This is a genomic window from Actinomadura latina NBRC 106108 (assembly GCF_001552195.1).
Taxonomy (GTDB): Bacteria; Actinomycetota; Actinomycetes; order Streptosporangiales; family Streptosporangiaceae; genus Spirillospora; species Spirillospora latina.
This window is the reverse complement of record NZ_BCQS01000020.1, coordinates 172673-228668: the sequence shown is the minus strand read 5'-3', so window position 1 is coordinate 228668 and position 55996 is coordinate 172673. Positions and strand designations below refer to the sequence as shown.

Genomic DNA, 55996 nt, shown 5'->3' with positions numbered 1-55996 from the left:
GCGGCGCCGGCTGCGGGTCGGCGTCGTCGACGTACTCCATGTACATCGGATTGCTGTTCATCGGCTCCGTGGTCCGGGTTCTCAGCGGTTCTTGGTGGTGTGGGGGTCATCCCCCACAACGGGATCGCCCGCTTTCAGGGGTCGGGTGACGGGTCCTGGGCAAGGGAAGCGTAGGTCAGGGGAGCCGGTAGGGGGACCCGGATGAGTCATTCGGTCCGGGCGGGCCGGCGACCACCGTCACATGCTCCACGGTCAGACGTCGATCTAGGGCGGCTTTGTCAAAGTTTCGTTGGATTATGACGGAAGCACCCGACGCTAGTGGTGCGAGCAGCGCGATCAGTAGCCCGTCCAGTGTGGCGAAGGGCATGTCAACCAGGAGCCGGTCGCGTGCGTCCAGCTCCCATTTCGCGGCGGCCTCGCGTGCGGCCGCCACCAGCTCGCCGCCGCTGAGTGTGGCGTTTGTCACACTCAGCGCGGGTGTCTCCGGTGTCACTTCCGCCCCCGGGTCGAACCGGTCGCCGTACGTGCGGACCTCGTCGGCGTAGTCCGTCACGCCGGGCGGGCAGTCGGCGAGCGGGCCGCCGAGCGCGTGCAGCGAGAGCCCGACGATCTCCTCGGCCTCCGCGTCGTCGACCACGTCGTCCAGCACCTCCTGAGCCGCCGCCAGGATGTACGGCCCGGACGCACCCGCCGGTTCGGCGCCGCGCCCCCGCACGGCCTCCGGGGCGACCGGCTCGGCGACGAGCCCCGCCGACCAGCAGGCCATCAGCCACACCGCCGTCTGCCAGTGCGGCGGCAGGACGAGCACGACCCGGGTGCCCGGTTCGGCGCCGAGGCCGTCCACCAGGAAGTTCGCGGTCTTGGCGACCCAGTTGTCGAACGTCCGCGCGGACAGCTCGACGCGCTCCCCGGCCGCGTCGTCGTAGAAGGTGACCAGCGGGGTGGACGGGTCGTCCGCCACCCGCCGCCGCAGCAGCTCAGCGGGCGTGGCCGCGCTCGGGTCGTGTGCGCTCATGGCCCGAGCGTATGCCCGCATGATCGTCCGGGAGCCACCACCTGCCCGGTGCCGCTACGCTCCGCACGGGTGGATGACCACCCCATGAACCATCGGCAAGCGGACGAGCGCTGCACTCACGAGCACGGAGCGGGTAGATGAACGCTGGTCGGCTGCTCGTGCGCCTCACCGTGGCCCCGGCGCTGCTCCTGGTGGCGTGGCTGGCGGTCGCGCTGCCGCTGCTGATGGCGGGCGTGTTCCACCCGGCCCCGGCGTTCGCGCTGTTCGTGCCGGTCGCGGCCCTGGTGCTGCGGTACGGGCTGCGGTACCGGCCCCGCGGCCTGCCCGAGGCGGCGCGGGGGAGCCTGAGCGGACGCGGCGCCGACGAGGTGCCCTGGTGGACGACCGGGAGCGTCCTCGCGATCACCGTCGCGTTCCTGGTGCTCCAGGTGGTCATGTGCTCGGAGCAGATCGTCGTCCGCCGCGACCCGGCGTCCTACGTCCAGTTCGCGACCTGGCTGGCCGAGCACGGGTCCCTGCCCATCCCTCAGATGACGGACGCGTTCGGCGGGCCGGATGCCCTCCTCCGGTTCGAGAGCCCCGCCTTCTACTCCGACGGCGGCGCGATCGTCCCGCAGTTCATGGCCGGGATGCCGCTGGTCCTCGCGCTCGGCGGCTGGCTCGGCGGCACGCACGGGATCCTGCTCATGGCGCCGCTGCTCGGCGCGTGCTGCGTGCTCGCGTTCGCCGGGCTCGTCGCGCGGCTCGTCGGCCCGCGCTGGGCGCCCGCCGGGGCGCTGCTGCTGGCGCTGACGCTGCCGATGCTCTACGTCTCGCGCAGCACGTTCAGCGAACTGCCCGCGATCGTCCTGCTGCTGGGCGGGCTGTCGCTGATGGACGACGTCCGCCGCGAGGAGGGCCGGGCCGCCGCTGCGAAGGCGTTCCTGGCGGGCCTCGCGCTGGGCCTCATCGTGCTCGTCCGCATCGACGGGCTGCGGGACGTCCTGCCGGTGCTCGCGTTCGCCGGCCTGCTGATCGGGCTCCGGCGGCGCACCGGGTACTGGGTGGCGGGCGGGCTGCTGCTCGGCGCGGCCGCCGGGCTGGCCGAGGGCTTCACGCTGTCCCGGCCCTACCTGCGGTACCTCGATTCGTCGCTCAGGCCGCTGCTGGCGATCAGCGCGGCGGTGCTCGTCTCCACGGTCGCCATGGCCGTCCTGCTGCGCCTGGACCGGACGGGGGCGCGGCTGCGGGGGCTGGGCACGGCGGTCGCGCGCGGCCGGCTGCCGGACGTCGCCGCCGTGCTGACCGTGCTGGCGGTGGCGGGCTTCGCGGTCCGGCCCCTGGTGCAGACCGTCCGCCGGGTGCCGGGGACGAGGGACGACGAGCTGAACGTCCGGTTCATCGAGATGGTGCAGCGGATCCAGCACCTCCCCGTGGACGGCACCCGGCAGTACTCGGAACTGTCCCTCTACTGGGTCGTCTGGTACATCGGCGTCCCCGCGCTGCTGTTCGCGACGCTGGGCGCGGCGCTGCTGGTGCGGCGGCTGCTGGGCGGGCGCTCGCCGGAGTGGCTGCCGTCCTGCGCGCTGATCGTCTGGACGGCGACGCAGGTGCTGATCCGGCCGGGCATCACGCCGGACCATCCGTGGGCGTCCCGGCGGCTGATCGGCCTCGTCATCCCCGGCCTGCTGCTGTTCACCGTGTTCGCGTCGGCGTGGACGGTGCGGCGCGTCCGCCGGCTCGGGTACGGGCCGACGCTGGTGAACGGCGGCGCGGTCGCCGGTGTCGCGCTGATGCTGGTGCCGATCGTGCTGACGTCCGGCGGGTTCCTGGTGACCCGGACGGAGCAGCACGAGGTGGGCGCCGTGAAGGGCATGTGCGACGCGTTGCGGCCGCGCAGTTCGGTCGTGGTGGTCGAACAGTCGACGGCCGACCGGTTCCTGCAGGTCGTGCGCGGGATGTGCGGGGTGCCCGCCGCGCGGACGACCGGTGGCGCCACGCCCGCCGACGTGCGGCGCGTCATCGCCGGTGTGCACCGGGCCGGGCGGCGGCCGGTGGTCATGGCGGCGAAGCCGGCGCAGGTCGCGCCGTACGGGACGCCGCGGCGGGTCCTGCACGTGCTCACGCGGCAGGACGGGCGCACCCTGAGCAAGCCGCCGGGCGGGACGTGGGGGCTGGCCATGGACGTGTGGATCGCCGAGCCGTCCGCGCGGTAGCCCGCCCGTTCACGTGCCGCAGGGGCCCCGTTCACGCGCCCGCACGGGCGACGAGGCTGCTGAGGTAGGCGAGGGCGAGTATCCTCGCGCTGCGTGAGCACCCAGTCTGCCGAGCCGACGTCCGACACCGCGCCCGCCGAGGCGCCGCCCGCCGAGGTTGTGCCCGCGGTGGTGCCCGAGCCCGCGGAGCCGGAGTCCGGGCCCGTCCACGTCACGATCGTCCTGCCCTGCTACAACGAGCAGGACCACGTGATCGACGAGGTCGAGCGCATCTGCAAGGCGATGGACGACAGCGGCAAGAGCTACGAGCTGCTGGCCGTCGACGACTGCTCGACCGACGACACCCTCGCCCGGCTGCGCGAGGCGGAGCCGCGCTTCCCGCACATGCGGATCATGGCGTTCCAGCACAACAGCGGCTCGGGCACCGTGCGGCGGATCGGCTCCCAGCAGGCCCGCGGCGACATCGTCGTGTGGACGGACGCCGACATGTCGTACCCGAACGAGCGGATCCCCGAACTCGTGGACGCCCTGGACGGCGACCCGTCCATCGACCAGGTCGTCGGGGCGCGCACCACCGAGGAGGGGACGCACAAGATGCTGCGGGTCCCCGCCAAGTGGTTCATCCGCAAGATCGCCGAGCGGCTCACCAACTCCAGGATCCCGGACCTGAACTCGGGGCTGCGCGCGTTCCGCCGCGAGGTGTCGCTGCCGTACCTGCGGCTGCTGCCGCCCGGGTTCTCCTGCGTCACCACGATCACGATCGCGTTCCTGTCGAACCAGCACCCGGTCCGGTACGTGCCGATCGACTACGCGAAGCGGGCCGGCAAGTCGAAGTTCCACTTCACCAAGGACGCCTACCGCTACATCCTGCAGGTGCTGCGGATGGTCATGTACTTCAACCCGCTCAAGGTGCTGATGCCGCCGGCGCTGTGGCTGATTGTGATCGGGCTGGCCAAGGGCGTGTTCGACATGGTGGTGCACTTCGGCTACTTCGCCAACAACACCATCATGATCTTCGTGACCGGGTTGATCATCGCGTCGCTGGCGCTGCTCGCCGACCTGATCGTCCGGTCGCGCGGCGACGTCTAGCGGCATGCGCGTAGCCATCGTCGGACCGGCGTTCCCGTACAAGGGCGGCGGCGCCCGGCACACGACGGAGCTGGCGCACCGGCTGGCCGCCGCCGGGCACGACGTCGTCATCGAGTCGTGGCGCGCGCAGTACCCGTCGTTCCTGTATCCCGGGCAGCAGACGATCGCCGAGCCGGAGGGCGAGCCGTTCCCCGGCACCCGGCACCGGCTCGACTGGCGGCGTCCGGACGGCTGGTGGCGCACCGGCCGCGCGCTGCGCTCGTGCGACCTGGTGGTCCTGGTGGTGCTGAGCACCGTCCAGGTGCCGTCCTACCTGGGGATTCTCGCGGGGATCCGGGGCCGGGCGCGGGTGGTGGCGCTGTGCCACAACGTGCTGCCGCATGAGCGCAAGCCGTACGACGAGCCGCTGATGAAGCGGCTGCTGCGGAAGGTGGACGGGGTCCTGGTCCACACCGAGGCGCAGGCCGAGGTGGCGCGCGGCCTGACGGGCCGTCCCGTGCGGGTCGCCGAGATGGCCGCGCACCTGCCCGCGGCGGGGGTTCTGCCGCCGGGCGATGACGGCGGTGACGGCGGTGACGGCGGTGACGGCGATGACAAGGTGCGCCGGCGGCTGCTGTTCTTCGGGATCGTCCGCCCGTACAAGGGCCTGGACGTCCTGCTCCGCGCCCTGGCGGAGGGCCCGGACGACGTGGCGCTGACCGTCGCGGGCGAGTTCTGGGGCGGGCTGGACGAGACGCGCGAGCTGGTCGGGTCGCTGGATCTGGCGGCGCGGGTGGAGCTGCGCCCCGGATACGTCCCGGCCGCCGACGTTCCGGGGCTGTTCGCCGCCGCCGACGCGCTCGTCCTGCCCTACCGGACGGCGACGGCGTCGCAGAACGTCTGGATGGCCTACGAGCACGGCCTGCCGGTGATCGCCACCGACGTGGGCGGCTTCGCGGCCCAGATCCGCGACGGCGTCGACGGGCTGGTCTGCCGCCCGGACGACCCCGCGTCCCTGGCGGACGCGCTGCGGCGCTTCTACGCGCCGGGGGAGCCGGAGCGCCTCCGCTCCGGCGTCCGCCCGGTCGACCACGCCCCGCTGTGGGCCGCCTACCTCGACGCGCTCACAGGTGCGGTTCGATGACCTTCATGAGGGCGCGCTTGGGCTTGGCTCCGACGATCTGCTCCACGACCTCGCCGTTCTTGAGGAGCAGCAGGGTCGGCAGGCCCATCACGCCGTACTTGTTCGGCGTCTCCGGGTTCGCGTCGTAGTCCATCTTCGCGATCCGGATCTTGCCGTCCTGCTCCTCGGCGATCTGCTCCAGGACGGGAGCGATCATGCGGCACGGCCCGCACCAGTCGGCCCAGAAGTCGACGAGTACCGGGGTGTCGCTCTTGAGTACCTCGTCCGCGAACGTCGCGTCGGTCACGGTGATCGGGGCCGTCACGGTCCCTCCTTCGTAGGCTGTGTTCCCGTCACAAGCTCTTTGGAGGGCGGTTCATTCCCGGGGCCCGGCGCGGTACGCCCGAGCAGGAACGCCACCCCCGCGTTGATGAGGTCGGCGAGCGTCAGCAGCACCCGCGACGCGATCGCGACCACGACCGGCGCGCCCGCCGGCAGCACCGGCGTCAGCACCACGGTCAGCGCGGCCTCCCGCGCCCCGATGCCGCCCGGCGCGATGAAGACGAGGAAGCCGGCGACGAACGCCAGCGCGTAGGCGCCGGTCGCGACGAACGGCAGGCCCGGCCCGTCGCCGCCGACGGCCATGCAGAGCAGCCAGGTGTGCACGCCGAACAGGACCCACCCGAGGACCGTCCAGCCGACGGCCCGCAGCGTGACGCCGAGGCTCACCGGGTGCTCCAGCGGCGGCCGCCGGATGAGCCTGAGCATCGTCCCGAGCGCCCAGGTCACGATCTTCGGGTGCAGCAGCGCCAGCAGGACGGGCGCGAGCAGGAACAGCCACCAGTACTCGTCGCGGGCCGTCGCGGACGTCAGCGGCAGCGTCACCGCCGCGACCGCCAGCCCGCACGCCGTGGACGTCGCGACCGCCAGCATCGTCGACCCGAAGCTGCGCTCCGGCGGCACCTCGTGCTCGCGGGTCATCTCGATCTGCGTGACCAGCGCCCACACCTTGCCCGGCACGTACTTGCCGAGCTGGGAGATCCCGGAGATCCGGAAGATGGCCCGCACCGGCAGCGGCGATCCGAGCCCGGCGAGGAACTCCCGCCACCCCAGCATCCAGATGAAGAGCCCCGCCAGCCCCGCGGCCAGCGCCCCGGCGAGCGCCGGCCAGGACATCTCCTGGAACGCCCGCACCGTCGCGTCCCACTGGGAGGCCACGCTGTAGCCGCAGAACGCCAGCGCGAGCAGTACCAGCAGCACCCGCAGCGCCCGCACGGCGACGACCTTCATCCTCACCCGCCCAGCCTAGGCGAACGCGGCCTCCCGCCCGCCCGCGCGGCCTTAGAGTTGGGGAACGATGAAGATTTCCGATGTGGTCGCCTTCATGGGGCACCAGGTGCACGTGTGCCGGTACCGCGAGGCGGGGACGCTTCTCGGCTGGATGGGACGCGACCTGCGCGGCAAGCGGGTCCTCGACGTCGCCGGCGGCGACGGCTACTGGGCCGGCCGGGCGCGCCGGCGCGGCGCCGACGCCGTCTCGATCGACCTCGCCCGCGGCAAGATGGCCTACGGGCGGACGCTCACGCACGCGCCCGCGCTGATCGAGTGCGACGCGCTCAAGCTGCCGTTCGCGGACGGGTCGTTCGACGCGATCCTGTCCGTCTGCGCGATCGAGCACTTCGACGACGGCGGCAGGTCGCTGGACGAGATGGCGCGAGTGCTGAAGCCCGGCGGTGAGATCTTCATGTCCGCCGACGTGCTCAGCCGCGCCGACACCTGGCCGAAGCTGCGCGACGCGCACAAGGCCAGGTACCACGTCCAGCACACCTACACGCACGACAGCCTCAGCAAGCTGATGGACGAGCGCGGCCTCGACCTGGTCGAGCACAGCTACCAGTTCCGCACGGCCGCCACGGAACGCCTCTACCTGTCGCTGTCCACCTACGGCGGGAAGGTCGGCTTCAACGCCGCCGCCCCGCTCACCCCGCTCGTCGCCCTCGCCGACCGCGGCGCACCCAACGAACGCGGCAGCATCGTCCTCGTTCGGGCGCGTAAGAGGTAGCGATCGGGTAGGGCCCATCGTGAATGACGTGGAACGAGGTCACCCGAGCGTGTGCCCGGCGGGCGTAGGCTCGGAACGTAAAGAGTGATCTACGGCACCGCGCTGGATGGGGGAGTGGACCGTGGCGACTCGAATTCTCCTTGACGCCACCGCCGTGCCCGCCGACCGCGGCGGGCTCGGCCGGTACGTGGACGGGCTGCTGCGCGCCCTGCACGCGCAGGGCGCCGATCTCGCCGTCGCCTGCCAGCGGGTGGACGAGAAACGCTACGAAGGGCTCGTCCCGGGGGCCCGGGTCGTCGCCGGCCCGGCGACGCTGGCGCACCGCGCCACCCGGCTGGCCTGGGAGCAGTCCGGCCTGCCGCACGTCGCCGAACGCGTCGGCGCGGACGTCATCCACCTGCCCACCTACACGATGCCGGTGAGCGCCGTCCTGCCCACCGTCGTGACGATCCACGACGTGACGCTCTTCACCGAGCCGGAGCTGCACGACCCGGTCCGGACGTCGTACATCAAGTCGGCGACCCGCACCGCCTCCCGGCGCGCGACCCGGCTGATCGCCCCGTCCCGCGCGACCCGCGACGAACTGGTCAAGGTGCTCGGCGCAGACCCCTCCCACATCGACGTCGCCTACCACGGCGTCGACCACGAGGTGTTCCACCGCCCGTCCGAAGCCGAGGTCAAGCAGGTCTCCGACCGCCTCGGCCTGCACGGCCGCCACTACGTCGCGTACCTGGGCGCGCTGGAACCGCGCAAGAACGTCCCGAACCTGATCCGCGGCTGGGTCGAGGCCTGCGCCGACCGCCCGGACCCGCCCGCGCTCGTCCTGGCGGGCGGCGGCGGCTGGGACGACGAGGTCGACGCGGCCCTCGCCACCGTCCCGCTGAACCTGCGCGTCCTGCGCCCCGGCTACCTGCCGTGGCCGTCCCTGCCCGGCTTCTTCGGCGGCGCCCTGGTCGTCGCGCTCCCGAGCCGCGGCGAGGGCTTCGGCCTGCCCGTCCTGGAAGCCATGTCGTGCGGCGCGCCCGTCCTGACGACCCGCCGGGGCTCCCTCCCCGAGGTCGGCGGCGACGCGGTCGCCTACACCGAACTGGAGCCGTCCGGCATAGCGGCCGCATTGACCGCCCTCATCGACGACCCGTCCCGCCGCGCCGAGCTGGCCGAGGCCGCCCACGCCCGCTCCCGGGAGTTCTCCTGGTCGGCGTCCGCCGAGGCGCACATGGCCTCCTACCAGCGCGCAGTCGACCAGTACGCCGCATCCCGCACCCACTAGGCTCTCTCCAACCGCGCGTGGAGAAAGGAACCGAGTGGAAGCGATCCTCCTGGTGGGAGGCCAGGGCACCCGCCTGCGCCCCCTGACGATCTCCACCCCGAAGCCTCTGCTCCCCACCGCCGGCGTGGCGTTCCTCGCCCACCAGCTGGCCCGCGCCCACGCCGCCGGCGTCGAGCGCATCGTGTTCGCCACGTCCTACCGCGCCGAAATGTTCGAAGCGGCCTTCGGTGACCACGCGTACGGGGTCGACCTCGCCTACGTCAGCGAGGAGGAGCCGCTCGGCACCGGCGGCGCCATCCGCAACGCGGCCCGCGCCCTGACCTGCGCCCCGGACGACCCGGTCCTGATCCTCAACGGCGACATCCTCTCCGGCCACGACGTCCAGGCCCAGGTCAAACTGCATGAAGAGGCAGCCGCCGCGGTGACCCTGCACTTGACCGAGGTGGACGACCCGTCCCGCTTCGGGTGCGTCCCGACCTCCGCCGACGGACGGGTGACCGCCTTCCTGGAAAAGACGCAGCACCCGGTCACGAACCAGATCAACGCCGGCTGCTACGTGTTCCGCCGCTCCGTCATCGACACGATCCCCGAAGACGAAGTGGTGTCGGTCGAACGCGAGACCTTCCCGTCCCTCATCGCGTCCGGCGCCGTGGTCATGGGCCACGTGGAGTCGGCCTACTGGCTGGACGTGGGCACCCCGGAAGCCTTCGTCCAGGGCTCGCGGGATCTGGTCCTGGGCGCCCTGGCCTCCCCCGCCATGCCAGGCGAACCGGGCGAACGCCTGACTCTCCCCGGCGCCCGCGTAGCCCCCGGCGCCGTAGTGCGCGGCGGGACGACCGTGGGCCGCAACGCCGTGATCGAATCAGGCGCCACCGTGACCGGCAGCGTCCTCCTGGAAGACGCGTTCGTAGCCGAAGGCGCGACCGTCCGCGACTCCGTTCTGAGCCGGGGCGCCCGAGTGGGCCCCGGCGCGGTCCTGGACGGCGTAGTCCTGGGCGACGCCGCGGTAGTGGGCCCGGGCAACGAACTGCGCCCCGGCCTACGAATCTGGCCGGGCATAGAACTACCTCCCACGGCGATCCGCTTCTCCACCGACACCTGACCCGCATTCGCACGTGTGATCAGGCGAGATCGACAAAAGGCTGCGGCCCCGCGATGGGATTTCCCCCGGCTTCCGGGACTATCCGAGCAGCATCAGGAGGCGGGCCGCCTGCTTCCGGAGGACCTCGCCGTGGGCCGGTGACCTGCGGCTATTGAGCGTGATCCTGAGCAACCAGAACACGGCAAGAAGGCGTCGGCAATGCGTAAGCCTGCCGACCTCCGCCGAATCCAGATCGAAGCAGTCCAGTACGCGGTCCATTCCGGGACCGTTTCCCGCTCGCATCGAAATGTGCTCGGTCAATTCCGCCAACTCGTAGGGACGATCACTGCGGCCCGAGTACTCGAAGTCCACCAGGCGCACCTCGGTGCCGTCCCACAGGAAGTTGGCGAGGTTCCCGTCGCCGGTGCCGAACACGGGCCGCGTCCGCCGTCCCCGCCCGAGCCGGCAGGCCGGCCAGCGTGCGCAAGGGGATCGCTTCCTGGGCCCGAGCAACCGCACCGGCGACCGCCGCAGCCAAATCCGCGGTGACTTCACCGTCCAGCGGCACACCGTCCAGCCGGGACATCACCACGGTCGGCGGCTCGGCGTCCAGATCGGCACTGATCGGCGCGGGTGCGGTGCCCGGCGTGTGCTCATGCAGCAGGGTCAGCGCCCGCCACTCGCGCAGAGGTTCACCGTTGTCGCGCGAGCGATACCGCTTGACCACCACATCAGCCCGCATCTCCACCTCATGCGTGCTCGACCGCCCGTCCACGAACACCTCCTCCGGCTTGCGACCGGGACCTCGCCCTGGCCCCTGCCAAGATCTAGCGGCGGCGTCGGGCGTGACGTCGCATGCCGTCCACCTTCTGCCGGAAGAGATCCGGGGTGACGATCGGCGTGCCGCGCCATGGTGACATGGAGATCAGGTCCACGTCGTTGCTGACGATCAGCAGCGCGCCGACTTCGGCCGCGAGGTCGAGGATCAAATTGTCCTCGTAGTCGGGGCAGTCATGGACGGTCCGCGGCGGGTCGACGATATCCCCTTCGCTGTGCTCGGTGATGGCGACCAGCGCCGTCAGGTACGCGCCGGCCTTCGCGTCCTCCCATTTGAACAGTTCCACGAGGATCCGTTCGACGTTTCGCAGGATGTGCGGAGACACCCACAGGGAGAACTCTGCGGCGTCGTTCGCGACGCCCAGACAGTCGGCCGAGGCGTTGCCGGAGGTCGGTGGCGGGGACGGCCACGAGCGGAAGGGGCTGTTGCCGGTGGCCGCCGCCGTCACCAGCACGTTGATGTCGAAGACCACGGGGGCCGGCATGGTCAGGCGCCGCCCTTGCCCTTGAGGAACTCCCGGACGCGGTCGGGCACGTCGGCGGGTTCGATCCCGAGTTCGGCGGTGCGCTGCTGCCCGTAGGCCTGAAGGTCGCGAAGCTGCTCGGCCAGCATGATCGACTTCATGACGCGGTAGGTCGCGCGGAGGTAGGCGGACCGGTTTCCGTCCCCGAAGTAGTCGACGAGCTCATCGAGGACGGGCCGGTCTTCGGCCTGGACGGAGAACCCCAGTGTCTGCGCCTTGTCGTGATGGCGCGGGGCCTTGCGCCTCGACTTCCCGATGTCAGTACCCATGAGGTCCAGTGTAGTTCGCTGCTTGCCAGAAGCAATTCATTGCATGTGAGGGCCGCCTCACTCGGTGCTGTTTGATGTGGCGCCCTGGATGGGCGATGGCTCGGCTCATTGCAGGGCGGGGGAGCAGGACGGGGCGGGGGCGGCGTCGAGGTGGTGGACGAGGAGTTCGGTGGTTTCCTGGAGGTCGATGAGGGGGCGGCGGAGGTAGCGGTGCGGGGTGGACCACCAGCAGAAGGTTCGTCGGTGGACCCAGACGTTGAGGGTGGGGAGGACGAGGACGGAGAGGCCGTCGTCGGTGGTGTTGCGTTGACCTTTGAAGCCGCGGTGGGTGAGGTTGAGGAGCAGGTGGTGTGCGGCGGTCCCCGGGTGGACGCGGTAGTGCAGGCCGGGCCAGTCGTGGCGGAGTGGGAGGGCGAACCAGACCGTCTTGCCGGGGACGGACGTGGTGTCGACCCGGGATCGGGTGGGGGCGCAGCCCCAGGCGGCGGTGACCTGGCGGACGAGTTCGAGGCCCTTGCCGTGCTCGTCCAGCAACCCGGCCCCGGAGGCGTGCGGTGTGGTCGTTCGCGCGCCGTCGAAGACGGAGACGACGAGTTGCGGGGACGGGACGGTCCGCGCCCAGATCCACAGTTCGGGCGTGGTGGGCGGCCGGTCGCCCTTCGCGCACCTGGCGTGCCGTAGCGCGTTGGTGGCGGTTTCGGAGACGGCGAGTTCGCCGTCCTCGATCACGTCCTGATCGAGTCGCAGTTCGGACATCGTCCGGCGGAGGAGCCGACGCGCCGCCGCCGGCCCGCTCTCGTCCCCGGGCAGCCGCCACGCGCACAACCCCCCGGTCACCAGCCCCCACGCCCCCTTGACCTCCATCGAGCCATACCTCCCGTCAATCCGGTTCGTCCACAGCCGTAGCGATTCAGGGCAGACGTGACCTCTTCCGCTTGATCGCGTTCGGTGTGCGTTCGGTCGCTGATAGTGTTGCTTGTAACGAGTCAATGTGCAACGTTTCACTTCGAGACGTCTCAAGATTCTTAGAGGCTGAGCCCGAACAACTACGGGAGACTTCACTCATGACGGCGAGGATGGAGACATTCCGCGGCAGGCAGTTGCGACGGGAGCTGCTCCGCCTGCGAGAGGTGGCCGGCCTGTCGATGGAGGACGTCGCGCAGCGGCTCGACTGGTCCAAGGCCAAGATCTCCCGCATCGAGACCGGGCGAACCCGTGTCACCCCGAGCGACGTGCGCCTCTTGGCGGAGGAGTACGGCGTGACGGACGAGCAGGAGCGCCAAGCTCTGATGGACCTGGCCCGGAAGGCGCGAAGGCAAGGCTGGTGGCACAACTACGCGCGCGCGAGAGCCGCCTTGACATCCGCGTCGAAGCGCTGAGGCGCGGCCATGCGCTCCTTCAGCGCGTCCCAGTCCCCGTAGACCTCGTCGAAGTCGTCGCGCCGGTCGCTGGTCCGCCCGGCCGTGTCGATCGACGTGTGCAGATCCGTCCGCCCGGACGCCTCGAACCCGCCGTCGGGCTCCTGCCACGGCCGCCCCGCGGGCACGGCGTCCTCGCGCGCCAGCCCGGTCTCCGGATCGGCCAGGGCCGCGACGTGCCCGATCAGCCGCGGGTCGAGCCACGGCTCGCCCCGCCGCACGTACTCGGGATAGATCGTCAGCCGTTCCCGCAGCTCGAACCCCGACTCGGCGGTCTGCTCGGCCAGCTCCTCGATCTGCGGCCACGGCCGTTCCGGGTTCACGTGATCGGGCGTCACCGGCGAGACCCCGCCCCAGTCGTCGATCCCGGCCCGCAGCATCAGCGCGTACTGGTCGGCGACCAGGTTCGGCGGCGCCTGCACGCGCGCCTTCGGCCCGAGGACGAGCCGCGTCACCGCGATCGTCGCGGCCAGCTCCGCCAGCTCCGCGTCGGGCGTGTCGCGCATCTTCGTGTCGGGCTTCGCGCGGAAGTTCTGGACGATCACCTCCTGGATCGCCCCGTACTCCCGCATCGTCCGCCGGATCTCGAAGATCGCGTCCGCGCGCTCCTCGACCGTCTCGCCGATGCCGATGAGGATCCCGGTGGTGAACGGCACGTTCGTGCGTCCCGCGTCCTCGAGCACGCGCAGCCGGACGGCCGGGTCCTTGTCCGGCGACCCGAAGTGCGGCCCGCCGCGCTCGCTGAACAGCCGTGTCGCGGTCGTCTCCAGCATCATGCCCATCGACGGCGCGACGGGCTTGAGCCGCTGGAAGTCGCGCCAGGTCAGCACGCCGGGGTTCAGATGCGGCAGTAGCCCGGTCTCCTCCAGCACCCGGATCGCCATCGCGCGCACGTACGAGAGCGTGTCGTCGTAGCCGTGCGCGTCCAGCCATTCGCGGGCCTGCTTCCACCGGTCCTCGGGACGGTCCCCGAGCGTGAACAGGGCCTCCTTGCAGCCCATCTCCGCGCCCTGCCGCGCGATCTCCAGGACCTCGTCCGGGCTCAGGTACGGCGAGTCCAGTTTGTGGGGGACGGTCGCGAACGTGCAGTACCCGCAGCGGTCCCGGCACAGCCGGGTCAGCGGGATGAAGACCTTGCGGCTGTAGGTGATGACGCCCGGGCGGCCGGCGGCCTCCAGACCGGCGTCCCGGGTGCGGGCGGCGTAGGCGAGCAGATCGTCGAGCTGCGCCCCGCGGGCCTGCAGGAGTGTGGTGGCCTCGGATCGGTCCAGTGTCTTGCCGTCACGCGCGCGGGCCAGGGCCCGGCGAAGAGCGGAGCTCGTCGCGTCCATGCGGGCACTCTATGCCAATCGTCATAATTTGCGCCGCGTCGGGGTCCCGGAAAAGGCCCCGCGAAGAGGCCAGCCCAGGACACCCGCGATCTATTCCCGCTCAGCGCACCCCACTCAGCGCACCTCGCTCAGCGCACCTCGATGAAGGCGCCGGCGCTCCGCGCCGGGCGCTCGCGCGGCGGCGCGGCGGCGCGGCCGACGCCGACGGCGCCCATCGGGTCCCAGCCGGCCGGCAGATCGAGCACGTCGCGCACCGCGTCGCGGCAGAACATCGTGCTCGACACCCAGCAGGACCCGAGCCCCTCGACCGCCAGCGCGACCAGCAGGTTCTGCACGCCCGCGCCCGCCGCCACGACGAACATCTCCCGCTCGGCCCGCGCCCGGCGCTCGTCCGGATAGTCGTGCGAACCGTCCATGACCAGGCACGGCACCACCAGGTACGGGGCCCGCCGCAGCACCTCGCCGCGCCGCAGCCGCTTGACGACCGACTCCGCGGAGAAGCCGTCGCGCCGCAGGTCGGCCTCCCAGGCGTCGCGCATCGCGTCCAGCAGCCGCGTCCGGGACTCCGCCGACTCCAGCAGGACGAACCGCCACGGCGTCGTGTGATGCGGCGCCGGCGCGGTGATCGCGGCCCCCACGGCCCGCCGCACCGCCGCCGGATCCACCGGCTCCCCGGTGAACTCCCGGATCGTGCGCCGCGCCCGCAGCACGTCGGCCGACCCGAACCGGAACATGTCCTCGTCGGGCGGGCGTACCAGCGCCCGAGCCCCCGGCCCGTCCCCCGGCGTGACGATCCCGGCCAGCCCCCGCACAACGGCGATCGGCACCCCGTCGAGCTTCCCCTTGACCAGTTCCCCCGCCGCGGCGATCTCGTCCGCCACGGCCGTGATGGTGGCGTCGAGCCGATTCCCGTAGGAGTCGTCCCGCCCGCGCAGATCGCTGAGCGGCTCCAGCCCGGCCACCCCGATGGCCGCGTCGGTCAGCCCGTTCCGCCAGGGCCGCCCCAGGGTGTCGGACACGATCACGCCCACGTCCACGCCGGCCCGCTCCCGGACCCCGGCCCGGATGCGCCGCGCCGACGCGTCCGGGTCCTCCGGCAGCAGCAGCACGGTCCCCGGCCGGGTGTTGGACGCGTCCACGCCGGCCGCCGCGAGCACGAGCCCCTGCCGCGTCTCCACGATCCGCGTCTCGCCCCGCGCGTGCGTCCGCCGCGCCACCACCCGGACGGTCTCGGCGTCGATGGCCTTCTCGCGGTCGTCCGCGACCAGGACCCGGCCCTCCGCCTTACTGACGATCTTGGACGTGACGACGAGCACGTCACCGTCCTCGACGGCGCCGGCCGGAACCAGGGCCGCGATGTCATCGCCCTCGGCGACCTCCGGCAATCCCGCGAGGCCGAAGACCTCGAGCCTCATTCGGCGTCCTCCGCCCGCTTGAGCTCCAACGCCAGATCGAGCGCCGCGCGCGCGATGTCGGCCGTCGCCCGGTCGTCGCTCATCAGCAGCGGCCGGGACCGGACCTCGATGCCCTCGACGCGCACGTCCGCGTCGGCGTCGGCGACGAGCCACCCGTCCAGCAGCCCCAGGCCGTAAAGCTCGGCGACCGCCCGAGCCGACGTCTCGACCCCGATCGCGGTCAGGCAGGCGTCGGCCATTCCCCGCACCGGCGCCCCGCCGATGATCGGCGAGACCCCCACCACGGTCTTCGCGGCGATGGCGTCCCGGATGCCGGGCACCGCCAGGATCGTCCCGATGCTCACCACGGGGTTGGACGGCGGGAACAGCACCACGTCGGCAGCCTCGACCGCCGCGAGCACACCGGGCGCCGGCTTCGCGAGTTCCGCGCCCACCGCCGCGATCGACAGCGCCGGGACGGACGCGCGCATCCGCACCCACCACTCCTGGAAGTGGATCGCCCGCCGCCCCTTGTCGTCCTCGACGACCACATGCGTCTCGACCTGGTCATCGCTCATCGGGATGAGCCGCACCCCCGGCTTCCACCGGTCGCACAGCGCCTCGGTGACGGCCGACAGCTTGTACCCGGCCGCCAGCATCTGCGTCCGGACGATATGCGTGGCGAAGTCCCGGTCCCCGAGCCCGAACCATCCGGGCCCGACCCCGTAGGCGGCGAGCTCCTCCTTGAGGGTGAACGTCTCGTCCTTCCGCCCCCAGCCCTGCTCCTCGTTGATGCCGCCGCCGAGCGTGTACATCACGGTGTCGAGATCGGGGCACACCCGCAGCCCGAACAGCGAAATGTCGTCCCCGGTGTTGCCGATGACGGTGATCTCCGCCTCGGGAGCCGCCTCCCGCAGCCCCCGCAAGAAGCGGGCCCCGCCGATCCCACCCGCCAAGCACACGATCTTCATGCCCCAAACCCTACGGCGCTCCCGGGCGGGAGGTGTGTGGGGTCGCCGCCCCGCACGAGACTATGCAAAGCTTTGTCGTGTAATGGATTGCCTCGGTCTGGAGAATTCACCGTGAACAAGGAAGCCGTCCAGCGCCTGCGCGAACCGGCCGCCTGGGTACTGCTCGCCGCGGCGGGACTGCACTTGCTCGCGGGCCTCATCTACCTGCTGGGCGGCGGTGGGTCGTTCACCGGGCGCGCGCTGGGCGAGACGCAGGGCGGGACGTTCCTGCAGATCGCGCTCGTCGGGGTCCTCGTCCTCGCGGTGCTGCTGGTGACATGGGGGGACGCCCCGACGCCGCAGGCCAGGACGATCACCATGGGGGCGCTCGGCGTCCTCGGCGGCATCGCGCTGTTCGGGGTGATCGCGTGGCTCAGCGGGATGCTCGCGGACTCCGAGTACATTTCGGCGCTGACGAAGCTGGCGGCGTTCCTGGAGGGCGCCGGCAAGCTCGCCATCGTCGGTGCGGGCGGCTGGTTCGTCTTCACCGTGTTCCAGGGGATGCAGCCGCCGCGTCCGCAGCCCCAGCAGCAGGGGTACCCGGACTTCGGGTACCAGCAGGGGCAGCCGGGCCAGCCGGGCCAGCAGCAGTACGGGCAGCAGCAGTACGGCCAGCAGCAGTTCGAGCAGCAGCAGTACGGGCAGCAGTACCAGCAGTACGGCCAGCAGCCCGGCGCGGAGGGCCAGCAGCAGTACGGCGGCCAGTCCGGCGCGGAGGGCCAGCAGCAGTACGGTCAGCAGCAGTACCAGCAGCCGCAGCAGTACGGCCAGCAGGACTACCAGCAGTACGGCGCGCAGAGCGGCGGCTACCAGGCCGGCCAGCAGCAGGGCCAGCAGCAGGGCCAGCAGCCGTCCGCCGACCAGGAGGACATGGGCGAGTGGACGCGCGCCTACGGCGGCTCCGGCCAGGACCAGGGCCCGCAGGGCACGCAGCCCGCTCCGCCGCAGAGCGGCGAGCAGGGCGGCGACTGGTACCGGGACAACCGCCCGCCGCCGCCGCAGTGATCCGCGCCCGCCGCTGACCGTCCGATTAACCGAATCTTCAGCCAAAAGTCTTCGCGGTTGTCCCGGCATAACCCGTTTTGTCGCCCAGGAAAGCTCTCCGGCTTGACGGGGCGGTCGCTGCACGCGTGTAATTTCGTCCGTGTAGTTTCAATGCCTTCTCGGGGGAAGGAACCGGAGGGATGGCATTGACCAGGGGGTTCCACGGGCAGGGAGGTGCGCTGTGAGCGAGGTGGTCATCCCGCTGGCGCACGGCACAGACGGCGAAGAGATGGGTTGGCAGGAGCGCGCCCTGTGCGCGCAGACCGACCCGGAGGCGTTCTTTCCGGAGAAGGGCGGCTCGACTCGCGAGGCCAAGAAGGTGTGCCGGGCATGCGAGGTGCGTACGGAGTGCCTGGAGTACGCACTGCAGCACGACGAACGCTTCGGCATCTGGGGAGGACTCTCCGAGCGGGAGCGGCGCAAGCTGAAGCGCCAGGCCGTCTAGGACGGAGCCGTCTAGGACGGAGCCGTCCGGGCGGCGGGACGTTCCGGCCGCGCGCCCCGGATCTCGGTGGATCCGGAGCGTGCCCCGCGCGGCCACGCGTACAGTAAGCAGCCGTGCCGGCCCCGCGCCGGCACGGCTGCTGTATTTTTCCGGCACGACCCTGTCGTCCCACAGATCGAGCGATCATTGCCCCCCACTCTCGATCGCCACGTCGTCACGGCGGTCCTCGTCGCGCACGACGGCGCGCGGTGGCTTCCAGAGACACTGAAGGCGCTGCTCACGCAGGCGCGCCCCGCCCAGCGCGTCGTGATCGTGGACACCGGAAGCCGCGACCGCGGGCCCGCCGTCCTCGCCGAGGTCGCCGGCGCGGGCCGGATCCTCACGCTGCCGCGCACGACCGGCTACGGGGAGGCGATCGCGGAGGCGCTCCGGCAGGACGCGGCGTCCGCGCCCGTCCCCGACGACGACCCCGGCAACCCCAGAACCGAGTGGGTCTGGCTGCTGCACGACGACTCGGCGCCCGCCCACGACGCGCTCGCGCAACTGCTGCGGACCGCCGGCACCGACCCGAACATCGCGGTGCTCGGCCCGAAGGTCCGCGACTGGGACGACCGGCGGGTGCTGCGCGAGGTGGGCGTCACCGTGGACGCCGCCGGGCGCCGCGAGCGCGGCCTGGACCGCGACGAGTTCGACCAGGGCCAGCACGACGGCGTCCGGGACGTCCTCGCCGTCGGCAGCGCCGGGATGCTGGTCCGCCGGGACGTGTGGGAGCGGCTCGGCGGCTTCGACGTCGAGTACGGGATCTTCCGCGACGACCTGGACCTCTGCTGGCGGGTGCACGCGGCCGGGGAGCGGGTCGTCACGGCGACCGACGCGGTCGTGTACCACGCGGAGGCGTCCCGGCGCGGGGTCCGCGAGATCGGCATGACGGCGGAGCACCCGGCCCGCCGCGACCGCCGCAACGCGCTGTTCACGCTGCTCGCCAACCAGCCGCTGCCCGCGATGCTGCGGGCGGTCGTCCGCAACGTGTGGGCGTCGCTCCTGCACGCCCTCTACCTGGTGATCACCAAACGGCCGGGCGCGGCGCGCGAGGAGCTGCGCGCCCTCGCCGACGTGCTGCGCGACCCCGGCCGGCTGCGGCGGGCGCGGGCCGCCCGCGCGGACGGCCGGACCCGGGCCCACCGCAGCATCCGGCGCTTCCAGCCGCGCTGGCTGGTGCTGCGCCGCGCCGCCGAGGCGGCCGCGGAGTATCTCGCCGCCCACGAGCACGAACGGGAGGAGGAGGACGTCACGGCGGACGAGCCGGGCCCGATCCGGCGCCTCCTCGCCCGCCCCGGCGTCCTGCTCGTCCTGGCGCTGGCCGCCGTGACGGTCGCCGCCGAACGGTCCCTGCTCACCGCGGCGGGACGGCTCGGCGGCGGTGCGCTCGTCCCGGCGTGGGGCGGCGCGAGCGATCTCTGGGAGCAGTACCTGTCCGGCTGGCATCCGGTCGGGCTCGGCACCGACGCGGGGAGCCCGCCCTATGTCGGCGTCCTCGCGGTGCTGTCGACGGCGCTGTTCGGCAAGCCGTGGCTGGTCGTGTCGATCCTGCTGCTGGGCAGCGTCCCGCTCGCCGGACTCACCGCCTACCGGGCGTCCCGGCTGCTGATCACGGAGTCGCCGCTGACGGGGCGCCGCGCCCGCGCGGCCGCCGGCCGCCGCGTCCCGGTCGCCGCCGTCCGCGCCTGGTTCGCCGCCGCGTACGCGCTGCTGCCCGCAGCGACCGGCGCCATCGCGGGCGGACGGCTCGGCACCGCCGTCGTCCTCGTCCTGCTCCCGCTGATCGGCGTGTACGCCGCCCGCGTCTACGGGTTCCCGCGCTCGGAGGCCGCCCGGTTCGACGCGGCGACGCGGCACAAGCGCGCCGGACGGGCCGCGTGGACGGTCGCGCTGCTGCTCGCCGTCGCGACGGCGTTCGTCCCGCTCGTCTGGCTCATCGCCGTGCTGACGGCCGGGATGGTGTGGGCGCTGCTCGACCGGCCGGGCCACCGGCAGGGCCGCCGCGGCGTCGCCATCGCGCTCGCCGTGCCGCCGCTGCTGATGCTCCCGTGGGCCACCGGCCTCCTGCTGCACCCGTCCCGCCTGCTCGGCGAGGCGGGCCTGCACCGGCGGTTCGAGCCCGCGACCGCCGCCGACCTGCTGACGCTCGACCCGGGCGGGCCGGGCACCCCCGCGCGGTGGGCGGTCGCGGGCCTGCTCGCGGTCGCCGTGCTGGCGCTGCCGCTGCGCAGCCGCCGCGGCAGCGTGCTGGCGGGCTGGCTGCTCGCGGTGTTCGGGCTGCTCGTCGCCGTGCTGACCAGCGCCGCGACCGTCACCAAGGGCGCGGACACGGCGCCGGCCTGGCCCGGCGTGGCGCTGATCGTCGCGGGGGCGGGGGTGCTGCTCGCCGCGGCCGCCGCCGTCCAGCGCGCCGCCGAGGTCCTCGCGGGCAAGCACGTGGTCTACCGGGCCGGCGGGGCGGCCGTGCTGGTCGCCGCGCTCACCGCGCCGCTGCTGTCCGCCGGGCTCTGGGTGGCCGGCGGCGCGGGCGGGCCGCTGGGCAAGGTCGACCCCGACACGGTGCCCCTGTTCCTCCGCGCGCCGGGCGGGCCGCGGACCCTCGTCCTGCACAGGGAGCCCATCGGGCGGGTCTCCTACACGATCGTCAGGGACGACCGTCCGAGGCTGGGCGAATCAGAGGTCCCGGTAGGCGGCGAAGCCCACGAACGCATGGACGACCTCGTGGCGGGCCTGGCGGCGGGACGGGAAGGCGACGACGGGCCCGCGCTGACCCGGATGGGCGTCCAGTACCTCCTTGTGCCGTACCCGCGAAAAGACCCCATCACCAAGGTCTTGGACGCGTCTCCGGAGCTGACCCGCCTGAGCCGTACGGGAACGTTCGCCGTGTGGCGGGTCCAGCCGACGTCCGCACGGATGATGCTTCTGCAAGGCTCCACGGTCACGCCACTGCCGGCAGGCCGGATCAATGCCCGCGTGCAGATCCCGCCGGGCACGGGCAAGCGCACCATGCTCTTGGCCGAGCCCGCCGACGATGGATGGAAGGCCACGCTCAACGGCCGCGAACTCAAGGGGCACACGGTCGACCGCTGGGCGCAGGGCTACGACATCCCCCCGGCCGGAGGCGAGTTCGAGCTGACACGGTCGATGACCATGCGGCACACGTGGATCGTCATTCAGGGCATCGCCGTCCTGCTCGTGGTCGTCCTGGCCCTGCCCGGCGCCCAGGCCGACAACCTGATGTTCAGCGGCGACCGGGAGCGACGCCCCCATGGACGGCGAGGCGGACGGCGAGATGGACGGCGAGGCGGACGGCGCGGACACCGCCGCGCGAACCATGCCCGCGCCCCGCGCGAGCTTGAGGCGCCCCCAGAGCCGGTGAAGGAACCGAGTCCCGAGGAGGTGTCCTGACCCATGGACAAGGTTCTGCGCCTCCTCGGCATGCGCTACGCCACCGCGGCCCTCATGCTCGTGGCCGTCGCCGCCCTCTACGGGGCCGCGACGTTCTCCCGGCCTGGCGAGGCGTCCGAAAAGGGCCGTTCGGCGCCCGTCACCCACGCCGTGATGGTCTGCCCAGGGCACGAGGGCGGACGGGTGGCCGGGCAGTCCCTCTCCCAGAAGGGCGGCGGGCGCGTGGACACGACGCCGACCAAGGGCGGTGCGCCGCTCGCCTCCATGACCTCGCCAGGGCAGGGGTGGAACAAGGACACCAAGTCGGGCGAGGAGTCCTACACCGTCCGCGCCACCGGCGCCATCGCCGCCGGGCTGGAGGCCGAGCAGACCACCCACTGGAGCGGCGGCGCCGACCGCGGCCTCGCCGGCGCCCGCTGCGCGACGCCCGGCACCGACCTGTGGTTCCTGAGCCCCGGCCCCGTCGGGACCGACCAGCTCGACCTCTACTTGACCAACGTCGACGCGCAGCCCGCGTACGTGAACCTCACCGCCCTGTCCGGCGAGGGGCCGCTCGACACCCCGGAGGGGCTCGGCACGCTCGTCCAGCCCTACACCACCAGGATCGTGAAGATCGGCGACTCCGCCGAGGGCCTCGGCGACATCGTGGAGTCCGCCGCCGACCTCGCCCTGCGCGTGCGCACCACCAGCGGACGCGTCGCCGCGTCGCTGCGCGCCCGCATCGGCGAGAAGAAGGGCGTCGAGTGGCTGCCGCAGGCGCGCGAGCCAGCGGCGGCCGTGGTCGTCCCCGGCGTGCCGGGCGGCGACGGGCAGCGCCGGCTGCTCGTCTCCGTCCCCGGCGAGGCCGACGCCCGCATCAGGGTGCAGGTGATCACCTCGGGCGGCGCATTCGCCCCGCAGGGGCAGGACGTCCTGGACGCGCCCGGCAAGACCGTGACGTCCGTTCCGCTCACCGGCGCGCTGTCCGGGAAGGCCGCCGCGGTCCGGCTGGTCGCCGACCGGCCCATCCTCGCGGGCTTCGCCGCCGACCGCGGCGCCGACGTCGCCTACGGCACGGCCACGGCGCCGCTCACCGCGTCCGGCCCCGGCGTCGTCGCCGACAACCGGTTCGACTCGTCGCTGATCCTCACCGCGCCGTCCGGCGCCGCGACCGTGCGGATCGTCACCGTGAGCGCCGCCGGGAGGAGCGCCCCGAAGGACGTCGAGATCCCCGCCGGGCGGACCGTCCAGACGGAGCTGACGTCGCCGGGCAAGGACGGTGCGTCCTACGGGGCCGTGATCACGCCGGCGCCCGGCTCGGCGCCGGTCTACGCGTCCCGCACCCTGTCCAAGGGCAAGGGCGACGGCTACCTGTTCACCGTGCTGCCGATCGTCCCCGCCTTGACGGCCGTCCACCTGCCGGACACCGCCGACTCCCAGACCGCCCTGACGCCCTAGCCGTCGCGGGAGCGCCGCTCAGCCGCCGGGGGATCAGTCGTCGTCGGGGAAGTCGTAGCTCGGGTCCACCGACTCGGGGGAGAGGCCGAGAAGGTCGGCGACCTCCTCGACCAGCAGGTCGCGGACCATGCGGACCTGCTCCGCCTCGCCGGAGGCGCGGGTCTCGATGGGACGGCGGAACACCACGATGCGCACCGGCAGGCCCCCCTCGGCGGGGAGCGTCAGGCCGAGCGGGACGGGGCCCTCGAACCACGGCTCGACGTCCGGCACGTCCTCGACCGCGAACTCCACCCGGGCCAGTTCCGGGCCCCAGCGCTGCGCCAGCCGCCCGGCCTCGTCGTCGACCAGGTCGTCGAACCGCTCCGCGCGGGTCCGGGAGACCGGTGCCTGCGGGGGCGTCAGAGGACCGCGGAGGCCACGACCGTGCCGGTCGCGGCGCCGTACGCCTGCCACACGGGATCGCACGCGTCCAGCCTACCTCTGCCGACGCCGGAGGCCCGCGGGGAGACGCGAGGAACCGCATCACCAGATACCGCACGGTAAGAGTTCGGGTCCATACGGAATGTAGTTGTTACCTCGGAAATCGCCCGGTAACGGCGACACGTGCGCCGGGGTGGTGGCGGAGCCGGTGGGAGGGAGGTACGGTCAGCCATCGTGAGCCCCGTCCGCACCTGCTCCCGCACCGCCTGCAAGGCGCCCGCAGTGTTCACGCTCACGTACGTCTACCGCGACTCCACCGCGGTCCTGGGGCCGCTCGCGACGTACGCGGAGCCGCACTGCTACGACCTGTGCGCGGAGCACTCCGAGCGGCTCACCGCCCCGATGGGGTGGGAACTGGTGCGGCTCCCCGTCGAGGAGGAGACCGAGCCCAGCGCGGACGACCTGGAGGCCCTCGCCGACGCCGTCCGGGAGGCCGCGAGGCCCGCGCCCGGGGCCGGCCAGGAACCGGTCGGGCAGGGCACCGAGGTCGGCCGACGCGGCCACCTGCGGGTGCTGCGCTCCGAGCCCGCCGCCACGCAGCCCGGCCAGGAGTAGCCCCCCGGCGCCGGGGCGGGCCGCGGCCGTCCTTCCCGGTAGGCTCGTGAACCCGGTTTCTCGGGGCACAGGGTCTCTTGGCACATTCGGGCAGGGTTCTGCGGACAGGGAGCAGGCGTGGGCGACCTCGGCAAGATCTTCAAGGCGTACGACATCCGCGGCGTCGTCCCGGACGAGCTCGACCCCGCGATCGCCGAGGCGGCCGGGGCGGCGTTCGTGCGGGTGACGGGGGCGAGCGCGATCGTCACCGCGCACGACATGCGGGACTCGTCCGGCCCGCTGTCCGAGGCGTTCGCGCGGGGCGCCACGTCCCAGGGCGCGGACGTGATCGAGGCCGGGCTCGGCTCCACCGACATGCTGTACTACGCCAGCGGCAGCCTCGACCTGCCGGGCGCCATGTTCACCGCCAGCCACAACCCGGCCAAGTACAACGGGCTGAAGCTGTGCCGCGCCGGGGCCCGCCCCGTCGGCCGCGACACCGGCCTCGGCGAGATCCGCGAGATGATCGAGAACGGCGTGCCCGCCTACGACGGTGAGCCCGGCACCGTGTCGCGGCGGGACGTCCTCAAGGGCTACGCCGAGCACCTGAAGACCCTGGTCGACCTGTCGTCCATCCGTCCGCTGAAGGTCGTCGTGGACGCGGGCAACGGCATGGGCGGGCACACCGTCCCGTCGGTGTTCGAGGGCCTGCCGATCGACCTGGTGCCGATGTACTTCGAGCTGGACGGCACGTTCCCGAACCACGAGGCCAACCCGATCGAGCCGGCGAACCTGCGCGACCTGCAGGCCAGGGTCCGCGAGACGGGCGCCGACATCGGCCTCGCGTTCGACGGCGACGCCGACCGCTGCTTCGTGGTGGACGAGCGCGGTGAGATCGTCGCCCCGTCCGCGGTCACCGCGCTGGTCGCGACGCGGGAGCTGGCCAAGCACCCCGGCTCCTCGATCGTGCACAACCTGATCACGTCCAAGGCCGTCCCGGAGATCATCTCCGAGCACGGCGGGACGCCGGTCCGCACCCGCGTCGGGCACTCGTTCATCAAGCAGACGATGGCGGAGACGGGTGCGGTGTTCGGCGGCGAGCACTCGGCGCACTTCTACTTCCGCGACTTCTGGTTCGCCGACTCCGGCATGCTCGCGGCCATGCACGTCCTCGCGGCCCTCGGGGAGCAGGACGGGCCGCTGTCGCAGCTGCTCGGCGAGTACACCCGCTACGCCGCGTCCGGCGAGATCAACAGCGAGGTCGCCGACCAGGACGCCGCCGCCGCGAACGTCAAGGACGCCTTCGCCGGCCGGCCCGGCGTCGAGATCGACGAGCTGGACGGCCTGACCGTCGGCGACGAGTCCGCCGGATGGTGGTTCAACCTCCGCCCCTCCAACACCGAGCCGCTGCTCCGCCTCAACGCGGAGGCCGGCGACGAGGCGACGATGGCGGCGATCCGCGACGAGGTCCTGGCCCTGGTCAGGGAAAAGTGACGACGGTCAGGAAAAGTGACGACCGGGCCGGGCAAGACCGACTGTAGGGAGAAGTGACGCTGCCATGACGATGAAGCTGGACTCCTGGCTGCTGGAGATCCTCGCCTGCCCGAACTGCGGCGGCGACCTGCGCGCCGACGAGGGCGCGGACGAGCTGGTGTGCACCGGTTCGTGCCGCTACGCCTACCCGGTCCGCGACGACATCCCCGTCCTGCTCGTCGACGAGGCCAGGACCCCCGCCCCGTGACGCGCGAGGGGCGGGAGAGCGCCCCGGGCCGCCGGGCGGGGGCCAGGCCGTGAACGCAGCGCTGGACCCCGCGCGGCTGGAGGACGCCGAGGCGGTGGAGGCGGCCGACCCGGGCGGGATGCTGCGGCAGGTCGCCTCGTCGGCGGCGCAGGTGCGGGAGGCGCAGCGCGCGGCGGCCGAGGCGGGCGTCGCGGCGCTGGCCGAGGACGGCCGGCCGCGCGCGGTCGTCGTCGCCGGGATGGGCGCCGCCGGCGTCGCGGGCGACGTGCTCGCGGCGGTGTGCGGCGCCGGCTGCGCCGTCCCGGTGTTCACGGTGCGCGGCTACCGGCTGCCCGGCTGGGTGGGCGCGGCCGACCTCGTCATCGCGGTGTCCTCCTCGGGGGGCACGGAGGAGACCCTGGAGGTCGCCGCGGAGGCGGCCCGGCGCGGATGCAGGCTCATGTTCGTCGGCGCGGCGGAGTCGCCGCTCGCCGACCTGGCCGCCCGGAGCCGCGGGACGCTCGTCCCCGTCCGGCCGGCGGGGCAGCCGCGTTCGGCGCTGTGGGGCATGGCGGTCCCGCTGCTCATCGCCGCGCGCACGCTGCGGCTGGCGGACGTGCCGGACACGGTGCTGGAGTCCGCGGCGACGCTGCTGGAGGACGTCGCGCACCGCTGCCGTCCGTCCAGCGAGCCGTTCGTCAACCCGGCCAAGCGCATCGCGCTCGATCTCGCCGGCGACGTGCCGTTCGTGTGGGGCTCGTCCGCCGTGGCGACGGCGGCGGCGTACCGGCTGTGCGGCCAGCTCAACGAGAACGCCAAGTACCCGGCGGTCTTCGGCGAGGTGCCGGAGACCGGCCACGGCCAGCTGGCGGTGTTCGACGGCGCCTTCGGGCGCGGCGGTCCCCCGCCCGACCCGGACGACTTCTTCCGCGACCGCGCGGACGAGCCCGAGCACGGCCTGCACCTCCTCGTCCTGCGGGACGTGGCGGAGCACCCGCGGGTGCGCGCGCGGTGCGAGGCGTCCGCCGCGGTGGCGCGCGCACGGGGCGTGGCGGTCACCGAAGTCCGCGCCGAGGGCGAGCACCCCCTGGAGAGAATCGCGACCCTGATCGCCCTGGCGGACTATGTCACGGTTTACTTGGCTATCGCGCTGGGCGTGGATCCTGCGCCGGCGCCTGCCATGGAAGAGCTCGAAGCGAGGATTACGTAGATGAGTGCTGAGGGTGGAACGAAGGCCATCGTCGCCGCGCTGGCCGCCAACCTCGGAATCGCGGCGTCCAAGTTCGTCGCGTTCGTGTTCACGGGTTCGTCGTCGATGCTGGCCGAATCGATCCACTCGGTGGCCGACTCCGGCAACCAGGGGCTGCTGCTGCTCGGCCGCAAGAGGTCCGAGCGCCGCCGGACGCCGCAGCACCCGTTCGGCTACGGCCGCGAGCGCTACTTCTACGCGTTCGTCGTCGCGGTCGTCCTGTTCACCGTCGGTTCGGCGTTCTCGCTGTACGAGGGCTACCACAAGATCTCCCACCCGGAGGAGGTCAAGTCCCCGATCTGGGCGTTCGCGGTGCTGGTCATCGCGATCGGGCTGGAGGCGCTCTCCTTCCGCACCGCGATCAAGGAGTCGAACCAGGTCCGGAACGGCCAGTCGTGGTGGGCGTTCATCCGCCGCGCCAAGGCCCCCGAGCTGCCCGTCGTCCTGCTGGAGGACCTCGCCGCCCTCATCGGCCTGTTCCTCGCGCTGTTCGGCGTCTCGATGGCCGTGGCCACCGGCGACGGCGTCTGGGACGGCGTCGGCACCGTCGCGATCGGCGTGCTGCTCGGCGCGGTCGCGACGATCCTGGCGATCGAGACCAAGAGCCTGCTGATCGGCGAGGGCGCGGACGCCGACACCGAGCGGCGCATCGTCGCGGCGCTGGAGTCGGTGGAGGAGGTCGAGCGCCTCATCCACATGCGGACCGAGTACGTCGGCCCGGAGGAGCTGCTGATCGCCGCGAAGATCGCCGTCCACCACGATGACACGGCCGCGGAGGTGGCCCGCGGCATCGACGCGGCGGAGGCGAGGATCCGGGCGGAGGTGCCGGTGGCGAAGCTGATTTACCTGGAGCCGGCGCTGTTCGAGGCGGCCCTCGGCGAGGGCGCCGCCGCGGCCGGGAAGGCCCCGGAGGCGCCGGCGTCGTCCTGACGGGCGGCCGCCGGCGGAACACGGGACCCCTCGCCGGGCGGCCGGTGCGCTGCCGGCCGAACCCCAGCCCAGGCGAGACCGGCTGTCGCGTCCGCGGAGGCGGACCACGGCCGTCCGGCGAGGTGCTTCCCATGCGTCCCCGCCCGGACCCCTGAAACCGGGCGGTTCTGGTGCGACCGCGGCGGCCTCGCCGAACCCCCTACGTCGGCGGCGGCCACCGTCGCGGTCACGGTTAAGACATTACGTTCGCGGGCCGCACCGGTACGTCCCCCTCAAGGAGGGAACCCGCGTGGTACTCCAGGTGGACCCGCCTCCTCCCTATACATCCGGGCGGTGAGGTGACGGCGCGCCTCAGCGGTCAGTATTGAGGGGTGAGTTCCGATGACAAGGCCCGGACCGGACCCGACCCCGCGGGGTTCGGCCCAGCCGTCGCGCACCACGCGTGGCGGCTGTCCGGCCGGATCGTGGCGGGCGTCGGCCAGCTGCTGCTGTGGATCCTCACCGGGATCGGCACCCTGCTCCGCCCCCTCGCGGCGCGGCTCGGCGCGCGGCTGAACGGCGGCGCCGGACGGCACCCGGCCCCCGGCACGCCCCCGGGCGCCCCTGCGGGCGGTGCGGCGGGGCCCGCGGGCGGGACGGCGCCGCTGCCCCGGTGGCTGAACATCTGGCGGGAGGTCGTCGGCTCCTGGTACTTCGCGCCGCTGACCGGGCTCGCGCTGACGATCGCCGCGCTGGCCGAGCTGGCGCCGCGGGTCGACTCGCCGCTCAGCCTCGCCGGCGGGTTCGCGGTCGCCGCGACGCTCCCGCTCGTCTGGCGCCGGGAGAACCTGCGCCCGGTCGCGGCCGTCGTCCTCAGCGCGGTCGCGGCGAGCCTGCTCACCGGGCAGATCCTGCTGGTCACCACCAGCTTCGCCGCGCTCTACACGCTGTACGCGCTCGGCCGGCAGCTGCCCCGCCAGTCCACCGGCGTCCTCGCGATCGGCAGCGTCGCCACGATCGCGGTCGTCTACCTCGCCGCCGGTACGCTCGACGAGATCCCGTGGCCGGCGCCCATCATCGCCGTCCTCGCCGCCATCGGGCTCGGCGACGCGCGGCGCGTCGTGGAGTCCGCCGGGCGGACGGAGGCCGAGGCCGCCGAGCGCACCAACGAGACCCTCACCCGGCTCACCGCCGTCCAGCGGGAGCAGGCCGTCATGCGGGAGCGCGCCCGCATCGCCCGCGAGCTGCACGACGTCGTCGCGCACTCCGTCTCCATGATCGCGGTGCAGGCGGAGACCGCGCCGTACACGATGGAGAACCTGTCGCCCGAGGCCCGCGCCGGCTACACCGAGATCGCCAAGACGGCGCGCGACGCGCTGGTGGAGATGCGGCGGCTGCTCAGCGTGCTGCGCGCCGACGCCAAGCCAGAGCCGGACGCGGCGAACTCCCCGCAGCCGCGCCTCGACCGGCTGCCCGACCTGATCGACCAGCACCGCGGCGCCGGCGGGCGGGTCGATCTCGCCGTCCACGGCGACCCGCGCGACCTGTCCACGACCATCGAGCTGTCGGCGTACCGGATCGTGCAGGAGGCGCTGACGAACGCGCGGCGGCACGCGCCCGGCGCCGGCGTGCACGTCGACCTGATGTTCCTGCCCGACCGGCTGGCGGTCCGCGTCCGCGACGACGGCGCGTCCGCTCCGACGCAGGTGCTGAACCGGGAGGACCTCGCCTCCCGTACCGCGGTACTGGATCCCGCGGGCCCGACCCTCGAGGATGCCGGCGCGGACGGCCGTACCCGGGTGCAGCCTGCCGAGTCCGGTGGCGGACACGGGCTCGTCGGGATGCGGGAACGTGCGACCATGCTGGGCGGACGGTTCTCCGCCGGCCCGGCCGCCGAGGGCGGGTTCCTGGTGGAGGCCGAGCTTCCGCTGACGAGGGAGGGGAATTCCCACCGTGGACACGGTTCGCAGGCACCGCCCGGCCGTCCCTGACCGCGCGAATCCGGACAGCGCGAATCCGGACAGCGCGAATCCGAACAGCGCCGTCCACTACCCGGCGGGGCGGCGGCCGTGATCAACGTGCTGATCGTCGACGACCAGACGATCGTGCGGGCGGGGTTCGCCGCGCTGCTCGCCGCGCAGGACGACATCACCGTCGTCGGCGAGGCCGGCGACGGCCGCGAGGCGGTCCGGATCGCCGAGCGCAGCCGTCCCGACGTCGTCGTCATGGACATCCGCATGCCCGGCATGGACGGCATCGAGGCGACCCGCCGCATCCTCGCCCTGCCCGGCGCCGAGAGCGTCCGGGTGCTGGTCCTCACGACGTTCGACGTGGACGAGTACGTCTACGACGCGCTCGCCGTCGGCGCCAGCGGCTTCCTGCTGAAGGACGCGACCGCCGACGAGCTGGTGTCCGCCGTCCGGGTGGTGGCGCGCGGCGACTCGCTGCTGGCCCCGCAGGTGACCGGGCGGCTCGTCCGCGAGTTCACCAAGCAGCGCCGGAACCGTCCGCAGGCCCCGGCGGCGCTGGCGACGCTGACCGCGCGGGAGACGGAGGTCCTGGTGCTGATCGCGGGCGGCCTGTCCAACGCGGAGATCGCCCGGCGCCTCGTCGTCAGCGAGCACACCGTGAAGACGCACGTGGCGCGCGTCTTCACCAAGCTCGGCCTGCGCGACCGCGCGCAGGCCGTGATGCTCGCCTACGAGTCCGGCGTGGTCGTGCCGGGGGAGAACGCCGCGAACTAGCCGGGTCAGCGCCGCCGCAGCAGGCGCATCGCCTTCTCCTTCTCGAAGTCTAGGGCGCGGGCCGGGGGCGCGGACAGCCGTCCGATGCGCTCGCCCAGTTCCCGCACGTGCGCCTGCACCTGGGGCTCGGCCAGGACGCGCAGCCCGAACGCCAGCTCGGCCGGGCCGATGTCGTAGCGCTTCTCCAGCGCCAGGGCGAGCGCGACGGCCCGCAGCTCGGCCTCCCCGAACCGCCGGTGGCCGCCCCCGCGCAGCGCCCCGTCCCGGGTGGCGGGCAGCAGCCCGAGCGCCTCCCGGTAGCGAAGCATGCGGGGCGAGGTGCCGAGCCGCCGGGCGGCCTCCGTGATACGCATGGCCCAATTCTGACAAATCAGTGTCAGAAAGTCGCCTCCGACCGTGCCTTCGGCCACCGCGCGCCCGTAGACTCGCGGCGTTGACGCGGTCCCACGGGCCCGTCAAGCACTCGCGTACCGGCCCGCAGACGCGGACGGCGCCGCCTTAGACCAAGGGAGCAACGAAAGCATGGACTACAAGGTCGCCGACCTGTCGCTGGCCGACTTCGGGCGCCGGGAGATCCGGCTCGCCGAGCACGAGATGCCGGGCCTGATGGCGGTGCGCGAGGAGTACTCCGCCGCCAAGCCGCTGCGCGGCGCCAGGATCATGGGCTCGCTGCACATGACGATCCAGACGGCCGTGCTGATCGAGACGCTGGTCGACCTCGGCGCCGACGTCCGCTGGGTCTCCTGCAACATCTTCTCCACCCAGGACCACGCCGCCGCCGCGGTCGTCGTCGGCCGGGACGGCACCGTCGACGACCCGAAGGGCGTCCCGGTGTTCGCCTGGAAGGGGGAGACCCTCGAAGAGTACTGGTGGTGCACCGACCAGGCTCTCCAGTGGCCGGATGGCACCGGCCCGAACATGATCCTCGACGACGGCGGCGACGCCACCATGCTCGTCCTCAAGGGCGTCGAGTATGAGAAGGCGGGCGCCGTGCCGAGCGCCACCGAGGACGACCCCGAGGAGTGGGGCATCGTCCTCGACACGCTGCGCCGCACGATCGCCGAGAAGCCCGGCCGCTGGACCGAGACCTCCGCCGCGATCAAGGGCGTCACCGAGGAGACCACCACCGGCGTCCACCGCCTGTACGAGATGGCGAAGGCCGGCACGCTCGCCTTCCCGGCGATCAACGTCAACGACTCGGTCACCAAGTCGAAGTTCGACAACAAGTACGGCTGCCGGCACTCCGTCATCGACGGCCTGAACCGCGCCACCGACGTGCTGATCGGCGGCAAGGTCGCCGTCGTGTGCGGCTACGGCGACGTCGGCAAGGGCTGCGCCGACGCCCTCAAGGGCCAGGGCGCCCGCGTGATCGTCACCGAGATCGACCCCATCTGCGCCCTCCAGGCCGCGATGGACGGCTTCCAGGTCACCACCCTGGACGACATCGTCGACAAGGCCGACATCTTCGTCACGACCACCGGCAACTTCAACATCATCACGGCCGGCCACATGGCCCGGATGAAGCACCAGGCGATCGTCTCCAACATCGGCCACTTCGACAACGAGATCGACATGGCGGGCCTCGCCAAGATCGACGGCATCGAGAAGATCGAGATCAAGCCGCAGGTGCACGAGTGGCGCTTCCCCGACGGCCACTCCATCCTCGTCCTCGCCGAGGGCCGCCTGATGAACCTCGGCTGCGCCACCGGCCACCCGTCGTTCGTGATGTCCAACTCGTTCACGAACCAGGTCATCGCGCAGATCGAGCTGTTCACCAAGACCGACGAGTACCCGATCGGTGTCTACGTCCTGCCGAAGCACCTGGACGAGAAGGTCGCCCGCCTCCACCTCGACGCCCTCGGCGTCAAGCTCACCGAACTCACCAAGGAGCAGGCCGCCTACATCGGCGTCCACGTGGAGGGCCCCTACAAGCCCGACCACTACCGGTACTGAACCGCGGTGCGTTGACTTGCGGCGTGTTGCCCTTATCGCCGGCCGCATAAGGGCAACACGCCGCAAGTCAACGAGGGCCGGGCGTGCGGATGAGGGAGTTCATGAGCGATATCGCGGACGGTTCGCTGGCGTACGAGGGGGTCAAGCGGATCGGGTGGGCCGAGCGGAGCATGCCCGTGCTGCGGCAGATCCGGGAGCGGTTCGCCGAGGAGCGGCCGCTGGACGGGTTCAAGGTCGCGGCCTGCATGCATGTCACGACCGAGACCGCGGGACTCATTCGCACGCTGCAGGCCGGCGGGGCCAGTGTCGCGCTGGCGGCGTCCAATCCGCTCTCCACGCAGGACGACACCGCGGCGGCGCTCGTGCACGAGTACGGGGCCGAGGTCTTCGCGCGGGCGGGGACCGACCGTGAGAGCTACTACGCCCATATCCACCAGGCGCTGGAGACCGGGCCCGACTTCGTGCTGGACGACGGGTGCGACCTCGTCAACACGCTCCACATCGACCGGACCGATCTGCTCGGCACGGTCAAGGCCGGGTGCGAGCAGACGACGACCGGTGTGATCCGGCTGCACCAGATGGCGCTCGAGGGGGCGCTCAAGTTCCCCATGGTCGCGGTCAACGACACCGACACCAAGCACATGTTCGACAACCGCTACGGGACCGGCCAGTCGACGCTGGACGGAATCGTGCGCGCGACGAACACGCTGCTGGCCGGCAAGACCATCGTCATCGCCGGCTTCGGCTACTGCGGGCGCGGCCTGGCCGAGCGGGCCCGCGGCCTGGGCGCGCGTGTGGTCGTCACTGAGATCGACCCGGTCAAGGCGCTCGACGCCGCGTTGCAGGGGTTCGCCGTTCTGCCCATGGCACAGGCCGCTGTCGAGGGCGACGTCTTCATCACCGTCACGGGGAACCGCGACGTCGTGAACGGTGACCACCTCGCGGTGATGAAGGACGGCGCCATCCTCGCGAACTCCGGGCACTTCGACGTCGAGATCGACGTCCGGGCGCTGAGCGAGATGGCGGTCGAGGTGCACCGCGGGATCAGGCCGCAGACGGACGAGTACGTGCTGGCCGACGGCCGCCGCCTCGTCCTGCTCGCCGAAGGGCGTCTCGTGAACCTGGCCGCCGCGGAGGGGCATCCGGCGGCCGTCATGGACATGTCGTTCGCCGACCAGGCGCTCACGTGCGCGTGGCTCGCGAAGTCGCACGCGACGCTGCCGCCCGCCGTCCACGAGGTGCCCAAGGAGATCGACACGGAGGTGGCCCGGCTGAAGCTGGCGTCGATGTCCATCTCCATCGACCTGCTGACCCCGGACCAGGAGGACTACCTGCACTCCTGGCGCATCGGCTCCTGATGCCCGCCGGGACGTACCTGCATCTCGGCGAGGGGCTGGCGGAGCGCTTCCAGTGCGCGCCCGGCCCCGGCGGGTGGCGCTACACCTCCCGGCGGGACGACGGCGTCCGCGTCGACCTGGTCGTGGACGCGCGGTGGCGGCAGATCCGCGTCGAACTCGTCACGCCCGGCTGGTGGCTGCGCGGCGGCCTGACCGGGCCCGAACTGGCGTGGGTGCGCGCGGCCGGCGAGACGGCCACGGAGCATGGCGAGCGGGCGGCGGGGTTCGTGTCCGATTCGCCGGGCTTTCTCGTCGCGATCGCCCATGCGCTGGAGCTGGACGAGGGCGTGCAGACGGATGTCCGCCTCGTCCAGGTGAGCGGGGCGTCGCTGTCGGCGCTGACGACCCTGTGGCGCTGGCGCCGCGCCGGGACGTCCACCTACGAGACCGAGACGGCGCCCCTGCCCGTCCAGGAGTACGAGGTCACCGACCTGGCCACGGGCGAAGTGGAGACGATCCACGTCGCCGGCGACGTCCTGCTGGCCGGGCCCGGCATCGAACTGACCGACCTGGAGTCCCCGCCCAACCTCCGCCCGTGACGCGGGCGGGCCATCCGCCGAACGACGCGCGTTGATGATGCGGATTCGGTAGTTTTTGTCTCCTTCGTGATCAAGGAGGCGGACATGCAGGGCCAGGGACAGGCACCGGACGGGCCGGAGCAGCAGGGGAGCCCCGCGCCGCCGCCCGGCCCGCGGTTCGCACCGCCGGGCGGCGCGATCCCGCCACCCGGCGGCGCCCCGCCGGCCGGCAGGAAGCCGTCGCCGCTCGTCTGGGTGGTGGTCGCCGCCGCGGTGGTCTTCTTCGTGGGCGCCACCGCGTTCATGCTCGTGAAGGGGGGCGGCGGGGAGACCGGCCCGGTGAAGGCCGAGCAGTGCGTCGACAAGGGCTTCGGGATGGGCGACGGGAACCGCATCCCTGCGAGCCTCAGAGTGAGCTGCGACGACGCCGCGGCCAAGGCCAAGGTGGTCAAGATCACCGGTGAGGGCGAGGCGTCCGGCTTCACCATGACGTCCCGGTCCGAGCCGGACTGCCCCGACCGGACGGACGGCGTCACCAACGTCCGCGGCAAGGACACCGACAAGCACTACTACGAGGCGTGCGTGCGCAACCTCAAGGACCCGCACCCGGGCGACCCCGGCGCGGGCGGCGCGTTCCTGTCCGCCGGCGACTGCGTGAGCAGCGGCTCGATCGGCTTCGGCAAGGAGCAGGCGTGCGCCAGGCCGAACTGGTACGGCAAGATCATCGCGCGGGTCGACGCGGAGGCGTCCTGCCCGGCGAAGACGCTTGAGGTCATGAAGATGCGGTCGTTCGGCGGCGGCGACCTCGCCCGGCCGGTGCTGTGCCTCGGCCCCGGCGGCGGCGTCCTCGCGGCCGGCGACTGCATCCGGGACCCGTCGTTCAACGTCGGCGACCTCGGCAAGGCCGACTGCGGCTCCAGCGAGGCGATCGCCAAGATCGTCGGCCGCGTGAAGAACCAGCGGGAGTGCCCGGACGAGGCCACGAACTACCTGACCAGCAAGGGCGCGTACCTGCCGGTGCTGTGCTTGAAGAAGCTCCGCCCGACCCTCAACGAGCGCCTCCGCTCCCTCCCGGGCTGAGGCCTCACCGCGACAACGCCGCCCGCCGCATCGGGGTCGGTCGAGGTGACCTTCGGAGTGGCGGGTAACCACTACCTGAGCCCTTGCAGGCGGCGGGGCCGTAAGGAGTCCTGGTGCATGTCGGGGATGACGTGCATCCCCTGCTCGCGATACCAGGCCACATGTTCCGCGGCATCGTCCAGATACCCGTCGTCGTAACGGCTGGGCGCAGGCTCGACGCTCTTCCACTGGATCAGGTAGCGGACGGAGTTGGAGCCAAGCGTGCCGTGTTGAGCCCGTGCAGGAGACGAGCGTCCGGCGCGGACGCCGAAGCGTACCGTGGCAATTCGCCGCCTACAATGGCAAAGAGTCTTGAATGCGTACTTATGGCATTGATAATTCGTGCTGCGAATCGACGCGTTCCTTCACTGGATATCGTGCATACTGAGGCGCGGAGCTGATCTGGTGGTGGAGGCGATTTATGGGGTTTGATCCCACCTGGGCAATACTCGGCCTGGCTTTGGCCGACTTCGGGCGGCAGGTCGTTTTCCCGCGAGCGCGGGCGACCACGGCGGACCGCGTGGTTCGCTCCCGCGAGCTTCTGCTCGAACGACAAAGGGAAGTGAATGTCCTCCGCGGCATCCTCCAGATACTAGGTGATCTGGACATGTCGTCCGATATCGATAAAATGCATGTCCATGTCTCGGGTACGACCGAGCAGATCCAAGCGCTGTGGCACTACTGGGTGCATGTCGGGGGTGATCGCACGAAGCACCAACTGAGGGCTGCAGTCTGCACTCGGCTGGCCGAGATTGCGGCGATGGCATGAGCGACGACGAAAGCGATCCGGAGGCCCCGGTCGATGCCGAAAATCTCCGGCCGCGGCTGCGTGCCCGTCTGAACAGATTCATGCTGGCACCGACCAGTCGCAACACCAGGAGCCTGCGCTGGGCGGCGCGCTTATATCTTCTGAGGGCGAAGATCCGGCTCCGGGTTGGAAAAATTCTGCCCTATGTCCACTACTCAATGGGTGCATCCATTGTTTTTCTGGCGCTTATCGGCTATGCGATACTCAAGGCGTTTGAGTTGATCGTATGTCCGGCGCATTGTTCGAGTGTCGAAGCTGCGCCTCGGCTGCCACGCCAAGACGAGGCGCATGCTGTCAACTCGGCGGCTCAGCCCCTTCGTCCAAGGGATGCCGCCATTCCGTTCTCGCACTCGCTGAGCAAGGAAGACGAGAACAGCCAGAGTTTTACTGGTGTGCATTGGCTCGGTGTGTCCGTGGGTGGCGGGCAGGCAGCGCTGGACGTACGGTGCCCCTTGTTCGGGCTCGCCCTGTGCGGCGACGCCGACCAGCCCATTAGTGCACGCCTGGTGTTGTCCATTTCCTTCAATGTGGTGGGCCTGGGCATGGCCGAAGTCGAGGTCGCCCCCGTCGCCACGACTTTCGCGATCTCACCGGTGCGGGAAGGCTTGCTCATCGTCGGTAATACTGCGCAAAGCAACGAGAAGGGACCCTTCCGCGAAATCAGTGGGCGACTCATGGATGCAGGTCGCACTGACCGGGAGAAGAACCACAAGCTTCATAGGGGCTCCGCGGATCTCCTAGCCGGCTCCCCGGGGCTCCGGGGCCCCAGTGACCAGGATCCGCTTGGTCATGCCGCGATAGCACCCACTCAGCCCACACCGACCGTCCATCTTGCGGTGAAGGCCGGAGACCTTGGGCTGCTGAAGCTTGATGGACGCCCTGGCCTGCAATAGATGCTGAAGTCCGCGGTCACCGTGGACCCGGTTGCGGGTACGTGCCCGCAACCGGGGGCGGGGTGTTGAGGACTTCTTGGTAGGGGCCCGAGCCGTAGTCGGCGGGCGGCAGGAACCGCGGCTGGCCCGGGACGGGGGCGCTGAACGGCGGCGGCGCCGGCGGGCCCGGCCGGTAGGGGCCGGTCATCGGCGGACCCGCCACGGCCATCGCCGGAACGGGCGCCGGGCCGGGGCCCCACGCGGGCAGGCCGAGGCGGCGCATGCGGCGGGCGCGGCGCTCGGCGAGCCGGATCTCCTCGCGGTGCCGGCGCTCCGCGAGGACCGCCGACAGCAGGATCTCCGGCCGCACCCCCGGCGGCGGGGGCGGGCTGATCACCTCGACGACCTGGGAGGCGATCCGCTGGCCCAGCGAGTCCCGCACTTCGGGGAGCAGCTCCCAGAACCGCGACAGGTACTGCCGCGCCGTCATCGCCAGCTCGTCCGACAGCATCGAGATCTCCAGCGTGCGCGCCCACCAGGCGAGCTGCGGCGGCATCACCGCGACCGGGCCGAAGAGCACCAGCGCCGGGGCGCGCTCCTGGATGACGATCGTCCCGGCGAACAGGTCGCCGAGCCGCTTGCCGCGCCGGTTGCAGAACGAGGTGATCAGCGCGGGGGAGCCGTAGAACGTCCAGAACTCGATCACTCCGGCCAGCGCCCGGACGAGCGCCTGCCGGAACCGGACCGGCCCGCCGTCGTCGCCGACGACGCGCAGCCCCACGGCCATCTTGCCGAGCGTCCGGCCCCGCAGCAGCGTCTCGAACACGCACGGGTAGCCGACGAGGACGGCGACCGTGCCGAGCAGCGACAGCCCCACCGTCCACGCGTCGTCCGCGACGAGCGAGGTCATCGCCGTGACGTAGATGACGAGGTAGAGCATCACCGCTTGGAAGACCAGGTCGAGCAGGAAGGCGCAGCCACGGCTGGCCGACCGCGCGACCCGGATGTCGAGCGCGACGGCCTCGCCGGTGACGAGTTCGGCCATGTCCTGATCCTCCAGTGCCGGGGGTAAGTCCATTTTGCCGGTTCGGTAGGGCAACACGTTAGTCTCACCGGGTGGACGTCGACGCCTATGTGACCGCGCACAACGCCGACTGGCTGCGGCTCGAGCACCTCATCAACCGCGGCCGCAGGCTGACCGGCGCCGAAGCGGACGAACTGGTGGAGCTGTACCAGCGGACCGCGACGCACCTGTCCGTCGTCCGATCGAGTTCGCCGGACCCGCAGCTGGTGGGCCGGCTGTCGTCGCTCGTGGCGCGCGGCAGGGCCGCGGTGGCGGGCGCCCACGCGCCCCTCTGGCGGGACGTCACCCGCTTCGCGACGGTGTCGTTCCCGGCCGCCGCGTACCGGATGAAGTGGTGGTGGCTCGGCAACGCCGTCCTCGGCAACCTGCTCGCCCTCGCGCTGGCGATCTGGGTGGTGCACAGCCCGGAAGTCCAGGCGAGCATCGCGACGCCGGACGAGATCCGGGAGCTGGTCGACCACGACTTCGCGAACTACTACACCGAGCATTCTGCGGCGTCGTTCGCGTTCCAGGTGTGGGTGAACAACGCGTGGGTGTCTGCGATCGCGCTGATGTTCGGGATCCTGCTCGGCATCCCGACCGTGGTCGTGCTGCTGACGAACCAGGTCAACCTCGGGCTGATCGGCGGGCTGATGTTCGCCAACGGCAAGGGCGCCGTGTTCTTCGGGCTGATCCTCCCGCACGGCCTGCTGGAGCTCACCGCCGTGTACCTCGCCTGCGCGGGCGGCCTGAAGCTCGGCTGGACGATCGTCGACCCCGGCCCGCGCCGCCGCGGCCAGGCCCTCGCCGAAGAGGGACGCGCCGCCGTCAGCATCGCCCTCGGGCTCATCGCGGCGCTGCTGGTCTCCGGCCTCATCGAGGGCTTCGTGACCGGCTGGGTCCACATCACCTGGCTGCGCATCGCCATCGGCGTCGTCGCGGAGGTCGCGTTCCTCAGCTACGTGATCGTCCTCGGCCGCCGCGCCACGCGCCGGGGCGAGACCGGCGACGCCGAACTCCGCCCCGACACCGCCCCCGTCGCGGGCTGACTCGTCGCTCAAAGGCGTCCTGAGGTTTTGGACGGCCCGTCCAGGTTTCCCGCCTTGACATCGCGCACGAGGCTCCGGAAGGTCTCCCGCGAGAGCGCGAACACCGGCCCGTGCGGATCCTTGCTGTCCCGCATGCCTACTGCACTGTGAAGCTGCGCCAGCTCAACACACGCCCCGCCTTCGGACGTGCTCCTACTCGCCTTGCGCCACTTGATCATGCGTGGGACCTCATCGCTTCTTCGATCATTTCACGGCTGTCTACCGTGTTTGAGGCTAGATCACTGATTTGCTCCATGCGTCGGGCGTAGCGTTCCACGCGGTCCGGGTCCAGGACGAGCCGCCCGACCATGCCGGGGGCTTCTGCGAACGCCATGTCAGCCCCCACGGTGAGGAGCTGGCACGACCCGTCGTGGCCGATGTGCCATCCCATGTGTCGACCGACAACGCGCACGCTGACGCCCGGACGCTCGGCAAGGGTCAGAATATGCGCGAGCTGCTCCGCCATGATCCGGCCATCGCCAGGCGCGGAGACGAGGGCCGTCCACGACAGGAGAGCGGAGACGCGCGGAGGGTCCGGGCGGTCCCACACGGAGGTCTGCCGTTCGAGCCGCGTTGCGAGCGCCTTCTCCACATCCGCGAGAAGCCCCGCCGCGTGCGCTCGTTCGAACGTGGCCCGTGCATAGTCCGGCGTCTGCCACAGCCCAGGGATGGCTCCGAGGTCCCACGTACGGATGCGGGTCGCCGTAGCTTCGTACGTCGCCAGAGACGTAAGCCAATCGTCGTCAGGACGCGCAAGTGCGTGGGCCACGAGATGCGTGAGCAGCCCCCGCAGTTGCCACAAATTGTCAAGGGTTGCGGCATGTTTCGGAGAAAGGCGACGTGTCCCATTAACCAGTCGGGTGACGTGAGCGCGCGAACAGTCCAAATGTTCCGATATGCGCGCTTGGGACGTGCTCTGAACATAGATCTGCCTGCGCAACTCCACCGCGATCAGATCCCAGAGTGAGCGCGCCGGCTCCAGCGTTCGTCGCTTGTGTTCCCGCTGGCCGATGGTGGGTTTCTGCTGGGTAACCGGCTTCCCTGGATGCATGATTTCATGATCTCATTCGTTGACCGACGTTCCAGGAACGTAGAAATGCTAACCCTCCGGAGCTCATTCTTGGGGCCGACGGCGCACATATGTCACCCCCCGGGAGGGAGTATTCGATGATCGCGTTCAAGCCGGATATAGAGAAGATCAAGGTGGCGCGGGATCACGTCGCGACGATCGCGGCCGGCTGGCCGGTGGACGAGTATCTGGTGCGGGTCGTGGCCTCGGAGTTGATCACCAACGCGGTCCGGCACGCGGTCACCGACGAGGTCCGGGTGGACGCCCGTTCGGACGGCTGCGTCTGCGTGGTGGAGGTCTGGGACGGCGACGGCACGCTCCCGGTGGTGTGCCGTCCCGGCCCGGACGCGGTGGGCGGCCGGGGCTTGATGATCGTCGGGGAGCTCGTCACCCGGTGGGGGGCCGTTCGAGACGACCGGGAGGGCGGCAAGACCGTCTTCGCGGAGTGGGCCGTCCCGTGAACTCGCCCGAGCAGGTCGCCGCCGATTCGCTCTACCAGCGCGCCATCCTGCGTGTGTACGGCCCGTGGCTCTCCTCGGACGTGCCGCCCGACCCGGAGCGCCGCCGGGCACTGGCGCGGATCCGGCACGCGCGGCTCGTCCTGGCCATGCGCGGCACGCCTCTTCCCCTCGACCCGCCCGCCGAAGTCAGATTCAACGAGATGGGAACCCCCTGATGAGCAGCAGGAAGTGGCCGGCCGGTAGGCCGGTGATCATTGACGGCTGGGACTTCGGACCCGGTCAACTCCTGAGCCCCGGCGATGTGGCCGCGATGTTCCGCGTCGACCCCAAGACCGTCGCCCGGTGGGCCGAGGACGGCAAACTCGCCACGATCCGTACTCTCGGCGGCGTTCGGCGCTTCAGCCGCCAGCAGGTCGAGCACCTCATGTATGGCGGTGCGGTGCGATGACGTCTGACGCCACGACCCGCACCAGCGCCGAGACACGATCGTCCGGGCCGAAAGGCGCGTTCGAGATGGCACGGGCTGTGGCCCACTGCTCAAGCACCGGCTCTTCCCCGGCGACGACTGGATCGGGCCTCGATGAACCATGATGAGGGAGGCCGGGCCAGAGGCGACTGCGGAAGACGAGGGATGCGTGTTGCACGCCGCACGATAGATCCGCCAGCACGGATCTTTTTGCGAGCAATTAGAGCCGTCCGGCGGCCTTGAGGGCCAGGTAGGCGTCCGCGAGGGCGGGGGCGATCTCGTCCGGCGGGGCGTCCACGACCTCGACGCCGTGACCGCGCAGTTCGGCGGTGAGGCGGCGGCGCTCGGCGCGGGCGCGCTCGGCGGCGGCCGCGTCGTACACGGAGGCGAGGTCGCCGCGGGCGGCCGCCATCTCGCCGACGCGCGGATCCGACACCGCGGCGATCATCACCAGGTGGCGGGCGGTGAGCTGCGGCAGCAGCGGCAGCAGCCCCTCCTCGATCGCGGCCGTGTTCAGCTCGGTCAGCAGCACGACCAGGCAGCGCTGCCGGACGCGGGCCATCAGCGTCGACACCATCCCGGCGGCGTCGCATTCGAGCAGCTCCGGCTCCAGCGGCGCCATCGCGTGCACCATCGCGGGCAGCAGGTCCGTCCGGGAGGCGCCCTCCACGCGGGCGCGGACGCGCCGGTCGTAGGCGAGCAGGTCGACGCGGTCGCCCGCGCGGGACGCGAGCGCGCCGAGCAGCAGCGCCGCGTCCATCGAGCAGTCCAGCCGGGGGATGTCGCCGACGCGGCCGGCGGACGTGCGGCCGGTGTCGAGCACCAGGTAGATGCGCCGGTCGCGTTCGGGCCGCCACGTCCGGACGACGACGTCGCCGCGCCGCGCGGTGGCCCGCCAGTCGATGGACCGGACGTCGTCGCCGTCCACGTACTCGCGCAGCGAGTCGAACTCGGTGCCCTGCCCGCGGATCAGCGCGACGTGCGCGCCGGTCAGCTCCCGCAGCCGCGCCAGCTTCGCGGGCAGGTGCCGGCGGGACGGGAACGCCGGGAGCGCCCGCACCGTCCACGGCGCGGCGCGGGACAGCTGGCGCGCCGCCAGCCCGAGCGGCCCGACCGAGCGGACGGCGACGGTGACGGCCTTCCGGTCGCCGCGCCGCGTCGGCGTCAGCGTCATGTCGACGCGGCGCCGCTCACCGGCCGGGACGTCGATCTTGACCGTGCGGGGCGCCGCGCCCGCGCTCGGCGGCCACACGTCCCGCAGCCTGGCCTTGAGGCGCCGCCGGCCGAGGTTCTCCACGATCAGCGCCACCCGCGCCGTCTCGCCGAGCCGCACGCTGGTGTCGCCCGCGCGGTGGAAGCGCAGCCGCCGCACGTTGCCGGCCAGGGCCAAGTCGGCGATGACGCCGAGCAGCAGCGCGCCCCACACCGCGACCAGCGCCCACCAGCTCGGCGCGAACAGCGGGACGAGCGCGCCGAGCAGGGCCAGCAGCCCCAGGCGCCCGGTCAGCGCCATCAGCGCGGGGCCGGGACGTGGGCGAGGATGCCCTCCAGCACGCCGTCGGTGGTGGCGCCCTCCAGCTCCGCCTCGGGACGCAGCTGGACGCGGTGCCGCAGCGTCGGCCTGGCCAGCGCCTTCACGTCGTCCGGCGTGACGTAGTCGCGGCCCGACAGCCACGCCCACGCGCGGGACGTCGCCAGCAGCGCCGTCGCGCCGCGCGGGGACACGCCGAGCTGCAGCGACGGGGACTGCCGCGTCGCCCGGCACAGGTCCACGACGTAGGCGGCGACCTTGGGGTCGAGGTGGACCGTCCTGACGGCCGCCTGCCCGGCGGCCAGTTCCCCCGCACCCGCGACCGCGTTCACCGCCGACAGGTCACGCGGGTCGAACCCGGTCGCGTGCCGCTGCAGCATGGAGATCTCCTCGTCCCGCGTGGGGACGGGCACGGTCAGCTTGACGAGGAACCGGTCGAGCTGGGCCTCGGGCAGGGGATAGGTGCCCTCGTACTCGATCGGGTTCTGGGTCGCGCACACCACGAACGGGTCGGGCAGAGGGCGCGCGGTGCCCTCCACCGAGACCTGACGCTCCTCCATGGCCTCCAGGAGGGACGCCTGCGTCTTCGGGGGCGTCCGGTTGATCTCGTCCGCGAGAAGGAGGTTGGTGAAGACGGGGCCTTCGCGGAACTCGAACTCCGCCGTCCTGTTGTCGTACACCAGCGAGCCGGTCACGTCACCGGGCATCAGGTCGGGGGTGAACTGGACGCGCTTGAAATCCAGGTCGAGGGCCCGCGACAGCGTCTTGATGAGCAACGTCTTGGCGGTGCCGGGGACGCCCTCCAGCAGCACATGGCCGCGGCACAGCAACGCGATGACCAGGCCCGTCACCACGGAGTCCTGACCGACGACCGTCTTGGCGACCTCGGCGCGCAGCGCCGTCAGCGCCGCGCGCGCCGTCTCGGCCTGCCGCCGGGCCTCCTCGGACAGCGCGCCGGGGCCCGCGCTGCCGCCCGGCACGTCGTCCTTCCCGAGCTCTACAGGGGTGTTCAAGACTGCCGTACCTGCCTTTCCAGGTCGTCGAGGACGTCCGTGAGGGCGATGAGCCCGGCGTCGTCCAAGGGTTCAGGACCGTACAGCGCCGCCCCGACGTACGTCTCGTCGTAGGGCGTGCGGCGGGCGACCGCCGCGACGATCTCCTGCACGGCGGAGGGATCCTGCGCGCTGCCGCGGGGCAGCCCGAGCAGCGGGACGAGCCGTTCGCGGGCGCCGGACCGCAGGGCGTCCGAGGCGCGGTCGCGGGCGCGCCCGGCCCGGTAGAGGCGGGCGCGGCCCTCGACGGTCTCGGCGGACCGGACGACGACGGGCAGCGCCTCCGCCACCACGGGGCCGAGCCGGCGGGCCCGCCACAGCGCCACCAGCAGCACCGCGACCAGCAGTTCGAGGAAGAACAGCTTCACGCCGAACGGCAGCAGGTCGCCGAGGGACCGCTGCCCGGCGCCCGACCCCGGCTCCGGCAGGTTCGGGACGAGCCACACCGTCGAGGAGCCGGCCCCGGCCAGGTTCATCGCCAGCGCCGCGTTGCCCTCCTCGGTGAGCCGCCGGTTCGTCAGCGGCGCGGCCGACCCGAGCACGGTGACCGCCCGGTCGCCGGTCTGCACCTGGACGAGCCTGGCGCCGCCGTAGTCGGTGCCGTAGCAGGCCGTCCCCGGGCCGGTGACCTCGTAGGTCTCCGACTCGTGGAACGCGACCGTCCCGGCGAGGGACGCGACCGGCAGGGCGCAGCCCGGCGCGGCCGTCTCCTCGAAGCTCGGGCCGCCGCGCCGCACCTGCGGGGCCAGCTCGTGCAGCGCGTACGCGGTCGGCCGGACGAGGAGCACGTCCACCTGCGTCCCGCTCAGCATCCGCAGGTCGTCGTCGGTGAGGCGCTCGCTGCGCGTCACCACCATGACGCCGCCGGGCCGCGCCGCGGTGAGCGCGTCCTCCATGGTCCGCGCCACGGTCACGCCTGTGCCCTGCTGCCGCAGGATCTCCGCGAGCGCCCGCGCGCCGTCCTGCTTCGGCGACTCCGGATCGAGGGCCTCCGGCGACGTGGACGGGCGCAGCGCCGCGAGGATCACCGCGATCACGACCATCGCGAACAGCACCGCGACGACGCCGCGCGCCGACCGCCAGCGGCGGCCCGCCACCTGCCGCGCGGACGGTTCCGCCGGGCCGGCCTCGGGCGGGGCCTGGGTCACCATCGCGGGCCCCCCTCCTCGGCGGCGCCGGCGCCGGCCAGGCTGAGGTCATCGGTCTCCAGCGGCTTCGGCTTCATCGCCCGCAGCCGCTCGTCCAGCTCCTTCATCCGCGCGTACCCCTCGGCCGTCCCCGGCCGGTCGCCGTACCAGACGTCGTCGAAGATCCGCACGCCGGCGGCCAGCTCGCCCGCCAGCTCGGGCACGGCCGCGCCCGCCTCCGCCGCCAGCTCGTCCGCCGTCCGGCCCGGACGCGCCGACAGCACCGCCCGCTCCTCCAGGTCGCGCGCGATCGCGCGGAGCCGCTCCCGGATCGCCTCGGCCCACTCCCCGGCCGCCGCGTGCCGCTCCGCCGCCTCCCGGTGGTCGAGCGCCGTGGACGCCGTCCCGTCCAGCAGCGGGTCCTTGCGGGAGCGGAGGTTGCGGCGGCCCCACATCAGCCACACCACCAGCCCGACCGCGACCAGCGCCACCACCACGATGATCGCGATGGACGTCCAGCCGCCGCCGCTGCCCTGCGACTCCGGGTTCGGCGCCTGGCTGAACAGCTGGTGCAGCCACTCGGTGAAGTCGTCCCACCAGCGCTCCAGCCAGGACGGCCGGTCGCGCTGGTAGACCTGCTTCTCCAGTTCGCGGCGGGCCAGCTCGCGGGCCTCGTCGCGGCCGATCGGATCGAGGATCACGGGTTCGCTCCCGTCCACGGATGGGCCGGCACCGGGTCGGTCCGCCACAGGTCGATGAACCCGTCGTCGTGGGGGGCGCCGCTCGCGTCCGCGGCGGTGGATGCGGCGGTGATCGCCGCGGCGGAACGCCCCCTGGTGCGCAGCTCCAGGTCGAAGCCCTCGCGGCGCATCCGCCGGTCCATGTAGAGCAGCGCGATCACGCCCGCGTCGAACGGCAGCACCACCGACCAGCTGACGATCCGGCCGAGCGTGTCGACCGCGAGCGCGCCCATCGTCGCCTCGCTGCCGGACGCGTCGCCGAAGAAGGCCAGCTGCACGAACAGGAACGGGATGCGCAGCGCGAAGAAGCCCATGAACACGGTCACGAGCAGCGCCAGCAGCAGCGTCCCGCACGTCCGGAACCAGCGGCCCTTGGAAAGGGTGACGGCCCGGCGCAGCGCGCCCGTGACCGTCCGCCGCTCCAGCACGACCGCCGGGACCGCCTGGACGAACAGGATGTAGAGCCACACCATCAGGCCGATGCCGAGCGGGAACCCGACGATCCCGGCGACCGCCCCGAGCGCCGGATGCGCGTCCACGACGATCAGCGCGAAGAACGGCACGACCGGCAGGACCAGCGCCCCCAGCGAGATGCCCATGACGGCGGCGGCGGTGCCGGCCAGCCGCCCGAGCCTCGGCCGGGCGTCCCGCCACGCCTGCCGCGGGGCCATCGGCAGCCCCACCAGCTCGCGGCCCAGGATCGGCGCCATCAGCCCCGCCATCAGCAGGATCCCGCACGCCGACAGGATCAGGCCCAGCACCGTCAGCGTGACCTGCGCGCCGAGCGACTCCAGCAGGACGTCCGGGGTGATCTCGTCGCGGGCCTCGCCGCCGATGAAGAAGTACGCGGCGACCGAGCTCGTCACCTGGATCACCGTGCTGATCACCACGGAAAGGCCCAGCGTGGTGCGCGGCCGGCGCCGGATCCCGGCGATCGCGCCGTCCAGCATCTCCGAGACGGACATGGGACGGAACGGGACGCCCCGCACCACATCGGCGGCGCCGGCGTCGTCGTCCCAGCCGTCCGGTCCCGGCATTCTCGGCTCCCTGCGGTCTGTGAGCGGGTCAGGTCATCCTGTCATGGGCGCGATGTCAACCTTGCGCCGGTTTCAGGAGTCACCTCTACAATTCCGAGCCGCGCACCCGATACGGGGGAGCCATGTACGACGCAAACACGGGTAACCTTGCACGCCAAGGTATATCTCTCCCTGGCAAGGTGGCGCCGGAGCATCGCGCCCCACTCCACCGAACCCCGACTTTGTGACGATGAGGGCCATGAGAGGACGTGTACTGGTCGTCGACGACGATCTCGCGCTCGCCGAAATGCTCGGCATCGTGCTGAGGGGCGAGGGCTTCGAGCCGTCGTTCGTGCACGACGGCGACAAGGCGCTCGAGGCGTTCCGGGAGACCCGGCCCGACCTCGTGCTGCTCGACCTGATGCTGCCGGGGGCCGACGGCATCGACGTCTGCCGGCAGATCCGGGCCGAGTCCGGCGTGCCGATCGTCATGCTGACGGCCAAGAGCGACACCGTGGACGTCGTCCTCGGCCTGGAGTCGGGCGCCGACGACTACATCGTCAAGCCCTTCAAGCCCAAGGAGCTGGTGGCGCGCGTCCGGGCGCGGCTGCGCCGCACCGACGAGCCCGCCCCCGAGACCCTGCAGATCGGCGACATCACCATCGACGTCGCCGGGCACTCCGTGAAGCGCGGCGACCGGCACATCCCGCTGACCCCGCTGGAGTTCGACCTGCTGGTCGCGCTCGCCCGCAAGCCGCGCCAGGTGTTCACCCGCGAGGTGCTGCTGGAGCAGGTGTGGGGCTACCGGCACGCCGCCGACACCCGGCTGGTCAACGTGCACGTCCAGCGGCTCCGCGCCAAGATCGAGAAGGACCCGGAACGTCCCGAGATCGTCGTCACCGTGCGCGGCGTCGGCTACAAGGCCGGGCCCGCCTGAGTCCCGGACCCCCCATGAGAGCGGACCTGACGAGGGCGAAGCGGTTCGCCCGGCGCGGGCTGGGCAGGGCGCGGCGCGCTCTGCGCGGCGCCGCCGGCGCCGCTTACCTGCGCTGGCGCCGGTCGATCCAGGTCCGCGTCGTCACGTCCACGCTGTTCATCTCCGCGATCGTGGTGGCGATCCTGGGCGCGTTCCTGATGCAGCAGATGTCGTCGGCGCTCATGGACGGCAAGGTCAAGGCGGCACGCCTCCAACTGGACGACGGCCTGGCGCAGGTCCAGCGCGACCTGGGCAACTCCGCCGGGGACGGCAGCAGGCTCAACTCGACCATCGACCGGCTGAAGTCGCGCAGCGGCCCGTCCGGGCTCTACGAGGTCTACATCCGCGACACCAACGAGCAGTACTTCGACGGGTACACGACCAACGAGCTGCGCCCGGAGAGCGTCCCCAAGCGGCTTCGCGAAGAACTGAAGAGCGCGCCCGCGGGGTCCCGCGCCTACACCTACGGCAAGCTCTCCTACCTCGGGGGCAGGCCGGACGAACGCGGCCTCATCGTCGGCGGCCGTACAGGTCAGTTCGAGCTGTACTACCTGTTCCCGCTGACCCAGGAACAGCAGACCCTCACCAACGTGAGCCGCTCCCTGGCCGGAGTCGGCATCGTCCTGGTGCTGCTCCTGGCCGCGATCGCCTCGCTGGTCACGCGGCAGGTCGTCATACCGGTGCGGCTCGCCGCCCAAGGCGCGCAAAGACTCGCCGCAGGGCGTCTGGAAGAGCGTATGCGGGTCCGAGGCGAGGACGATCTGGCCCGTCTCGCCCGCTCCTTCAACGACATGGCCGCGAACCTCCAGGAGAAGATCGGAGAGCTGGAGGACCTGTCGCAGGTGCAGCGCCAGTTCGTCTCCGACGTCTCGCACGAGCTGCGCACACCGCTGACCACCATCAGGATCGCGGCCGACATGCTCTACGAGTACCGCGACACCTTCGACGACCCCGCCGTCGGACGGTCCGCCGAGCTGCTGCAGAGCCAGCTGGAGCGGTTCGAGTCGCTGCTCGCCGACCTGCTGGAGATCAGCCGGCACGACGCGGGCGCCGCGACGCTGGACGCCGAGTCCTTCGACATGCGCGACCTCGTCCTGCGCGTCGTCGGCGACATCCAGGGGCTCTCCGAACGCAAGGGCAGCAAGGTCGTCCTGCAGCTGCCCGGCGAACCCTGCATGGCCGAGGTCGACCGGCGGCGCGTCGAGCGCATCCTGCGGAACCTGCTCGTCAACGCCGTCGAGCACGGCGAGGGCGAGGACATCATCATCTCCGTCGCCGCCGACCGCGACGCCGTCGCGGTCGCCGTCCGCGACCACGGCGTCGGCCTCAAACCCGGGGAGGGGCAGATGGTCTTCGACCGCTTCTGGCGGGCCGACCCCGCCCGCGCCCGCACCACCGGCGGCACCGGCCTCGGCCTGTCGATCTCCCGGGAGGACGCGCAGCTCCACGGCGGCTGGCTGCAGGCGTGGGGCGAGCCCGGCGCGGGCTCCCAGTTCCGGCTGTCGCTGCCCCGCGCCGCCGGCGCCGAACTCCGCGGCTCGCCGCTGCCGCTCGTCCCGCCGGGGGCCGGCGACGCGCGCCCGCTGTTCGCGGAGCTGGAGGCGGGCGAATGAGCGCGTGCACCCGGCGGGTCACCGGCCTGCTGACGCTGGCCGTCCTCGCCCTCGGCGGCGCCGGCTGCGCGAGCGTGCCGAGCGGCGGGCAGGTCGTCAGCGGCCGGCCCGCCGAACGCGCCGAACGCGTCGACGACCCGTACGTCCGGCTCATCCCGGTCAAACCGCGGCCCGACTGGGGGCCCGCCGAGATCGTCTCCGGGTTCCTCGCCGCGTCCGCCAGCTTCGACGACGGCCACCGCGTCGCCAAGACGTACCTGGGCGGCCAGACGTCCTGGAACCCCGGGCTGCGGCCCTTCGTGACCGTCCTCGCGAGCCGCGTCACCGACCCGCACGTGATCAAGCAGACCGGCGACCAGGCGACCGTGCGGATCACCGGCGACCAGCTCGGCACGATCACCGCCGACGGGCAGTACACCGCGTCCCCGAAGAGCTTCGACGCCACCTTCCAGCTCGCCAAGACCCCGCAGGGCGTCTGGCGCATCACGGGCCTGCCCGGCGACGAGAAGTCCGGGCTGCTGCTCACCAAGGACGACGTCGAGCGCGCCATGCGCACCGTCAACCTGTTCTTCTTCGCGCCGGACCGGCACACCCTCGTCCCCAACGGGGTCTTCCTGCCCGTCGCGAACCGGCAGGCGCTGCCGACCCAGCTCGTCCAGGCGCTGCTGGCCGGGCCCACGTCCTGGCTGGCCGGCGCGGTCGACAGCGCCTTCCCCAAGGGCACCCGGCTGCGCCGCGGTGTCCAGGTCGACAAGGAGATCGCGACCGTCGACCTCACGAAGGAGGCCCGCGGCGGCGACATCGAACGGATGTCCGCCCAGCTCAGCTGGACCATGCGGCAGCTGTCGGAGATCAAGCACTGGCGGCTGCGGATCGACGGGGAGAGCGCCGACCCCGACGGTATGGGCGTCACGCAGCCGGTGAACGCGTGGCAGGAGAACTCGCCGGACGGCCGGCTCGCCGCCGACGGCGCCCACCAGAACGCCTACGCCGTCGGCCCGTCCGGGTTCCTCGGCACCCTGGAGGGCGACCGCGCCCAGCCGGTCGTGACCGGCCCCGCCGGCCGGCTCTCCCACCCCGCCGTCGCCCCCGGCTACCAGGAGTTCGCCGGCCTGAGCAGCGACGCGTCCCAGGTCCTCGTCGCCGCCCCCGTCACCGGCTCGCCCGCCCCCCGCGTCCTGCTCACCGCGCACGACGGCGCCCGCTTCACCGCCCCGTCCTGGAGCCGCGACGGCACCCTGTGGGTCGTCGAGAGCAAGAAGGACGAGTCGTGGCTGTGGGTGCGCGGCCCCGGCAAGGCGCCGGTCCGCGCCGCGCACTGGGGCCTCGGCGGACGCGAGGTGCTGGCGTTCCGCGTCGCCCGCGACGGCGTCCGCGCCGCCGTGATCGCCGGCATCGACGGCCGCCCCCAGATCCAGCTCGGCCGCATCGCCCACGACCCCGACGGCTCCCTGGACGTCGGCTCCTTCCTGCCGGTGAGCTCCGAACTCCAGGACGCCGTCGACCTCGCCTGGCGCGACTACGGCACCCTCGCCGTCCTCGGCCGCGCCAAGCGCGACTCGCAGACCCTCCCGTTCCTGATGCCGATCAGCGGCAGCGCCATCACGTCCCTGGGCGTCGGCTCGCTGGGCGAACCCCGCACCATCGCCGCCGCGCCCGGCGCCCCGATCCTGATCGGCACCCGCTCGTCCGGCAAGGACCAGGTCTGCCGCCAGCGCACCCCCACCAACTCCTACAGCCCGTGGATCTGCCCGACCCCCGCCAAGGACCCCACCTACCCGCGCTGAGACCTACCCGCGCTGAGTGCCACCCGCCGTGGAGGACCGCTCACCTCCATGGTCAAGGGCCTCGCCCGGACACGCCAGGCCCATGCGCACTTGTGGATAACCGCTGTTATCCACAGTTGCGCGAGTGGGGGACGTGCGTCGGGGCGCGGCGGCAGTGTCGGGGACGTGGGACTTCTCGATGATCTGATCGATCTGTTGCTGCCCGAGCGGTGCGCGGGGTGCGGGCAGGAGCCCGTCCTGCTGTGCGAGGCGTGCCTGCGGCCTCTGCGCGCGCCCGCACGGCCCGCCAGGCCCGCGCCGGCCGGCCTGCCACCCCCTTGGACGGTCGCCGCCTACGAAGGGCCCCTGCGCCCGATCCTGGCCTCCTACAAGGAACGCGGCCGGACGGCGCTGGCCGTTCCCTTGGGCGAGGCCCTCGCCAATGCCCTCCAAGCCGCCCTCATGCCGGCCCCCGACCCTCCGGGCGTGGGCTGTGCGCCGCCTCTGGGACGTCCGGCCCGGTCGCCAGGCGGCGGTGATGTGCCGTCACGGCTTGCAGCGGGTGAGGACGTCCCAGAGCCGTCCACGGTGGTGTGGGTGCCCTCAGGGCGGAGGGCCGTGCGCCGGCGGGGGCATGATCCGCTGCGGGGCGTGGCCGAGGTCGCGGTGCGGCGGCTGCGGGCCGGCGGCGTGCCGGTGACCATGCTGGACGCGCTGCGGCAGCGCGGCCGGGTGGCCGACCAGGCCGGGCTCACGGCGGTGGAGCGCGCCGCCAACCTGCACAGCGCCATCGAGGCGCGCACCGACGTCGCCGGCCGCCGGGTCGTGCTGGTGGACGACGTGGTCACGACAGGCGCCTCGCTGGCCGAGGCGGCCCGAGCTCTGCGCGCCGCGGGCGCCGACGTGATCGGAACGGCCACCATCGCGGCGACCCCCCGCCGCCGGCCCTGGTGAACTCGCGCCGAAGCGCCCGCCCGTGTCCGCCCGTGTCCGCCTGGGGATGGAGTCGGGCGAATGGTGACTTTCTTCACTTTTCTTCGGGTGGGCGGCAGTTAGCTACCTGGAGTAATCGGATAGTGCCCGGCTTGTCTGGACTTGAGGGGGTGGTGGGGGTTATTTGAGTCACACCGCGTCATGAAGGGGGTAGAGATTTCCCAAACTCACCGCGAGGCCAGTACCAGCTGACCTGCGCGGCCAGAGGCGGCGGGACCGCCGAGTGCGACGGGGTTCACGGCTGGTGATGGGGCGCCGGGGGAACCCGCAGCGGCAGCCGCCGATGACGGTCCGTGAGTTTTTCCTCGGTCCACCCCCCTGACATTCGTCGCGTAAGGGGTTAGCGTTCCTGACATGGCACCCGCCCGGGTCCGTGGTTGCGTCGGATCGCAGTGCTCGTCAGGAGCACGGCAGGCGGTCCGGCAAGCCGATGCCAGGCGCAGGCGAAACGGCCCACGTAAGGCGACTTCTCGTCGACCGATCACGGTGCGCCTTAGAGGTAAGTCCTGCCCCATCGGGGGATCCGACATCCCCCGAACCGGGAGAAGGGCAGTAGTGGCGAGAGCGCCGCGAGCCCCTCAGCAGGCGGATGTGGGGACGAAGACCAGGTCGGCCGGGCGGGTGCGACCCACCGTCCTGTGGTGTCCGTCCGGGACCGGCAGGGGTCCCGGGCAGGGCGACAAGCGCAACCGGGAGAAGGGGGGTCCCGCGTGAACATCACCGTGAGGGGCCGGCACACCGAGGTCAACGACAGGTTCCGTCGGCACGTCGACAACAAACTGGCCAAGATCGAACGGCTCGACCAGAAGGTCATCCGCGTGGATGTGGAGGTGTCCGAGGAACGAAACCCACGGCAGGCCGACCAGCGCGAACGGGTGGAGCTCACGATCCGCTCCCGGGGCCCGGTGATCCGGGCCGAGGCCGCCGCCGACGACCGCTACGGCGCCCTCGATCTCGCCCTCGACAAGCTGGAGTCACGGCTGCGCCGCGACTCCGAGCGGCGCAAGGGCCACGGCCTGAAGAACCACGGCAAGGCGCACGGCAAGGGCCGCGCCAAGCTCGCGACGATGGAAACGCTCCCCGAGGCGCTGCCCGAACCCGTCCCCGAACCCGTTGAGGCCGCCCCGGCGCAGCCCGAGCACGAGGCCGTCACCCGGGACGAGAACCTCGTGCCGATCCCCATGGACGGCGACGGCCCCATCGTCGTCCGCGAGAAATTCCACAAGGCCGAGCCGATGGGCATCGAGCAGGCCCTTTTCGAGATGGAGCTCGTCGGCCACGACTTTTTCCTGTACCGCGACAAGGCCACCGGGCACCCCTCGGTCGTATACCGGAGAAGAGGCTGGGACTACGGAGTCATCAGGCTTGTCGAAGAATGACCACTTCCGCCCTCGGTGATGCGGCGGACGCGTCACGTCACCGCTGGAACCATGTCATGATCTGAAAAGGCGCATCAGCCGATCCACGGACGCGGCGCGTCCCGGGAACCTTCCCGGGGCGCGCGGCGGTTGACCGGGAAGACACCCCGGTCCGAAATCCACCGGGATCGTCCGCGGACCCCGTAAGTTCCCGAGGACGACCGATGGACGACAACCCTCCGGTAGTTCCAGATCGCTGAATAGTGAAGGGGGGAAGCGGCGTTCTCCTCCACGCCGCGACTCTGGTGAGCGAGAATCCCGAGACTCGCGACGCCGCGGCGGTACCCCGTCCGACCGGCGCCGACGCCGCCCCCGCCGACCGGGACGCGGCGCGGCCGGCCGACACGGCCGACCCCATCCGCGTGCTCATCGTCGACGACCATGCGCTGTTCCGCAGGGGCCTGGAGATGGTCCTGCAGGGCGAGGACGACATCGAGGTCATCGGTGAGGGCGGCGACGGGCACGAGGCCGTCGAGATGGCGGGCGACCTGCTGCCCGACATCGTCCTGATGGACATCCGGATGCCGCGCCGCAGCGGCATCGAGGCGTGCACCGCCATCAAGGACGCCGCGCCCAGCGCCAAGATCGTCATGCTGACCATCAGCGACGAGGAGGAGGACCTCTTCGAGGCGATCAAGGCGGGTGCCAGCGGCTACCTGCTCAAGGAGATCTCCATCGACGAGGTGCCGCAGGCGGTCCGCGCGGTGCACGGCGGCCAGTCGCTGATCAGCCCGTCGATGGCGTCCAAGCTCATCACCGAGTTCGCCGCGCTGGCCAAGAGCAGCGAGGAGCGCACCCAGCAGGTCCCCGCGCCCCGCCTCACCGAGCGCGAGATGGAGGTGCTGCGCCTCGTCGCCCGCGGCCTCGGCAACCGGGAGATCGCCCGCGAGCTGTTCATCTCCGAGAACACGGTGAAGAACCACGTCCGCAACATCCTGGAGAAGCTCCAGCTCCACTCCCGGATGGAGGCCGTCGTCTACGCCGTCCGCGAGAAGCTCCTAGAGATCACGTGACCGCCCCCGACTCCCGTCCGGCGGACGGACGGGGGCCGGGGTGAGACCGGTAATCCGCTTTTGTCGGTGTTGTGTCGTAGCATCGCCGACGTGGCAGCAGCATCCGGAACAGGGACGTCAGGCGAAGTCGAACTCGGCGCGGACGAGGCGCGGCGGCTCCAGCTGCGCGCCCAGGGCTTCCTGGGCGCGCGCCCGAAGGGCGGGGTCCCGGCGATGCTGGAACGGCTGGGAGCCGTCCAGCTCGACACGATCTCGGTCCTGGCGCGCTCCCATGAACTCGTCCCCTACGCCCGCCTGGGGCCGGTGAAGCGCAGCGCGATCGAGGCCGCCTACTGGGGCGGCTCCGCCGGCGCCCACCGGAACGGCGCATCCGCCGGGCACGGCGGCGCAGCCCGCGCATCGGACACGGACGGCATCGCCGCGTTCGAGTACTGGGCGCACGCGGCGTCGGTGATCCCCATGGCCGACTGGCCGCTGTTCGCGTTCCGGCGCCGCGCGTACCTGCGGCGCGGGTGGCGGTGGCACAAGGTGCCGGAGGGCGTCTGCGACCAGATCCGGGCCCGCCTGAAGGCGGACGGCCCGCTCACCACCAAGGAGCTCGGCGGCGCCAAGGCGAGCGCCGAATGGTGGGACTGGAGCGACCACAAGATCGGCATCGAGTGGCTGCTGGACGTCGGCGAGGTCGTCTGCGTGGAGCGGGTCGGCTGGCGCCGCGTCTACGATCTCGCCGAGCGCGCCGTCCCGTCCGGGCTGCTCACGCGGGACCTGGACGACGACGCCTGCCTGACCGCGCTCGTCGCCCGCGCCGGACGCGCGCTGGGCGTGGCGACACGCGGCGACCTCGCCGACTACTACCGGCTCAGGCAGGACCAGGTCGACCGCGTGGCCGGGGCGGCCGGCCTCGTCCCCGCCAGGGTCGCCGGATGGCCGCAGCGCGCCTGGGCCGACCCTGGCGCGCTCTCCGCCCCGCCCAGGGGCAGGCACGCCACCACGCTCCTGTCGCCTTTCGACTCCCTGGTCTGGGACCGCGCCCGCACGTCCCGTGTCTTCGGCTTCGACCACCGCCTGGAGGCGTACGTCCCGAAGGGCAAGCGCGTCCACGGATATTTCGCGATGCCGCTCCTCGCCGGCGGCCGCCTCATCGGACGCGTCGACCCGGCCCGCGAGGGCCGCACCCTCATCGCCCGGCAGGCGTCCCTGGAGCCCTGGGCGACCCGCACCGCCGCCCGCACGGAGACGTCGGCGGCGGCGCTCGCCGCGGCCCTCTGGCGCGCCGCCGCGTGGGTCGGCTGCGACGACGTCCGCGTGGAACGCACCCCGTTGCCTCCCGC

The 55996-nt window shown here is 72.2% G+C and carries 57 protein-coding genes and 1 pseudogene (2 of these 58 cut by a window edge); 35 read left to right on the top strand and 23 right to left on the bottom strand.

Going from position 1 to position 55996, the window contains the following annotated elements:
* Nucleotides 1-61: the beginning of an LCP family protein gene (locus AL2_RS25860; protein WP_067637879.1), read on the bottom strand. 1361 nt of this gene lie to the left of the window's left edge; the window shows 61 of its 1422 coding nt (coding positions 1-61); it begins with the start codon at nucleotides 59-61; its stop codon lies off the left edge, out of view.
* 114 nt (nucleotides 62-175) lie between these two features.
* On the bottom strand, nucleotides 176-1015 hold the full coding sequence (locus tag AL2_RS25855) for a TIGR03089 family protein (RefSeq protein ID WP_067637877.1): 840 nt from the start codon (nucleotides 1013-1015) through the stop codon (nucleotides 176-178).
* Nucleotides 1016-1152: 137 nt separating this feature from the next.
* On the opposite strand from AL2_RS25855, the gene AL2_RS25850 reads away from it, so the two are divergent.
* From AL2_RS25850 to AL2_RS25840, 3 genes are all read left to right on the top strand, one after another.
* The gene (locus tag AL2_RS25850; RefSeq protein WP_067637875.1) at nucleotides 1153-3210 is read left to right on the top strand and encodes a hypothetical protein; all 2058 of its coding nucleotides are present in this window, start codon (nucleotides 1153-1155) and stop codon (nucleotides 3208-3210) included.
* Nucleotides 3211-3378: 168 nt separating this feature from the next.
* Entirely contained in the window at nucleotides 3379-4299 is a 921-nt protein-coding gene (locus AL2_RS25845) for a glycosyltransferase family 2 protein (protein ID WP_376741366.1), read from the top strand.
* 4 nt (nucleotides 4300-4303) lie between these two features.
* Nucleotides 4304-5422 carry a glycosyltransferase family 4 protein gene (locus tag AL2_RS25840; RefSeq protein WP_067637872.1) on the top strand — a complete coding sequence of 373 codons (1119 nt, stop codon included), beginning with the start codon at nucleotides 4304-4306 and terminating at the stop codon, nucleotides 5420-5422.
* Here the strand turns inward: AL2_RS25840 and trxA are convergent.
* Both trxA and AL2_RS25830 read right to left on the bottom strand, forming a co-directional pair.
* Complete coding sequence (gene trxA / locus AL2_RS25835; RefSeq protein WP_067637870.1) at nucleotides 5403-5726, bottom strand: thioredoxin; 324 nt, start codon at nucleotides 5724-5726, stop codon at nucleotides 5403-5405. The two genes, AL2_RS25840 and trxA, sit on opposite strands and share 20 nt — an antisense overlap.
* The gene (locus AL2_RS25830) at nucleotides 5723-6691 is read right to left on the bottom strand and encodes a lysylphosphatidylglycerol synthase transmembrane domain-containing protein (protein WP_067637868.1); all 969 of its coding nucleotides are present in this window, start codon (nucleotides 6689-6691) and stop codon (nucleotides 5723-5725) included. The genes trxA and AL2_RS25830 overlap by 4 nt, the downstream gene beginning before the upstream one ends.
* Nucleotides 6692-6758: 67 nt before the next feature.
* Here AL2_RS25830 and AL2_RS25825 point away from each other — a divergent pair, with 67 nt between their 5' ends.
* The 3 genes from AL2_RS25825 (at nucleotide 6759) to manB (ending at nucleotide 9835) form a co-directional block, all read left to right on the top strand.
* A complete protein-coding gene (locus AL2_RS25825) occupies nucleotides 6759-7463 on the top strand; it encodes a methyltransferase domain-containing protein (RefSeq protein WP_067637867.1) in 705 nt (234 codons plus the stop codon).
* A gap of 121 nt (nucleotides 7464-7584) precedes the next feature.
* Nucleotides 7585-8733, top strand: coding sequence for a glycosyltransferase family 4 protein (locus tag AL2_RS25820; RefSeq protein ID WP_157438365.1), 1149 nt, complete (start codon nucleotides 7585-7587; stop codon nucleotides 8731-8733).
* A gap of 34 nt (nucleotides 8734-8767) precedes the next feature.
* Nucleotides 8768-9835 carry a mannose-1-phosphate guanylyltransferase gene (gene manB / locus AL2_RS25815; protein ID WP_067637863.1) on the top strand — a complete coding sequence of 356 codons (1068 nt, stop codon included), beginning with the start codon at nucleotides 8768-8770 and terminating at the stop codon, nucleotides 9833-9835.
* A gap of 78 nt (nucleotides 9836-9913) precedes the next feature.
* Here the strand turns inward: manB and AL2_RS38690 are convergent, their stop codons facing one another.
* From AL2_RS38690 to AL2_RS25795, 5 genes are all read right to left on the bottom strand, one after another.
* Nucleotides 9914-10186, bottom strand: coding sequence for a hypothetical protein (locus tag AL2_RS38690; protein WP_245666915.1), 273 nt, complete (start codon nucleotides 10184-10186; stop codon nucleotides 9914-9916).
* Entirely contained in the window at nucleotides 10158-10589 is a 432-nt protein-coding gene (locus AL2_RS38685) for a phosphotransferase family protein (protein WP_210748661.1), read from the bottom strand. The genes AL2_RS38690 and AL2_RS38685 overlap by 29 nt, the downstream gene beginning before the upstream one ends.
* Before the next feature lie 52 nt (nucleotides 10590-10641).
* A complete protein-coding gene (locus AL2_RS25805) occupies nucleotides 10642-11124 on the bottom strand; it encodes a PIN domain-containing protein (protein ID WP_168444820.1) in 483 nt (160 codons plus the stop codon).
* A gap of 14 nt (nucleotides 11125-11138) precedes the next feature.
* Nucleotides 11139-11444, bottom strand: coding sequence for a hypothetical protein (locus AL2_RS25800; protein WP_067637859.1), 306 nt, complete (start codon nucleotides 11442-11444; stop codon nucleotides 11139-11141).
* Between the two features lie 105 nt (nucleotides 11445-11549).
* Nucleotides 11550-12308 carry an ATP-binding protein gene (locus AL2_RS25795; RefSeq protein WP_067637857.1) on the bottom strand — a complete coding sequence of 253 codons (759 nt, stop codon included), beginning with the start codon at nucleotides 12306-12308 and terminating at the stop codon, nucleotides 11550-11552.
* Nucleotides 12309-12433: 125 nt separating this feature from the next.
* Here AL2_RS25795 and AL2_RS25790 point away from each other — a divergent pair, with 125 nt between their 5' ends.
* Entirely contained in the window at nucleotides 12434-12823 is a 390-nt protein-coding gene (locus AL2_RS25790; protein WP_083946902.1) for a helix-turn-helix domain-containing protein, read from the top strand.
* Here the strand turns inward: AL2_RS25790 and cofG are convergent.
* The 3 genes and pseudogenes from cofG to cofD all read right to left on the bottom strand — a co-directional run.
* Nucleotides 12781-14193: pseudogene (gene cofG / locus AL2_RS25785) on the bottom strand (7,8-didemethyl-8-hydroxy-5-deazariboflavin synthase CofG); the annotation flags it as partial. The gene AL2_RS25790 and the pseudogene cofG overlap by 43 nt on opposite strands.
* 128 nt (nucleotides 14194-14321) lie before the next feature.
* On the bottom strand, nucleotides 14322-15608 hold the full coding sequence (locus AL2_RS25780; RefSeq protein ID WP_067637855.1) for a coenzyme F420-0:L-glutamate ligase: 1287 nt from the start codon (nucleotides 15606-15608) through the stop codon (nucleotides 14322-14324).
* Nucleotides 15605-16558: a 2-phospho-L-lactate transferase gene (cofD, locus tag AL2_RS25775; RefSeq protein ID WP_067637853.1), complete on the bottom strand. Its 954-nt coding sequence runs from the start codon at nucleotides 16556-16558 to the stop codon at nucleotides 15605-15607. Before cofD ends, AL2_RS25780 begins: the two co-directional genes overlap by 4 nt.
* A 111-nt stretch (nucleotides 16559-16669) precedes the next feature.
* Here cofD and AL2_RS25770 point away from each other — a divergent pair, with 111 nt between their 5' ends.
* From AL2_RS25770 to AL2_RS25755, 4 genes are all read left to right on the top strand, one after another.
* Nucleotides 16670-17602, top strand: a complete 933-nt coding sequence (locus AL2_RS25770; protein ID WP_067637851.1) for a hypothetical protein — start codon at nucleotides 16670-16672, stop codon at nucleotides 17600-17602.
* Between the two features lie 268 nt (nucleotides 17603-17870).
* Nucleotides 17871-18086 (top strand): WhiB family transcriptional regulator, encoded by a 216-nt coding sequence (locus tag AL2_RS25765; RefSeq protein WP_171064042.1) that lies wholly within the window; start codon nucleotides 17871-17873, stop codon nucleotides 18084-18086.
* A gap of 186 nt (nucleotides 18087-18272) precedes the next feature.
* On the top strand, nucleotides 18273-21533 hold the full coding sequence (locus tag AL2_RS25760) for a glycosyltransferase family 2 protein (RefSeq protein WP_067637850.1): 3261 nt from the start codon (nucleotides 18273-18275) through the stop codon (nucleotides 21531-21533).
* A gap of 3 nt (nucleotides 21534-21536) precedes the next feature.
* Nucleotides 21537-22970 carry a DUF5719 family protein gene (locus AL2_RS25755; RefSeq protein WP_067637849.1) on the top strand — a complete coding sequence of 478 codons (1434 nt, stop codon included), beginning with the start codon at nucleotides 21537-21539 and terminating at the stop codon, nucleotides 22968-22970.
* 33 nt (nucleotides 22971-23003) lie between these two features.
* Here AL2_RS25755 and AL2_RS25750 read toward each other — a convergent pair whose 3' ends face one another.
* A complete protein-coding gene (locus tag AL2_RS25750) occupies nucleotides 23004-23435 on the bottom strand; it encodes a metallopeptidase family protein (RefSeq protein ID WP_245666913.1) in 432 nt (143 codons plus the stop codon).
* 189 nt (nucleotides 23436-23624) lie between these two features.
* Here AL2_RS25750 and AL2_RS25745 point away from each other — a divergent pair, with 189 nt between their 5' ends.
* From AL2_RS25745 to AL2_RS25715, 7 genes are all read left to right on the top strand, one after another.
* Nucleotides 23625-24005, top strand: a complete 381-nt coding sequence (locus tag AL2_RS25745) for a DUF3499 domain-containing protein (RefSeq protein ID WP_067637846.1) — start codon at nucleotides 23625-23627, stop codon at nucleotides 24003-24005.
* A gap of 117 nt (nucleotides 24006-24122) precedes the next feature.
* Nucleotides 24123-25478: a phosphomannomutase/phosphoglucomutase gene (locus tag AL2_RS25740; protein ID WP_067637845.1), complete on the top strand. Its 1356-nt coding sequence runs from the start codon at nucleotides 24123-24125 to the stop codon at nucleotides 25476-25478.
* 64 nt (nucleotides 25479-25542) lie between these two features.
* Entirely contained in the window at nucleotides 25543-25725 is a 183-nt protein-coding gene (locus AL2_RS25735) for a Trm112 family protein (protein WP_067637843.1), read from the top strand.
* A gap of 49 nt (nucleotides 25726-25774) precedes the next feature.
* Entirely contained in the window at nucleotides 25775-26914 is a 1140-nt protein-coding gene (locus AL2_RS25730) for an SIS domain-containing protein (protein WP_067637841.1), read from the top strand.
* Nucleotides 26915-27883, top strand: a complete 969-nt coding sequence (locus tag AL2_RS25725) for a cation diffusion facilitator family transporter (protein ID WP_067637838.1) — start codon at nucleotides 26915-26917, stop codon at nucleotides 27881-27883.
* Between the two features lie 371 nt (nucleotides 27884-28254).
* Complete coding sequence (locus AL2_RS38680; protein ID WP_067637837.1) at nucleotides 28255-29853, top strand: sensor histidine kinase; 1599 nt, start codon at nucleotides 28255-28257, stop codon at nucleotides 29851-29853.
* A 78-nt stretch (nucleotides 29854-29931) separates the two neighbouring features.
* Nucleotides 29932-30606 carry a response regulator transcription factor gene (locus tag AL2_RS25715; RefSeq protein WP_067637833.1) on the top strand — a complete coding sequence of 225 codons (675 nt, stop codon included), beginning with the start codon at nucleotides 29932-29934 and terminating at the stop codon, nucleotides 30604-30606.
* A 5-nt stretch (nucleotides 30607-30611) separates the two neighbouring features.
* On the opposite strand, the gene AL2_RS25710 is transcribed toward AL2_RS25715, so the two are convergent.
* Nucleotides 30612-30959, bottom strand: coding sequence for a MerR family transcriptional regulator (locus AL2_RS25710; protein WP_067637831.1), 348 nt, complete (start codon nucleotides 30957-30959; stop codon nucleotides 30612-30614).
* Nucleotides 30960-31128: 169 nt separating this feature from the next.
* On the opposite strand from AL2_RS25710, the gene ahcY (AL2_RS25705) reads away from it, so the two are divergent.
* From ahcY (AL2_RS25705) to AL2_RS25690, 4 genes are all read left to right on the top strand, one after another.
* The gene (gene ahcY / locus AL2_RS25705; RefSeq protein WP_067637829.1) at nucleotides 31129-32559 is read left to right on the top strand and encodes an adenosylhomocysteinase; all 1431 of its coding nucleotides are present in this window, start codon (nucleotides 31129-31131) and stop codon (nucleotides 32557-32559) included.
* A 101-nt stretch (nucleotides 32560-32660) separates the two neighbouring features.
* Nucleotides 32661-33917 (top strand): adenosylhomocysteinase, encoded by a 1257-nt coding sequence (gene ahcY / locus AL2_RS25700; protein ID WP_157438363.1) that lies wholly within the window; start codon nucleotides 32661-32663, stop codon nucleotides 33915-33917.
* Nucleotides 33917-34495 (top strand): hypothetical protein, encoded by a 579-nt coding sequence (locus tag AL2_RS25695; protein ID WP_067637824.1) that lies wholly within the window; start codon nucleotides 33917-33919, stop codon nucleotides 34493-34495. Before ahcY (AL2_RS25700) ends, AL2_RS25695 begins: the two co-directional genes overlap by 1 nt.
* A gap of 84 nt (nucleotides 34496-34579) precedes the next feature.
* On the top strand, nucleotides 34580-35554 hold the full coding sequence (locus AL2_RS25690) for an LppU/SCO3897 family protein (protein ID WP_157438362.1): 975 nt from the start codon (nucleotides 34580-34582) through the stop codon (nucleotides 35552-35554).
* 71 nt (nucleotides 35555-35625) lie between these two features.
* On the opposite strand, the gene AL2_RS39855 is transcribed toward AL2_RS25690, so the two are convergent.
* A complete protein-coding gene (locus AL2_RS39855; RefSeq protein WP_281181616.1) occupies nucleotides 35626-35880 on the bottom strand; it encodes a cellulase family glycosylhydrolase in 255 nt (84 codons plus the stop codon).
* 134 nt (nucleotides 35881-36014) lie between these two features.
* Here AL2_RS39855 and AL2_RS25685 point away from each other — a divergent pair, with 134 nt between their 5' ends.
* Nucleotides 36015-36362 carry a hypothetical protein gene (locus AL2_RS25685; protein ID WP_067637820.1) on the top strand — a complete coding sequence of 116 codons (348 nt, stop codon included), beginning with the start codon at nucleotides 36015-36017 and terminating at the stop codon, nucleotides 36360-36362.
* Nucleotides 36359-37294: a hypothetical protein gene (locus tag AL2_RS37695; RefSeq protein WP_157438361.1), complete on the top strand. Its 936-nt coding sequence runs from the start codon at nucleotides 36359-36361 to the stop codon at nucleotides 37292-37294. The genes AL2_RS25685 and AL2_RS37695 overlap by 4 nt, the downstream gene beginning before the upstream one ends.
* A 16-nt stretch (nucleotides 37295-37310) precedes the next feature.
* On the opposite strand, the gene AL2_RS25680 is transcribed toward AL2_RS37695, so the two are convergent.
* Nucleotides 37311-38318, bottom strand: coding sequence for an RDD family protein (locus AL2_RS25680; RefSeq protein WP_067637818.1), 1008 nt, complete (start codon nucleotides 38316-38318; stop codon nucleotides 37311-37313).
* 71 nt (nucleotides 38319-38389) lie between these two features.
* On the opposite strand from AL2_RS25680, the gene AL2_RS25675 reads away from it, so the two are divergent.
* Nucleotides 38390-39385, top strand: coding sequence for a stage II sporulation protein M (locus AL2_RS25675; protein ID WP_067637816.1), 996 nt, complete (start codon nucleotides 38390-38392; stop codon nucleotides 39383-39385).
* 8 nt (nucleotides 39386-39393) lie between these two features.
* On the opposite strand, the gene AL2_RS36760 is transcribed toward AL2_RS25675, so the two are convergent.
* Both AL2_RS36760 and AL2_RS25670 read right to left on the bottom strand, forming a co-directional pair.
* Nucleotides 39394-39603, bottom strand: coding sequence for a DUF397 domain-containing protein (locus tag AL2_RS36760; protein WP_083946901.1), 210 nt, complete (start codon nucleotides 39601-39603; stop codon nucleotides 39394-39396).
* Nucleotides 39600-40475 (bottom strand): DUF5753 domain-containing protein, encoded by an 876-nt coding sequence (locus AL2_RS25670; protein WP_157438360.1) that lies wholly within the window; start codon nucleotides 40473-40475, stop codon nucleotides 39600-39602. The genes AL2_RS36760 and AL2_RS25670 overlap by 4 nt, the downstream gene beginning before the upstream one ends.
* A gap of 116 nt (nucleotides 40476-40591) precedes the next feature.
* Between AL2_RS25670 and AL2_RS25665 the strand changes: the two genes are divergently transcribed.
* From AL2_RS25665 to AL2_RS39430, 3 genes are read left to right on the top strand one after another with little or no spacing between them, the layout of a single operon-like run.
* Nucleotides 40592-40954, top strand: a complete 363-nt coding sequence (locus AL2_RS25665) for an ATP-binding protein (protein ID WP_067637811.1) — start codon at nucleotides 40592-40594, stop codon at nucleotides 40952-40954.
* Nucleotides 40951-41169, top strand: a complete 219-nt coding sequence (locus AL2_RS25660) for a hypothetical protein (RefSeq protein WP_157438359.1) — start codon at nucleotides 40951-40953, stop codon at nucleotides 41167-41169. The genes AL2_RS25665 and AL2_RS25660 overlap by 4 nt, the downstream gene beginning before the upstream one ends.
* A 38-nt stretch (nucleotides 41170-41207) precedes the next feature.
* Nucleotides 41208-41402: a BldC family transcriptional regulator gene (locus tag AL2_RS39430; RefSeq protein WP_281181615.1), complete on the top strand. Its 195-nt coding sequence runs from the start codon at nucleotides 41208-41210 to the stop codon at nucleotides 41400-41402.
* A gap of 238 nt (nucleotides 41403-41640) precedes the next feature.
* Here the strand turns inward: AL2_RS39430 and AL2_RS25650 are convergent, their stop codons facing one another.
* Genes AL2_RS25650 through AL2_RS25630 form a run of 5 tightly spaced genes read right to left on the bottom strand, consistent with a single transcriptional unit; the run spans nucleotide 41641 to nucleotide 46907 of the window.
* On the bottom strand, nucleotides 41641-42933 hold the full coding sequence (locus tag AL2_RS25650; protein ID WP_067637803.1) for a DUF58 domain-containing protein: 1293 nt from the start codon (nucleotides 42931-42933) through the stop codon (nucleotides 41641-41643).
* Nucleotides 42933-43931 carry an AAA family ATPase gene (locus AL2_RS25645; protein ID WP_376741360.1) on the bottom strand — a complete coding sequence of 333 codons (999 nt, stop codon included), beginning with the start codon at nucleotides 43929-43931 and terminating at the stop codon, nucleotides 42933-42935. The genes AL2_RS25650 and AL2_RS25645 overlap by 1 nt, the downstream gene beginning before the upstream one ends.
* A 29-nt stretch (nucleotides 43932-43960) precedes the next feature.
* Entirely contained in the window at nucleotides 43961-45154 is a 1194-nt protein-coding gene (locus AL2_RS25640) for a DUF4350 domain-containing protein (RefSeq protein WP_083946898.1), read from the bottom strand.
* Entirely contained in the window at nucleotides 45148-45831 is a 684-nt protein-coding gene (locus tag AL2_RS39850; RefSeq protein WP_067637920.1) for a DUF4129 domain-containing protein, read from the bottom strand. The genes AL2_RS25640 and AL2_RS39850 overlap by 7 nt, the downstream gene beginning before the upstream one ends.
* Entirely contained in the window at nucleotides 45828-46907 is a 1080-nt protein-coding gene (locus AL2_RS25630; protein ID WP_067637801.1) for a hypothetical protein, read from the bottom strand. The genes AL2_RS39850 and AL2_RS25630 overlap by 4 nt, the downstream gene beginning before the upstream one ends.
* 238 nt (nucleotides 46908-47145) lie before the next feature.
* On the opposite strand from AL2_RS25630, the gene mtrA reads away from it, so the two are divergent.
* The 7 genes from mtrA to AL2_RS25595 form a co-directional block, all read left to right on the top strand.
* A complete protein-coding gene (mtrA, locus tag AL2_RS25625) occupies nucleotides 47146-47823 on the top strand; it encodes an MtrAB system response regulator MtrA (RefSeq protein WP_021598338.1) in 678 nt (225 codons plus the stop codon).
* A 14-nt stretch (nucleotides 47824-47837) separates the two neighbouring features.
* Nucleotides 47838-49475, top strand: coding sequence for an MtrAB system histidine kinase MtrB (gene mtrB / locus AL2_RS25620; protein ID WP_083946897.1), 1638 nt, complete (start codon nucleotides 47838-47840; stop codon nucleotides 49473-49475).
* A complete protein-coding gene (locus tag AL2_RS25615; RefSeq protein ID WP_083946896.1) occupies nucleotides 49472-51262 on the top strand; it encodes an LpqB family beta-propeller domain-containing protein in 1791 nt (596 codons plus the stop codon). Before mtrB ends, AL2_RS25615 begins: the two co-directional genes overlap by 4 nt.
* Nucleotides 51263-51427: 165 nt before the next feature.
* Complete coding sequence (locus AL2_RS25610; protein WP_067637799.1) at nucleotides 51428-52195, top strand: ComF family protein; 768 nt, start codon at nucleotides 51428-51430, stop codon at nucleotides 52193-52195.
* Between the two features lie 749 nt (nucleotides 52196-52944).
* The gene (hpf, locus tag AL2_RS25605; RefSeq protein ID WP_067637797.1) at nucleotides 52945-53613 is read left to right on the top strand and encodes a ribosome hibernation-promoting factor, HPF/YfiA family; all 669 of its coding nucleotides are present in this window, start codon (nucleotides 52945-52947) and stop codon (nucleotides 53611-53613) included.
* A gap of 284 nt (nucleotides 53614-53897) precedes the next feature.
* The gene (locus AL2_RS25600) at nucleotides 53898-54665 is read left to right on the top strand and encodes a response regulator (protein WP_067637794.1); all 768 of its coding nucleotides are present in this window, start codon (nucleotides 53898-53900) and stop codon (nucleotides 54663-54665) included.
* A 90-nt stretch (nucleotides 54666-54755) separates the two neighbouring features.
* On the top strand, nucleotides 54756-55996 hold the 5' portion of the coding sequence (locus tag AL2_RS25595) for a winged helix-turn-helix domain-containing protein (RefSeq protein ID WP_067637792.1). The gene runs 40 nt beyond the window's last position; 1241 of the gene's 1281 nt are visible here — the first part of the coding sequence; the start codon lies at nucleotides 54756-54758; the stop codon falls past the right edge of the window.

What these genes read in the sequence shown, in the direction of transcription:
- mtrB (WP_083946897.1), top strand. Translation starts at nt 47,838, where the DNA reads ATGAGAGCGGACCTGACGAGGGCGAAGCGGTTCGCCCGGCGCGGGCTG.
- AL2_RS25665 (WP_067637811.1), top strand. Translation starts at nt 40,592, where the DNA reads ATGATCGCGTTCAAGCCGGATATAGAGAAGATCAAGGTGGCGCGGGAT.
- AL2_RS25855 (WP_067637877.1), bottom strand. Translation starts at nt 1,015, where the DNA reads ATGAGCGCACACGACCCGAGCGCGGCCACGCCCGCTGAGCTGCTGCGG.
- AL2_RS25695 (WP_067637824.1), top strand. Translation starts at nt 33,917, where the DNA reads ATGCCCGCCGGGACGTACCTGCATCTCGGCGAGGGGCTGGCGGAGCGC.
- AL2_RS25670 (WP_157438360.1), bottom strand. Translation starts at nt 40,475, where the DNA reads ATGCATCCAGGGAAGCCGGTTACCCAGCAGAAACCCACCATCGGCCAG.
- ahcY (WP_157438363.1), top strand. Translation starts at nt 32,661, where the DNA reads ATGAGCGATATCGCGGACGGTTCGCTGGCGTACGAGGGGGTCAAGCGG.
- AL2_RS25765 (WP_171064042.1), top strand. Translation starts at nt 17,871, where the DNA reads ATGGGTTGGCAGGAGCGCGCCCTGTGCGCGCAGACCGACCCGGAGGCG.
- mtrA (WP_021598338.1), top strand. Translation starts at nt 47,146, where the DNA reads ATGAGAGGACGTGTACTGGTCGTCGACGACGATCTCGCGCTCGCCGAA.
- AL2_RS25755 (WP_067637849.1), top strand. Translation starts at nt 21,537, where the DNA reads ATGGACAAGGTTCTGCGCCTCCTCGGCATGCGCTACGCCACCGCGGCC.
- AL2_RS25640 (WP_083946898.1), bottom strand. Translation starts at nt 45,154, where the DNA reads ATGGTGACCCAGGCCCCGCCCGAGGCCGGCCCGGCGGAACCGTCCGCG.
- AL2_RS25825 (WP_067637867.1), top strand. Translation starts at nt 6,759, where the DNA reads ATGAAGATTTCCGATGTGGTCGCCTTCATGGGGCACCAGGTGCACGTG.
- AL2_RS25830 (WP_067637868.1), bottom strand. Translation starts at nt 6,691, where the DNA reads ATGAAGGTCGTCGCCGTGCGGGCGCTGCGGGTGCTGCTGGTACTGCTC.
- AL2_RS37695 (WP_157438361.1), top strand. Translation starts at nt 36,359, where the DNA reads ATGAGCGACGACGAAAGCGATCCGGAGGCCCCGGTCGATGCCGAAAAT.
- AL2_RS25680 (WP_067637818.1), bottom strand. Translation starts at nt 38,318, where the DNA reads ATGGCCGAACTCGTCACCGGCGAGGCCGTCGCGCTCGACATCCGGGTC.
- cofD (WP_067637853.1), bottom strand. Translation starts at nt 16,558, where the DNA reads ATGAAGATCGTGTGCTTGGCGGGTGGGATCGGCGGGGCCCGCTTCTTG.
- AL2_RS25840 (WP_067637872.1), top strand. Translation starts at nt 4,304, where the DNA reads ATGCGCGTAGCCATCGTCGGACCGGCGTTCCCGTACAAGGGCGGCGGC.
- AL2_RS25650 (WP_067637803.1), bottom strand. Translation starts at nt 42,933, where the DNA reads ATGGCGCTGACCGGGCGCCTGGGGCTGCTGGCCCTGCTCGGCGCGCTC.
- ahcY (WP_067637829.1), top strand. Translation starts at nt 31,129, where the DNA reads ATGGACTACAAGGTCGCCGACCTGTCGCTGGCCGACTTCGGGCGCCGG.
- AL2_RS25685 (WP_067637820.1), top strand. Translation starts at nt 36,015, where the DNA reads ATGGGGTTTGATCCCACCTGGGCAATACTCGGCCTGGCTTTGGCCGAC.
- AL2_RS25850 (WP_067637875.1), top strand. Translation starts at nt 1,153, where the DNA reads ATGAACGCTGGTCGGCTGCTCGTGCGCCTCACCGTGGCCCCGGCGCTG.
- AL2_RS25795 (WP_067637857.1), bottom strand. Translation starts at nt 12,308, where the DNA reads ATGGAGGTCAAGGGGGCGTGGGGGCTGGTGACCGGGGGGTTGTGCGCG.
- AL2_RS25690 (WP_157438362.1), top strand. Translation starts at nt 34,580, where the DNA reads ATGCAGGGCCAGGGACAGGCACCGGACGGGCCGGAGCAGCAGGGGAGC.
- AL2_RS25725 (WP_067637838.1), top strand. Translation starts at nt 26,915, where the DNA reads ATGAGTGCTGAGGGTGGAACGAAGGCCATCGTCGCCGCGCTGGCCGCC.
- AL2_RS36760 (WP_083946901.1), bottom strand. Translation starts at nt 39,603, where the DNA reads ATGATCAAGTGGCGCAAGGCGAGTAGGAGCACGTCCGAAGGCGGGGCG.
- AL2_RS25630 (WP_067637801.1), bottom strand. Translation starts at nt 46,907, where the DNA reads ATGCCGGGACCGGACGGCTGGGACGACGACGCCGGCGCCGCCGATGTG.
- AL2_RS25710 (WP_067637831.1), bottom strand. Translation starts at nt 30,959, where the DNA reads ATGCGTATCACGGAGGCCGCCCGGCGGCTCGGCACCTCGCCCCGCATG.
- AL2_RS25780 (WP_067637855.1), bottom strand. Translation starts at nt 15,608, where the DNA reads ATGAGGCTCGAGGTCTTCGGCCTCGCGGGATTGCCGGAGGTCGCCGAG.
- AL2_RS25735 (WP_067637843.1), top strand. Translation starts at nt 25,543, where the DNA reads ATGACGATGAAGCTGGACTCCTGGCTGCTGGAGATCCTCGCCTGCCCG.
- AL2_RS25790 (WP_083946902.1), top strand. Translation starts at nt 12,434, where the DNA reads ATGTGCAACGTTTCACTTCGAGACGTCTCAAGATTCTTAGAGGCTGAG.
- AL2_RS25615 (WP_083946896.1), top strand. Translation starts at nt 49,472, where the DNA reads ATGAGCGCGTGCACCCGGCGGGTCACCGGCCTGCTGACGCTGGCCGTC.
- AL2_RS25800 (WP_067637859.1), bottom strand. Translation starts at nt 11,444, where the DNA reads ATGGGTACTGACATCGGGAAGTCGAGGCGCAAGGCCCCGCGCCATCAC.